Annotated in this window: 56 protein-coding genes and 2 tRNA genes (2 of these 58 cut by a window edge); 32 read left to right on the top strand and 26 right to left on the bottom strand. The window is 55.5% G+C overall.

Annotated elements, in window-relative coordinates; genetic code table 11:
* The 3 genes in view from HEP69_RS03125 to HEP69_RS03115 are tightly spaced (at most 2 nt apart) and all read left to right on the top strand, a layout consistent with a single transcriptional unit that may run on beyond the window.
* Positions 1-1,099 carry the 3' portion of a phage major capsid protein gene (locus tag HEP69_RS03125; protein WP_290557062.1) on the top strand. Its footprint begins 170 nt before the window's first position, so only the last 1,099 of its 1,269 coding nucleotides appear in the window; the start codon falls outside the window, past its left edge; it ends in the stop codon at positions 1,097-1,099.
* Complete coding sequence (locus HEP69_RS03120) at positions 1,099-1,677, top strand: HK97 family phage prohead protease (RefSeq protein ID WP_290557061.1); 579 nt, start codon at positions 1,099-1,101, stop codon at positions 1,675-1,677. The genes HEP69_RS03125 and HEP69_RS03120 overlap by 1 nt, the downstream gene beginning before the upstream one ends.
* A 2-nt stretch (positions 1,678-1,679) precedes the next feature.
* Positions 1,680-2,744, top strand: coding sequence for a phage portal protein (locus HEP69_RS03115; RefSeq protein ID WP_290557060.1), 1,065 nt, complete (start codon positions 1,680-1,682; stop codon positions 2,742-2,744).
* A 116-nt stretch (positions 2,745-2,860) separates the two neighbouring features.
* On the opposite strand, the gene HEP69_RS03110 is transcribed toward HEP69_RS03115, so the two are convergent.
* Together HEP69_RS03110 and HEP69_RS03105 are read right to left on the bottom strand one after the other, a co-directional pair.
* Positions 2,861-3,085: a hypothetical protein gene (locus HEP69_RS03110; protein ID WP_290557059.1), complete on the bottom strand. Its 225-nt coding sequence runs from the start codon at positions 3,083-3,085 to the stop codon at positions 2,861-2,863.
* A complete protein-coding gene (locus tag HEP69_RS03105) occupies positions 3,082-3,309 on the bottom strand; it encodes a helix-turn-helix transcriptional regulator (protein ID WP_290557058.1) in 228 nt (75 codons plus the stop codon). Before HEP69_RS03105 ends, HEP69_RS03110 begins: the two co-directional genes overlap by 4 nt.
* 71 nt (positions 3,310-3,380) lie before the next feature.
* On the opposite strand from HEP69_RS03105, the gene HEP69_RS03100 reads away from it, so the two are divergent.
* The 4 genes from HEP69_RS03100 to HEP69_RS03085 all read left to right on the top strand — a co-directional run bounded on the left by HEP69_RS03100 (position 3,381) and on the right by HEP69_RS03085 (position 5,731).
* Entirely contained in the window at positions 3,381-3,821 is a 441-nt protein-coding gene (locus HEP69_RS03100) for a hypothetical protein (RefSeq protein WP_290557057.1), read from the top strand.
* 133 nt (positions 3,822-3,954) lie between these two features.
* Positions 3,955-4,500 carry a hypothetical protein gene (locus tag HEP69_RS03095; protein WP_290557056.1) on the top strand — a complete coding sequence of 182 codons (546 nt, stop codon included), beginning with the start codon at positions 3,955-3,957 and terminating at the stop codon, positions 4,498-4,500.
* An 11-nt stretch (positions 4,501-4,511) separates the two neighbouring features.
* Positions 4,512-4,718 (top strand): hypothetical protein, encoded by a 207-nt coding sequence (locus HEP69_RS03090; RefSeq protein WP_290557055.1) that lies wholly within the window; start codon positions 4,512-4,514, stop codon positions 4,716-4,718.
* On the top strand, positions 4,712-5,731 hold the full coding sequence (locus HEP69_RS03085) for a tyrosine-type recombinase/integrase (RefSeq protein ID WP_290557054.1): 1,020 nt from the start codon (positions 4,712-4,714) through the stop codon (positions 5,729-5,731). Before HEP69_RS03090 ends, HEP69_RS03085 begins: the two co-directional genes overlap by 7 nt.
* Positions 5,732-5,812: 81 nt before the next feature.
* On the opposite strand, the gene HEP69_RS03080 is transcribed toward HEP69_RS03085, so the two are convergent.
* Positions 5,813-5,893: transfer RNA gene (locus HEP69_RS03080), tRNA-Cys, on the bottom strand.
* Positions 5,894-5,998: 105 nt separating this feature from the next.
* Between HEP69_RS03080 and HEP69_RS03075 the strand changes: the two genes are divergently transcribed.
* The 4 genes from HEP69_RS03075 (at position 5,999) to HEP69_RS03060 (ending at position 10,543) form a co-directional block, all read left to right on the top strand.
* Positions 5,999-7,126: a site-specific integrase gene (locus tag HEP69_RS03075; RefSeq protein WP_290557053.1), complete on the top strand. Its 1,128-nt coding sequence runs from the start codon at positions 5,999-6,001 to the stop codon at positions 7,124-7,126.
* Positions 7,127-7,607: 481 nt separating this feature from the next.
* Entirely contained in the window at positions 7,608-7,784 is a 177-nt protein-coding gene (locus HEP69_RS03070) for an AlpA family phage regulatory protein (protein WP_290557052.1), read from the top strand.
* Between the two features lie 219 nt (positions 7,785-8,003).
* Complete coding sequence (locus HEP69_RS03065; RefSeq protein WP_290557051.1) at positions 8,004-9,236, top strand: hypothetical protein; 1,233 nt, start codon at positions 8,004-8,006, stop codon at positions 9,234-9,236.
* Positions 9,233-10,543 (top strand): DUF4041 domain-containing protein, encoded by a 1,311-nt coding sequence (locus HEP69_RS03060; protein WP_290557050.1) that lies wholly within the window; start codon positions 9,233-9,235, stop codon positions 10,541-10,543. Before HEP69_RS03065 ends, HEP69_RS03060 begins: the two co-directional genes overlap by 4 nt.
* Here the strand turns inward: HEP69_RS03060 and HEP69_RS03055 are convergent.
* From HEP69_RS03055 to HEP69_RS03040, 4 genes are all read right to left on the bottom strand, one after another.
* Positions 10,540-11,349 (bottom strand): replication-relaxation family protein, encoded by an 810-nt coding sequence (locus HEP69_RS03055; protein WP_290557049.1) that lies wholly within the window; start codon positions 11,347-11,349, stop codon positions 10,540-10,542. The two genes, HEP69_RS03060 and HEP69_RS03055, sit on opposite strands and share 4 nt — an antisense overlap.
* A 20-nt stretch (positions 11,350-11,369) precedes the next feature.
* The gene (locus HEP69_RS03050) at positions 11,370-13,445 is read right to left on the bottom strand and encodes a type IV secretion system DNA-binding domain-containing protein (protein ID WP_290557048.1); all 2,076 of its coding nucleotides are present in this window, start codon (positions 13,443-13,445) and stop codon (positions 11,370-11,372) included.
* Positions 13,445-13,804 (bottom strand): hypothetical protein, encoded by a 360-nt coding sequence (locus HEP69_RS03045; RefSeq protein ID WP_290557047.1) that lies wholly within the window; start codon positions 13,802-13,804, stop codon positions 13,445-13,447. The genes HEP69_RS03050 and HEP69_RS03045 overlap by 1 nt, the downstream gene beginning before the upstream one ends.
* A 220-nt stretch (positions 13,805-14,024) precedes the next feature.
* Positions 14,025-14,702 carry a hypothetical protein gene (locus HEP69_RS03040; protein WP_290557046.1) on the bottom strand — a complete coding sequence of 226 codons (678 nt, stop codon included), beginning with the start codon at positions 14,700-14,702 and terminating at the stop codon, positions 14,025-14,027.
* A gap of 301 nt (positions 14,703-15,003) precedes the next feature.
* Here HEP69_RS03040 and HEP69_RS23690 point away from each other — a divergent pair, with 301 nt between their 5' ends.
* The 3 genes from HEP69_RS23690 (at position 15,004) to HEP69_RS03030 (ending at position 17,594) form a co-directional block, all read left to right on the top strand.
* Positions 15,004-15,561: a thermonuclease family protein gene (locus tag HEP69_RS23690; RefSeq protein ID WP_366111295.1), complete on the top strand. Its 558-nt coding sequence runs from the start codon at positions 15,004-15,006 to the stop codon at positions 15,559-15,561.
* 109 nt (positions 15,562-15,670) lie between these two features.
* Positions 15,671-16,858 (top strand): DUF262 domain-containing protein, encoded by a 1,188-nt coding sequence (locus tag HEP69_RS03035; protein WP_290557045.1) that lies wholly within the window; start codon positions 15,671-15,673, stop codon positions 16,856-16,858.
* A gap of 10 nt (positions 16,859-16,868) precedes the next feature.
* Positions 16,869-17,594, top strand: coding sequence for a HEPN domain-containing protein (locus HEP69_RS03030; RefSeq protein ID WP_366111294.1), 726 nt, complete (start codon positions 16,869-16,871; stop codon positions 17,592-17,594).
* 148 nt (positions 17,595-17,742) lie between these two features.
* Here the strand turns inward: HEP69_RS03030 and HEP69_RS03025 are convergent, their stop codons facing one another.
* From HEP69_RS03025 to HEP69_RS03010, 4 genes are all read right to left on the bottom strand, one after another.
* A complete protein-coding gene (locus tag HEP69_RS03025; RefSeq protein WP_290557044.1) occupies positions 17,743-18,771 on the bottom strand; it encodes an IS30 family transposase in 1,029 nt (342 codons plus the stop codon).
* A gap of 98 nt (positions 18,772-18,869) precedes the next feature.
* Entirely contained in the window at positions 18,870-19,214 is a 345-nt protein-coding gene (locus HEP69_RS03020) for a heavy metal-binding domain-containing protein (RefSeq protein ID WP_290557043.1), read from the bottom strand.
* On the bottom strand, positions 19,207-20,997 hold the full coding sequence (locus HEP69_RS03015; protein ID WP_290557042.1) for a hypothetical protein: 1,791 nt from the start codon (positions 20,995-20,997) through the stop codon (positions 19,207-19,209). The genes HEP69_RS03020 and HEP69_RS03015 overlap by 8 nt, the downstream gene beginning before the upstream one ends.
* A gap of 143 nt (positions 20,998-21,140) precedes the next feature.
* On the bottom strand, positions 21,141-21,494 hold the full coding sequence (locus tag HEP69_RS03010; RefSeq protein WP_290557041.1) for a hypothetical protein: 354 nt from the start codon (positions 21,492-21,494) through the stop codon (positions 21,141-21,143).
* A gap of 10 nt (positions 21,495-21,504) precedes the next feature.
* Here HEP69_RS03010 and HEP69_RS03005 point away from each other — a divergent pair, with 10 nt between their 5' ends.
* Positions 21,505-22,377: a hypothetical protein gene (locus tag HEP69_RS03005; RefSeq protein WP_290557040.1), complete on the top strand. Its 873-nt coding sequence runs from the start codon at positions 21,505-21,507 to the stop codon at positions 22,375-22,377.
* A gap of 1 nt (position 22,378) precedes the next feature.
* Positions 22,379-23,512: a caspase family protein gene (locus HEP69_RS03000; RefSeq protein ID WP_290557039.1), complete on the top strand. Its 1,134-nt coding sequence runs from the start codon at positions 22,379-22,381 to the stop codon at positions 23,510-23,512.
* A 214-nt stretch (positions 23,513-23,726) separates the two neighbouring features.
* Here HEP69_RS03000 and HEP69_RS02995 read toward each other — a convergent pair whose 3' ends face one another.
* Complete coding sequence (locus tag HEP69_RS02995) at positions 23,727-24,245, bottom strand: hypothetical protein (protein WP_290557038.1); 519 nt, start codon at positions 24,243-24,245, stop codon at positions 23,727-23,729.
* Between the two features lie 537 nt (positions 24,246-24,782).
* On the opposite strand from HEP69_RS02995, the gene HEP69_RS02990 reads away from it, so the two are divergent.
* Complete coding sequence (locus HEP69_RS02990; protein ID WP_290557085.1) at positions 24,783-25,379, top strand: site-specific integrase; 597 nt, start codon at positions 24,783-24,785, stop codon at positions 25,377-25,379.
* Between the two features lie 5 nt (positions 25,380-25,384).
* Complete coding sequence (locus HEP69_RS02985) at positions 25,385-25,600, top strand: WGR domain-containing protein (protein ID WP_290557037.1); 216 nt, start codon at positions 25,385-25,387, stop codon at positions 25,598-25,600.
* A 116-nt stretch (positions 25,601-25,716) separates the two neighbouring features.
* On the opposite strand, the gene HEP69_RS02980 is transcribed toward HEP69_RS02985, so the two are convergent.
* The gene (locus HEP69_RS02980) at positions 25,717-26,439 is read right to left on the bottom strand and encodes a hypothetical protein (RefSeq protein ID WP_290557036.1); all 723 of its coding nucleotides are present in this window, start codon (positions 26,437-26,439) and stop codon (positions 25,717-25,719) included.
* A gap of 248 nt (positions 26,440-26,687) precedes the next feature.
* Between HEP69_RS02980 and HEP69_RS02975 the strand changes: the two genes are divergently transcribed.
* Positions 26,688-29,057, top strand: coding sequence for a hypothetical protein (locus HEP69_RS02975; RefSeq protein ID WP_290557035.1), 2,370 nt, complete (start codon positions 26,688-26,690; stop codon positions 29,055-29,057).
* Positions 29,058-29,353: 296 nt separating this feature from the next.
* Here HEP69_RS02975 and HEP69_RS02970 read toward each other — a convergent pair whose 3' ends face one another.
* From HEP69_RS02970 to HEP69_RS02955, 4 genes are all read right to left on the bottom strand, one after another.
* Positions 29,354-29,701, bottom strand: coding sequence for a hypothetical protein (locus HEP69_RS02970; RefSeq protein WP_290557034.1), 348 nt, complete (start codon positions 29,699-29,701; stop codon positions 29,354-29,356).
* 109 nt (positions 29,702-29,810) lie between these two features.
* Positions 29,811-30,269: a helix-turn-helix transcriptional regulator gene (locus HEP69_RS02965; protein ID WP_290557033.1), complete on the bottom strand. Its 459-nt coding sequence runs from the start codon at positions 30,267-30,269 to the stop codon at positions 29,811-29,813.
* A 325-nt stretch (positions 30,270-30,594) separates the two neighbouring features.
* A complete protein-coding gene (locus tag HEP69_RS02960) occupies positions 30,595-30,879 on the bottom strand; it encodes a hypothetical protein (protein ID WP_290557032.1) in 285 nt (94 codons plus the stop codon).
* Positions 30,879-31,397, bottom strand: coding sequence for a DUF3768 domain-containing protein (locus HEP69_RS02955; RefSeq protein WP_290557031.1), 519 nt, complete (start codon positions 31,395-31,397; stop codon positions 30,879-30,881). Before HEP69_RS02955 ends, HEP69_RS02960 begins: the two co-directional genes overlap by 1 nt.
* 190 nt (positions 31,398-31,587) lie before the next feature.
* Between HEP69_RS02955 and HEP69_RS02950 the strand changes: the two genes are divergently transcribed.
* The 4 genes from HEP69_RS02950 (at position 31,588) to HEP69_RS02935 (ending at position 36,788) form a co-directional block, all read left to right on the top strand.
* A complete protein-coding gene (locus HEP69_RS02950) occupies positions 31,588-32,751 on the top strand; it encodes a TraM recognition domain-containing protein (protein WP_290557030.1) in 1,164 nt (387 codons plus the stop codon).
* Between the two features lie 187 nt (positions 32,752-32,938).
* Positions 32,939-34,438, top strand: coding sequence for a recombinase family protein (locus HEP69_RS02945; RefSeq protein ID WP_290557029.1), 1,500 nt, complete (start codon positions 32,939-32,941; stop codon positions 34,436-34,438).
* Between the two features lie 675 nt (positions 34,439-35,113).
* Complete coding sequence (locus HEP69_RS02940) at positions 35,114-36,109, top strand: hypothetical protein (protein WP_290557028.1); 996 nt, start codon at positions 35,114-35,116, stop codon at positions 36,107-36,109.
* Positions 36,110-36,131: 22 nt separating this feature from the next.
* Positions 36,132-36,788 (top strand): hypothetical protein, encoded by a 657-nt coding sequence (locus HEP69_RS02935; protein WP_290557027.1) that lies wholly within the window; start codon positions 36,132-36,134, stop codon positions 36,786-36,788.
* 44 nt (positions 36,789-36,832) lie between these two features.
* On the opposite strand, the gene fbaA is transcribed toward HEP69_RS02935, so the two are convergent.
* Together fbaA and HEP69_RS02925 are read right to left on the bottom strand one after the other, a co-directional pair.
* A complete protein-coding gene (gene fbaA, locus HEP69_RS02930) occupies positions 36,833-37,891 on the bottom strand; it encodes a class II fructose-bisphosphate aldolase (protein WP_290557026.1) in 1,059 nt (352 codons plus the stop codon).
* Between the two features lie 306 nt (positions 37,892-38,197).
* Positions 38,198-38,271 (bottom strand) — tRNA-Cys (locus HEP69_RS02925).
* A gap of 275 nt (positions 38,272-38,546) precedes the next feature.
* On the opposite strand from HEP69_RS02925, the gene HEP69_RS02920 reads away from it, so the two are divergent.
* The 5 genes from HEP69_RS02920 to HEP69_RS02900 all read left to right on the top strand — a co-directional run bounded on the left by HEP69_RS02920 (position 38,547) and on the right by HEP69_RS02900 (position 44,340).
* Positions 38,547-39,671: an MlaE family lipid ABC transporter permease subunit gene (locus HEP69_RS02920; RefSeq protein ID WP_290557025.1), complete on the top strand. Its 1,125-nt coding sequence runs from the start codon at positions 38,547-38,549 to the stop codon at positions 39,669-39,671.
* Positions 39,668-40,453, top strand: a complete 786-nt coding sequence (locus HEP69_RS02915) for an ATP-binding cassette domain-containing protein (protein WP_290557024.1) — start codon at positions 39,668-39,670, stop codon at positions 40,451-40,453. Before HEP69_RS02920 ends, HEP69_RS02915 begins: the two co-directional genes overlap by 4 nt.
* A gap of 16 nt (positions 40,454-40,469) precedes the next feature.
* Positions 40,470-41,819 carry an MlaD family protein gene (locus HEP69_RS02910; protein WP_290557023.1) on the top strand — a complete coding sequence of 450 codons (1,350 nt, stop codon included), beginning with the start codon at positions 40,470-40,472 and terminating at the stop codon, positions 41,817-41,819.
* Positions 41,816-42,475 carry an ABC-type transport auxiliary lipoprotein family protein gene (locus HEP69_RS02905; protein WP_290557022.1) on the top strand — a complete coding sequence of 220 codons (660 nt, stop codon included), beginning with the start codon at positions 41,816-41,818 and terminating at the stop codon, positions 42,473-42,475. Before HEP69_RS02910 ends, HEP69_RS02905 begins: the two co-directional genes overlap by 4 nt.
* A gap of 224 nt (positions 42,476-42,699) precedes the next feature.
* The gene (locus HEP69_RS02900; RefSeq protein WP_290557021.1) at positions 42,700-44,340 is read left to right on the top strand and encodes an ABC transporter substrate-binding protein; all 1,641 of its coding nucleotides are present in this window, start codon (positions 42,700-42,702) and stop codon (positions 44,338-44,340) included.
* A 221-nt stretch (positions 44,341-44,561) separates the two neighbouring features.
* On the opposite strand, the gene parE is transcribed toward HEP69_RS02900, so the two are convergent.
* The 3 genes from parE to HEP69_RS02885 form a co-directional block, all read right to left on the bottom strand.
* The gene (gene parE / locus HEP69_RS02895) at positions 44,562-46,517 is read right to left on the bottom strand and encodes a DNA topoisomerase IV subunit B (protein ID WP_290557020.1); all 1,956 of its coding nucleotides are present in this window, start codon (positions 46,515-46,517) and stop codon (positions 44,562-44,564) included.
* Positions 46,518-46,732: 215 nt separating this feature from the next.
* Positions 46,733-47,572 carry a universal stress protein gene (locus tag HEP69_RS02890; RefSeq protein WP_290557019.1) on the bottom strand — a complete coding sequence of 280 codons (840 nt, stop codon included), beginning with the start codon at positions 47,570-47,572 and terminating at the stop codon, positions 46,733-46,735.
* Between the two features lie 61 nt (positions 47,573-47,633).
* On the bottom strand, positions 47,634-48,119 hold the full coding sequence (locus tag HEP69_RS02885) for an Hsp20/alpha crystallin family protein (RefSeq protein WP_290557018.1): 486 nt from the start codon (positions 48,117-48,119) through the stop codon (positions 47,634-47,636).
* A 159-nt stretch (positions 48,120-48,278) separates the two neighbouring features.
* Between HEP69_RS02885 and HEP69_RS02880 the strand changes: the two genes are divergently transcribed.
* Positions 48,279-49,469 carry a hypothetical protein gene (locus HEP69_RS02880; protein ID WP_290557017.1) on the top strand — a complete coding sequence of 397 codons (1,191 nt, stop codon included), beginning with the start codon at positions 48,279-48,281 and terminating at the stop codon, positions 49,467-49,469.
* A 22-nt stretch (positions 49,470-49,491) separates the two neighbouring features.
* Positions 49,492-49,923 carry a DUF2267 domain-containing protein gene (locus tag HEP69_RS02875; RefSeq protein ID WP_290557016.1) on the top strand — a complete coding sequence of 144 codons (432 nt, stop codon included), beginning with the start codon at positions 49,492-49,494 and terminating at the stop codon, positions 49,921-49,923.
* Positions 49,924-49,933: 10 nt separating this feature from the next.
* Here the strand turns inward: HEP69_RS02875 and HEP69_RS02870 are convergent, their stop codons facing one another.
* Positions 49,934-50,653 (bottom strand): helix-turn-helix domain-containing protein, encoded by a 720-nt coding sequence (locus HEP69_RS02870; protein WP_290557015.1) that lies wholly within the window; start codon positions 50,651-50,653, stop codon positions 49,934-49,936.
* Between the two features lie 168 nt (positions 50,654-50,821).
* Here HEP69_RS02870 and HEP69_RS02865 point away from each other — a divergent pair, with 168 nt between their 5' ends.
* A complete protein-coding gene (locus tag HEP69_RS02865; RefSeq protein ID WP_290557014.1) occupies positions 50,822-51,577 on the top strand; it encodes a response regulator transcription factor in 756 nt (251 codons plus the stop codon).
* On the opposite strand, the gene HEP69_RS02860 is transcribed toward HEP69_RS02865, so the two are convergent.
* Together HEP69_RS02860 and HEP69_RS02855 are read right to left on the bottom strand one after the other, a co-directional pair.
* Positions 51,547-53,094, bottom strand: coding sequence for a PAS domain S-box protein (locus HEP69_RS02860; protein ID WP_290557013.1), 1,548 nt, complete (start codon positions 53,092-53,094; stop codon positions 51,547-51,549). The genes HEP69_RS02865 and HEP69_RS02860 overlap by 31 nt on opposite strands.
* 81 nt (positions 53,095-53,175) lie before the next feature.
* Positions 53,176-54,309 carry a site-2 protease family protein gene (locus HEP69_RS02855; RefSeq protein WP_290557012.1) on the bottom strand — a complete coding sequence of 378 codons (1,134 nt, stop codon included), beginning with the start codon at positions 54,307-54,309 and terminating at the stop codon, positions 53,176-53,178.
* A 129-nt stretch (positions 54,310-54,438) separates the two neighbouring features.
* On the opposite strand from HEP69_RS02855, the gene HEP69_RS02850 reads away from it, so the two are divergent.
* Positions 54,439-55,482, top strand: a complete 1,044-nt coding sequence (locus HEP69_RS02850) for a hypothetical protein (RefSeq protein WP_290557011.1) — start codon at positions 54,439-54,441, stop codon at positions 55,480-55,482.
* Here the strand turns inward: HEP69_RS02850 and HEP69_RS02845 are convergent.
* A protein-coding gene (locus HEP69_RS02845) for an HAD-IC family P-type ATPase (RefSeq protein WP_290557010.1) crosses the window boundary here: on the bottom strand, positions 55,467-55,913 show its 3' portion. Its footprint extends 2,133 nt past the window's final position; the window shows 447 of its 2,580 coding nt (coding positions 2,134-2,580); its start codon lies beyond the right edge, outside the window; the stop codon is at positions 55,467-55,469. The two genes, HEP69_RS02850 and HEP69_RS02845, sit on opposite strands and share 16 nt — an antisense overlap.

The raw sequence follows: 55,913 nt of genomic DNA, 5'->3' as shown, positions 1-55,913 counted from the left end.
TACCGAACGCCGGGACGCGGGCGACGAGCTTGAGACCCGCTCCGCCCAGGAATGGGCCGAGCTGATGGCCGGTTTCGAGATGCGCCAGGTCGCGCTGGCCCTCGATGAAGGGCGGCAACTGGACGGCCAGACGGCGGAGATCGTGACCGAGTTGCGCAACTCGGGCGGTTTCCGGGGCATTCCCGTGCCGTGGCAGGCGCTGGAAGTCCGGGCCGGTGAGACGGTTGCCAGCGGCACCCCCAACCCGATCCAGACCCGCCCCATCTTCGACCGCCTGTTCCCGGACAGCGTGGCGGCACGCATGGGGGCGCAGATGATCAGCATCGACGCGGGCGCTGTGGAGTGGCCGGTGACTACCTCGGCGGTCACAGCAGGCTGGGCGGACGGCGAGACGGCCAACGTGGCTGGGCCGACCACCTATGCCACCACCGACCGCGCCATGTCGCCGGATCACAACCTCGGCATTCAGATGCGCATCACCCGCAAGACGCTGAAACAGTCCGGCGCGGCGCTGGAACAGGCGGTGCGGCGCGATATGAGCGGGGCAATGGGCGCGGCGATGGATCAGGCGGCATTCCTCGGCACCGGGGCCAACGGCCAACCGCTCGGAGTCATCACCGGTGCTGCGACGTACGGCATCACGTCCACGGCGGTGGATGCACTGGCGAGCTGGGGCGCGTTCCGCTCGGCAGTCACCCGGTTCATGACCGCCAATGCCGCCGGTTCGCCGGACGCGGTGCGGGCACTGATCCGCCCCGAACTTTGGGACTATCTGGACAGCGTTCTGATCAGCGGCACAGCGGTGTCCGAATGGGACCGGTTGGTGAAAAACCTGCCCTCGGCCAACATCGCCATGACGAACAACGCGCTCGCCGCGCCGTCCGGCATCCCCGAGGCCACGTCTTCGCTGTTGACCACCGCAGCGGGCGGGGTGGCTCCGATCTTCATTGGCGCATGGGGCGCGGTGGACATGATCCGCGACCCCTACAGCGATGCACAGTCCGGCGGGCTGCGGATCACTGCCCTTGCGACGATGGACGTGACGGAAGCGCGCCCAGCCCAGCTCGAACTGCTGACCGGCCTGGAGCTGGCAGCCTAATGCTCTGGGGCGCTCATGTCGGCAGCCTGGAGCTGCGCACCGAGGGCGGGGAAACCCGCCTTCGGGCAACTTTCCCATATGGCCGGGAAACTGTGTTGGCCGAACGCATGGGGGCAGGGCGTGAGCGTCGTGAGATGATCGCAGCCCGTGCCTTCGCGGATCGGCTGGAACGCGGCGAGGACGTGCATTTTCTGGCCGGTCACGACTTCAACAAGCCGCTGGCGTCACGTTCCGCTGGCACTCTGACACTGACTGAAACCGATGACGCCCTTACCGTTGACGCGACGATCAGCGCCGACATGGAGCAGGTCAGTTATGTGCGGGACTTCCTGTCCGCCCATGCGGCCGGGCTGGTGCGGGGCCTGTCACCCGGCTTCCGCGTCCGACCAGGCGGCGAGACGGTAGAGGAACGCGGCAACGCAATCCTGCGCACAGTCCGAGCGGCTGACCTGATCGAAATCAGCGCCGTGACGAAACCCGCCTATCCACAAGCTCAAATCGAGGCCCGGAACTGGGCCTATCATCCTACGGTGCGCCGAGCGCTCATTCGGATCAACAACACAAGCCGGTGGAGGTGACCATGCTGGAATGGATCATAAACAAGCTGCGCCCGATCGAGGCGCGGTCCAACGGCGGTGGATACACCGCGCAAGTGATGGCGGCGCGGGACAGCTTCATCAGCGGGCGGCGCGGCGTGGCCGAGCTGACGGCGACGGTGCAGAGCTGCGTCAGCCTTTGGGAAGGCGGGTTCGCAATGGCGGACGTGACCGGAACCAACCTGCTGACCCGGCAAACCATGGCGATGATCGCCCGAAGCATCGCTTTGAACGGCGAGGCGGTCTATCTGATCACCGAGTTGGGCCTTGTCTCGGCGACGGACTGGGACGTGACCACCCGCGACGGGAAGCCGCGCGCCTATCGCCTGTCCATCCCCGAGGCCGGGGGAGGGCGCACTGTCACCGCCCTTGCCGCCGAGGTGCTGCACCTGCGGATCGGTGTGGACAACCTGACGCCATGGATCGGCACCGCACCGCTGCGCCGATCCAGCCTGACAGGCGGGATGCTCCATGCGGTCGAGGCCGCGCTTGCAGAGACATTCGAGAACGCCCCTCTGGGAAGCCAGATCGTGCCCTTGCCCGATACTGGCGCCGACGACATGGCCACCATGCGCGGCGCGTTCAAAGGGCGGCGCGGCTCAACGCTGGTGATCGAGGGTGTCGCCCAGGCGACGGCGGCGGGCATGAACCCGACCATCGGCCAGAAGCCCGATCAGCTTTCGCCGGACTTGTCCAAGAGCATGACAGACGAGACGCTGGCAGCGGCGCGCAAGGGAATCGGCATGGCCTATGGCGTCCTGCCGTCATTCTTCAATCGCGCCGCCACCGGCCCCGTGATCCGCGAGGCGCAACGCCAGCTCGCAATCTGGACCTTGCAGCCCATCGCCGCGATGCTGGCGGATGAAGCGACCGCCAAGCTCGGGGCCGAGGTGACGATTGACACGATCCGGCCCTTGCAAGCCTTCGACGCTGGCGGACGTGCCCGTGCCCTGTCGGCGATCATCAAGACGCTGGCCGAGGCGAAAAAAGCGGGCATCCCGCCCGGTGACGTGTCCGGCGCGATGTGCATGGTCGATTGGAAAGAATAGGCAGAATGCGCCTCGGGGCTCCTTTGCTCACCCCATAGCATTCTGGTTCAGTCGGTGAGTGCCGCAACAACCCCGACAGCGCGCGGCCCATACCTCCAGCGGGCGCGGCGCGCAATCTAATTGAACTGATCTCGATTAAACTCCTGATCCACCCACTTTTGCGCCGTGAACATCGGGCCTCCACGGCAGCGAAAATCCAGAGCGTCGGGGTGGCGCTTGAGCAACCAACTCTTAAACTCATAGAAATTCGGTCTGATGGAACCATTCATCGGTATGCCTCGCTCTTCGGCGAACATGCGGCAGCTGTATCGTATGATACGCTCGGCTTCGGCCTTAGTCATTTTTTCAACCTCACGCCTGCACCCCCGCCGTTTGCCTCGATAAATTCGACACCCTTCGCCTCAAGTGCGGCGCGGATCGCTTGTATAGTTTGGGGCGACACGGTGTCCGTGCCAGTCTCAGCGCGCCTTATCGTTTTGGTTGTTGAGCCGATGAGGTCCGCCAATTCCCTCTGCGACATAGCTTTGAGCGCTCGCGCAGCTCTTAATTGATCAGAAGTTGTCATAAAACACTGTCCGCTTTAGGACATCATGCTATGTCCTGTTCCGGACAATACCACACAAGGAGAACAAGACAATGACCAAAGAACGCGCCCGCGCGAACAGTGAACCTCGTCCTGTTCAATATTGGGAAAACCGACGTACGAAAGGGCAAGCACTTGCTCACAACCGCGTCTTTGAAACTCATCTGGCCGAGGTGACGGCGCTGCGTCAACAGCAAGAAAGATATGAGCAGAGCCTACCTAAGAAGCCTAGAAAAGCACTGGCGGACATTTACCAAACGCTTGAGGACACCAAAGACATCCTCGAACCGAGCTGTGCACCCAGAGCGGCAATGGAACTTATCTGCCAACTCGCCATGCACAATGCCCTAGCGGATGGCGATCAGATGAGCGATGCCGTCTACTGGTTGGCAATTCGCAGTTTGGAGGGCTTAGATAAGCTTGAAGACGCCATAACCCGAGCACGCGACATTTCTCGCCAGTTTCATCCGCTTCATGAGCCGTATCAGGCGTGAACCCCTTCCTATACTGGGAGTGATCCGTTGCGCCTTGTTTGTGCATTGAACCAATAGCTTTGACAAAACAATTGACAGCTGTGGCGTGACGCGGCACAAATAAATATCACATGATATTTTAGGGATAGAGAAAATGGAACTGGACGAACTCAGGTTTTCGACGGCGCAAGTCGCGCAGATCTGCGACATTCCCAAGGAGAAGTTTCAGCTTTGGAACGCCCGATATTGCATTACAGGAAAAAGCCACCAGCCCGAAGGCGGCGGCGCGCAGGGTAAGGCTCGCCGCTATACCTTCCGACACGTAATGGACTTCGCGATTGCCAAAGCGCTGGTCGATGCAGGAATGAACCCTAAGGAAGCTTTCGCCAAATCGCCTCACTTCGCACACTTCGGAAGCACTGACGATATGGATCACTTGCGGGTCCCTGGGCTCCCGATGCACCAAGAATACGGCGACACTTTGATGATTGTCGGCGGCATCGGACATTGGATCGGTTGCCACAATCGCAGCAATCAGGCGCTTGATGAAGCTATGGGCTATCTGGGTGGTCCTATTGGTGATCTGGATAGCTTTGTTGTGGTAAACGCATCGAAGGTCTTTGGCAGAGTTTGCCGTCGCCTTGGCCTGCATCCCTTTGAAGTATTGGATGAGAGATATCGCGCCTTGGCCAAGGCATAGGAGCATTTGCCATGTCTAATCACAGACCCCTTTTTGTCGCAGAACGCAGCGCCGCCAAACTTCTGGACATGAAGCCCGCCGACTTTCGCGCGTTGGTGGATGAAGGTGTCTTGCCGAAGCCTGCCGAAATCGGCGGGTTCGAGCGTTGGGACGTGGAGCAACTGCGCGCGATAGCGTCTGGTGATTTGGCTAACGGTGCCGGGGTGATCGAATGGTGACGCCTCGCAAGAAACTCCTTTGGCAGCATCCGGCTGGCCGGTGGTATGTCCGCAAGTACATGAACGGCAAGATGATCTATCTGGGCCGGATCGAGGCGGACGAAGGCACCGCCGAATTTGACCGTCAGTATTGGGAGATCGTGAGCGGCAAGAAAGCTGCGGCGAAAACCTCATGGGGCGCACTGATCGAGGCCATGCGGGAAACCGACAGGTGGGCCAATTTCTCGCCACGCTACCGCAAAGACCTTGAGCCTGTCTTTGAATACCTCAAGGACAAGATTGGTCATGCGGACGTGGCGCGGCTTACTCAAGCCGACATTTACGATGCGATGGAAAAGAATCGGCACCGCGTCCGGTTTGCCAACTACATCCCGACCGCGATCAGCATGTTGTCCAAACTGGCGATCCGCAAGCGGTGGCGCAAGGATAACCCGGCGATTGATATTGAGCCGCTCAAGGTGCCAAAGGCTCGGCAGAAACCACACTTGCCCTGGGCGAATTGGGCGGTGGACAAGATGCGCGCCGAAGGCGATGCACTGCCGCTGCTGATCTTTGAGATTGGCGTGGGCAGTGTCCAGCGCCCCGGCGATTGGGTTGACTTCCAATGGGGCGATTATGACGGGGAAACCCTCAAGCTGCGCCAGAACAAGACCGATACGCCGCTGCACCTTCCTTGCACCAAGGCGCTCAAAGCCGCGCTGGACCGTGCCAAGGCTGATTTCGCCTTCGCACCGCACCCGTCGCGGCACATCCTGACGCGGGCCGATGGCTCGGCGATGGACTATCACGCGATGGCGCGCGTCATGGTGCGCGAACGTAAACGGCTGGGGCTGATGGCCTTCGATCAACACGCCCTGCGCTATCGCGGTGTGATGGAATTGGCGTGGGCTGGATGCACCGATGACGAGATCGCCAGTTACAGCGGTCACACGTCGAAAGCGATGATTATCAAGTATGCGGGGGAGGCGAGACAGATCATGCGAGCACGTCAAGCTGCGGCAAAGCGCAAATGAACAGAACAAGCACAGAACGGGAAACTGATACCCACGTTGATACCCCTGGCAAAGGTAAGTGGGCTAACCCATTGAAAAATATGGAGGCGAGTACCGGAATCGAACCGGTGTACACGGATTTGCAATCCGTACGGTATCTCTGTCATAGCTGAACATAATGCCCCTTAAATGCATGAAAGTTATGGAAATATGGGCGAAATCGGTGTATGGTTGAACATAGAAGAACGTCCATACGCCTGTGATTTCTGAGCCTAAAATGAGCCTAAGATGCGTACCCGCCTAACCGACCTAGCCGTACGAAAGCTGCCGTTGTCTGAGAGTGGACAGGTAACATACTGGGATGAGTTGACGCCTAACTTTGGTGTGCGATGTTCGACGCGCAGCAAGTCATATATCGTGCTGCTCGGTGAGAAGCGCCGCCGCAAGACGTTGGGTAGATACCCAGGCCTGTCTCTGGCTGATGCGCGAAAACAAGCGAGGCAATTGCTAGCGGCAAGTGGGCTAGAGGCAGATGGACAGCTTCCTTTAAGCGCGGCGCCGATTTCGTTCGCTGAGGCGAAAGTGCGCTTCCTCGAAGACAGCGCGCGCCGAAACAAGCCCCGCACCTACAATGACTACAAGCGCCTACTGGACCGACACTTCAACTTTGTTGGTGATATACAGTCCGTTGAGCGCAAACAGGTCATGAAAGTGATTTTTGGACTGTCCGCCACCCCATCTGAACAGTCACATGCCTTTGTCGCGATCAGGACGATGATGAACTGGTGCGTGCGACACGGTCTCATTGAGCACTCGGTCGTACCGCCGATGAAGCAAAAGACCCATGAGCGTAACCGGGTGTTGACCGACGGTGAGTTACGACAAATCTATCGACGGGCAGAAGAAACACCTTTTCCGTTCGGACCACTACTCATGCTTCTGATTCTCACAGGCCAACGCCGGACGGAAGTTGGGCAAATGCGCCGCTCCTGGATCATCGACGGCTCGGCGACGTTTCCTGAAGGATTTGCAAAGAACAAGCGAGAGCACAGATTTCCTTTGTCGCCTAAGGCCCAAGCGGAAATCGATGCGCTGCCAGATACCGGTGACTTGCTGTTCCCAGCGGCAACCAACTTTGAAAAACCGTTCACAACATTTGCGTGGCACAAAGCCCGCTTTGACGAAGGACTGGAAGAGGTCGGGCCGTACACCCTACATGACCTCAGGCGTACCTTCGCAACGATCCACGCCAAGATTGGCACACCAATCCATGTGACCGAAAAGCTGCTGAACCATGTATCGGGGACAATCAGCGGCGTGGCGGCTGTGTACAACCGACACTCGTACTTTGAAGAGATGCAGGCCGCGATGGTCGGTTACGATAACTACATCAACAACGTAGTTGGGTCCGGGTGACCAGGCATTGGCCGCTTGGTTTGACTCTTGACAGATTCTGTTTCGTGACTCGGAATGAGATTCGACTATTTGGCGTTTTTCGTATAGATTCAATGTATATGACTATCACACCATACGTAGAGTACCTCCAACGGAAGACCTGCTTGCCGGACCGCGCTTTGCAAGACCTAATCGAGCTAGTCGACGAAGATTTAACACAAGACCAATTCACCGACGGGCTGCATCACATAGCCGACAATTATTACTACCAGGAGCCGGATCATCCACGATATGACGACAACCGGTGCCGGTTTCCATATCCTAATGACGCTGATCTTCAGAGCGCGCAGGAGTACCAGGTTGCGAACCCGGCGGAATTCGCATCCTAAAACGCAGCAGAAACTCTTGCCAGCGATTTCATCATCAGCCTAACCTGCAATCCTCTCGGGAGGCTTGTCGAAACCCGAGCATCGCGATGCTCTTCAATCATGGAGAGATCGTGATGAGGATACTTTCAAAGCGTCAGGTGAAGGAGCTTGTCCTGTACTCACCCCAACACATAGCCCGGCTGGAGAAGGCAGGCCAATTCCCCAAGCGGGTACCGCTGGGCCCGAACCGGGTGGGCTGGGTTGAGAGTGAGGTACTCGAATGGCTCGAAGAGCGCCTGTCGCGCCGATAGGACCAAACCGACACTCCTGATCTCAGGAGCTGGGTGGCCGGATGTGCACTATCCGGTCACCCAATTTGAGGCCATTGGCCAAATTTAAAACTGAGCAACTTGCGCTACTGCAGCTTCCTTGTTCGCAGCGATTCAATTCCTCACCCTGTGGACAAAACGCTTACAGGACGGCACGATAAGTCTCTATCATTGATTGAATATCGTGTCGGAGTACGCTTAATGGCGAAGAGCTTCCTTAATGCCACAATGAAAGCAATCAAGGCCGCTGAACGAGAGAGAGTTCGGCAAGCAAAGGCTGCTTTGCGCGATGAAAAAGCTGCCATAAGGGAGCGTGAGCGTGCCGCCAAAGCTCATGAAGCCAGCTTGAGGAGGATGGCGATTGCCGACGAACGCGAACGGAAAGCGCACGAGAAGGCGCTAAAGGCCGCCCACGTTGACACTCAAATGGCGAAAGTCGCTAGCTTAAACGCTCAGATCGAAGACACTTTTGAAGAAATAGATGGGCTGCTTGAGGCCACGCTTGAAGTCGATGACTATGTTGATTTGGAGCTGTTGCGTCTCTCTGAAAAGACAACGCCATTCGACATGCCGGAACTAGAGGTTCCATCTAATGAACCCAAAAAACCAAGGCTCCCTGATAAACCAGCGTACGTGGAGCCTCCAAAACCCAGAGGATTTTTCGGTAAGAAGAAAAAGCTGATAGCCGCTGTTGGTGAAGCCAAAAAAGAACATGAGCTCGCGATCAAGGAGTGGGAACACATGATCGCTGCCAATCAATCCAAATACGAGACCCAGTTCGCTGCATTCGAGGTGGCAGAGGCCAACCGTCTGGAACAGCTAAAGAAAGAGAAAGAGCGGTTCCGCTTAGCTATTGAAGAGCACAATCAAAAAATCGACCAATTTATATCAAACCTAGCGTACGGCGATGTTGAGGCGGTTCAAGAGTACATTGCCATGGTGGTTGAAAACTCAAGCTATCCGGATCATTTTTCGGTATCGCATATTTTCACATTTGTTGCTGAAACTGCTGAATTGCAGATGAAAGTGTCAATCCCTGCACCAGCAGACTTTCCTGCGATCAAAGCGTACAAATACGTAAAGACTTCAGACGAGATTCGAGAATTACCGCTCTCCAAAACGGAGTTTAAGGACCGCTATGGGCGTGCGCTCTACCAGGTTGCGATCCGGTCCCTGCACGAGGTGTTTGAAGCAGACCGGCGGGGGTTGATCAGAACAATCGCCCTTGAAGTCGGGTCAGATGAAAATGACCCCGCCACTGGCAAGAGTGGCTTCCTACCGTTCGTAGGCGTCAGTGCGGAAAGAAAGTCGTTCATGGAGTTTGACTTGGCCGGAGTGGTCCCACTGGCGACTTTGAAGCACTTGGGCGCTGCGATATCTAAAGACCCAGTAAACTTGGTAGCAGTTGATGTGCTTGGTGTTCGAAAATCATGAGCACTACTGGCAAGAAGTTCAACCCGCCTCCAGGATGGCCGAAACCGCCACCGCGCTGGAGACCTCCTGCTGGTTGGTCACCTGATCCAAATTGGCCACCCATGCCTGAAGGATGGGATCTCTGGGTATCGGATACGACTGACGCAGCCGATACAGCAGAGCTCCTTGAGGAAGAGCACGAGACACCGGACTCACTTTCGGATGATCCAGACGCGCTCAAAGCGGAGATTGCGGCCCTCAAAGAGCAACTCGCCCAAAGCCCAACGTCTGAAGAAGTGGTTCCTCTTGACGACGATCAAATTCTGCAGAGCATTGGAATATACCGTTACCATCATCCGCTGGAGAACGCGGCTGCGTACAAACACAAGCTTAGTGAGATCGAAACGGAAGTTGCTTCATTGGTTAAGAATTCTCGCGCAATTCGGGCCTCCAGCTCATTCACTTTTGAAAATTCCCTAGCTAGAGGACGGAAACTGTCACGAGACCTGGGAAAGTTGATGCTTCGCGCATACAACGCAGAGTGCGACAATTGTGTTCGTACGTTACGCGCAGGCAACATTCAGACCGCAAAAAAACGACTGGAAGCCTCTCGTAAAGCAATAGCAAAACTGGGTGCGATCATGGAGATGCAGATCAGCGAACAGTACCATGATCTGCGGCTGCAAGAGCTTGAACTCACTGCTGATTGGTTGATGAAGAAACGCGAAGAAAGAGAACGTGAGAGGGAAAATCGCGCGCGTATTCGCGAAGAGAAGCGGATTGAGAAAGAGTTTGCTGCGGAAAGGGACCGTTTGCTCAAGGAGAAGCTGCACTTGGAGAACGCGATTGCGGCGCTTTCTCAAAAAGGTGAGCGGAACCCTGATTTGGAAGCAAACTTGGATGAGCTGAATGAGGCGATTCTGCAGAATGACTACCGGCTTGCCAATATCAGATCCGGGTACGTCTATGTGATATCAAACCGTGGTGCCTTTGGTGAGAATGTTGTGAAGATTGGGCTCACCAGAAGGCTCGAACCGAACGATCGAATAACCGAACTCGGAGGTGCATCTGTACCCTTCAGATTCGACGTACATGCACTGTTTTTCTCAGAAGACGCGGTGACCCTTGAGAATGAGCTGCACACCCATTTTCGCGACCGGGCGGTGAACATGGTGAACAGCAGAAAAGAGTTCTTCTTTGCGAAACCCAGCGAAGTTCGGGAAGTCCTTATTGAAAAAGTGGGCAGCTTGCTTGAATTTTCTGAAAAAGCCGAGTCATTGGAATACCTGCAGTCCAATAAGTATTGGCCGGAAAGCAATAGGAGCTAGAATTGAAGTAGGTCTTTTGAAGCAGCTTGCACAGTGGCTAGTGTTGGGAACGCCAGACCAGCCACAGAAGTCGTCGCGAGTTTAGTGCTAGTTGTGGAGAGTTCCTGAAATTGCCTTTCTCGAGCCTCACTCATAAACACCCACACCACCTTCAGATTGCTCTTCAGCCCATAGTGCCGCTGATGCAGCTTCTCGTTCAAGACCTCGCGGTATAGCTGAGCAGACCGGGCCAAGGACTTCCTGGCCGAAGTTGATCGAACTGGCTCAGTGCCTCGATCCACTTCAAGCGCAAAGGCGAGATACCCACCTGGGTATTTGATAGCAAAGAGCTGGTCGGGGATAAGTGTGCCTTTCTTCAGTGGAATGGGCATGAGTACATCTTTGATCGCCAGAATGCGGGCGGCAGGAATGTACTGCAAGCCTGCGCGTCTAGCGTTGATCTCAATCGCGCTGGAGACACTCGATACCCAAAACGCGTGCCACCAATGCCCGGTGGGGCGGGTGTGGCGTTCAAGGATTTGGTGATATGACAGGTACTCAAAGCCCTTGGCGGTCAGGTCGTATACGTAGGGATTGAAGTCCGCTTTGGCTATCTGATCTTGCTGCTTGGGCAAACAGAGGTATCCAGCCTCACGCAAGGTCTGCAGGCGTCGTAGCGATGTGTCTTTGCACCGATGCGTGACGCGGGTCAACTCATACAGAAATTCGCTGCTCTGGGGCCCGTGACGGTCAATATGAGCCATCCAACGCAGTTCTCGCGGTGTCGGACGCAGGTCGGCAGAGACTTTGGCTTTGGAACGGGTCATGGCCCGCAGTGTCGCGGAAATCAGAGCTCCGGAGAAAGCCCATCCGGGTCATCACCATCATTTTTTGGCGGGATGATATCCGGCTCTTCTGGCTCTGGTTCGCTATGATCAGCCTTGGGTCGCCATGGTTCGGCATAGGCGTTTCGGCTGTGTTGCACGATAGCTTCACCGTCTTCTTTTGTGGTCTTCGGGAACTTTTCCAAAACGAAGAATGGGAAGGCAATTGGCACCGCTTTGTTGGTCAACCCGCGCAGGAAAGTGGCGAAGGTGCCCTTGGGCTGACGCTGGATCATGTCGGCGTCGGCGCTCATTTGGCTAGCCAATGCGCGAGCGTCTTTGGCTGAGACGCCGCCTGCCAGCTTGATGGAGGTATTGGCTTCCATGGCGTCTGGCAGACCGGACGATAGCTGGCCGAGGAACTGGTGGGCCATGGTGAGGCCGACCCGGTACTTGCGCGCCTGGCTCAGGATGATGCCGATATTGGCGTCAAAGTAGTCCTGCGCCTCGTCTATATAGACATGCGCGGGCAAGCGCTTCCAATCCGGGATGGTGGCGCGCTCCTGGGCGGCCTGGGCAATAAGTGCGATGAAGAAGCGCCCGAAAATCTCTGTGCCTTGTTCCTTCAGGAGCGACTTGCTGGTGTTGATAAAGATCAACTTGCCCGCATTGAGCTCGGCGAACATGTCGAACTTCGATTGCGGGTTGGAGAACATCCGTTCGAAGGTCTGGTTTTCGAGCACACCATAGAGGCGGCGCAGCACTTGTGTCTTGGTGGCATTGAACTCTTTGCTATCAAACTCGGTCTCAAAGAAGCGACGCGGTGTGCCTTCAAGCCTGGCAATGTAGTCAGCGTATTTCTCAGTACCGCCTGGCTCCAGCAGGTCTTGCAGCGTGTGTATGGTGGCGTCGGGGATGTGGAACATGAGCCGGGTGACGTACCGAAACACAACGCTTTGTTTGGCCGTCATCCCGGCGGATAGGAGTGTACCCAGCACAAAGTCGTATAGCTCAATGATGGAATTGGTTAGGCGCTCGCGTTCGAGGGCTGAATAGCCATCGAGCCGCTCCATCCCCACCGAAAACAGGTTGAGACAGACCGGGAATGCAATGTCTTCGGGGTCGATCAAGACAATTTGTTCCGGCGGCAGATGCTTGGCCGAAAGGAGGGTCCGGATTAGGTCACCCTGGCTGTCGATCACTACGACGGACTTTCGGCCCTCGGCCACGTCCGGCAGGTCTTCGGCAATCAGGTGCTGCAAGGTCTGGGTCTTGCCGTGGCCACTCCCGGCGACGATGTGCATGTGTTCAAAGCGCAGCTCGTCCGGAATGGCGAACGGGGTCTTCAGTGCGAAGAGCTCGGTGAGCAGCGTCCCCTTGAGGTAGGTCTCAACCGCCTCGTCGCCTTTGTAGTCGGCGGGGTAGATCGGGTTGGTGCGATGGGTCTGGCGCAGGTTGCGATCCAGCTGATCGCGCAGCGCTTTGAAATGATTGTATCCGGTGTCGGCAAAGAAGGGGCTGACGATCTGGTCAATGGTCGGCCCGAGTGGGGTCAAAAACTGTTCGATGGACACCAACACATCGCCTCCCATCGACGGCGCAGCCCGTGCCACGGGTGCGAGAGCCTGGCCGATGACATCCAGTGCGGAGAGGAGCATCTGGCGGTCATTGCGGGCCCGCCCCTGTCGCGCCAGCAGGTCGCGATATCGGCCACCTTCCACCGTGTTGCAAAGTTCGGGTGGCGGCGGGATGTCGGAGGACAAACCTTCGGCTTCAAACAGAGCGCGGCCAAGGTCGAAGAGCTGTACGCGCAGCGCGTCTGGTGTACCGGTTGACCAGTGGCGGGACAGCGCTGCCTCAACCTCTGGTTCGCTCAACTGCACCCGCCCGGACATCGCGTGGTTATAGAGCTGCATCGTTTCGGTTTTGGCCAGGCGTTCGAGCCGGGCCGGGCTTTCAAGCCACAAGCGCACGCCAACATAGACAGCGATGCCAAGCAGAAAGAGCGGCGTCACAATCGCGGCCAGGATCAGCAAACCGATGACGATGATCGCCGCGCCGACCAAACTGCCAAACAGATCGCCGAATTCACGACCCATCAGAACTCAACCACAAAGTCCTCGGCCAGCTCAGCGTTGTCACTGATCCACAGTTTCAGCTGCTGGAGGGCATCAAGCAAGGTTTCCTCATAGAGCTTCGCCGAGGAAGGATTGGCCAAAAGAAACCGGTCAGTCTTGCCGTTGATGAGATCATTGATCAGCAACTCGAACTTGTCATCGCGATCATCAACCTTGGCCGTGGCTGGTCTTCGATCTACCAATTTGGTCTTGAGCAGGTTTCGCTGTCTGAGGATCTGAATCTCTTCGTGAGTGAAGAGAACAGTGCAAGCGACCTCGTAGAAGGTTTTTCTGAAGAGCAGACCTCGTTTGACGGTGTTGTGTTTTAGACTGACACGCATGCGGCATTCTCAGTTTGGGTTGAATTGACAAGATCAGGACAGGAACGGGTGGGCGGTATCAGGGCGCTAGAGGGAGCCTTGTTCGCGCAAGCGAACTTTAGTCGCCAAAAGCGACTGAAGTCAGGTAGGCAATTCCCGTTAAACATTCTGCGCTGATCAGCAATGTGCACCCCTGACCCCCACACAGGACCCCCACGGGGGTTGGGGGTGTGTATGGGGGTCATGTTGACCGCGATTTGGCGGCTGGATTAACGCCCATCGGTGCGAAATAGGCTTCCGCTTTTTCAAGCGAACTGAAGCGTATGGAGCGATACCGATAGGTGCCTTCCACCAGCACCAGCTCGCGACCCGCGACGGTGATTTTTTCACCGAGCAGCTCGTCCACGGTGGTTTCGCCGCCGGGGCTGGGCAAGGAGGCGGTTTCAGCCTTGGGCTCGATTTTTGCAGTCTCATCCGAACCGCTTGTGGGTGGTGCTGGTTCAGTTCTATTCCCGTATGAGGGCCCAGCCCCCTCTAATTGCGGGTCAGTTTTCGCAGTCGCCATCGAAGGCTTATTCGCAGCGACCGCGTATGACGCCGCCATCTGTCTCCCTTGCTGTAGGGCTTGACGCGACACTTCAAGCTGATCACGCGCGACCTGGAGGGCTTGCTGCCCATATTCGGCGCTATCAACGCTGGCGCGGCCCATCTGGACGAGGGCGAGGCCGTAAAAGCCGACCATGGCCAGAATGAGGCCGGGCGCGGCCGCAAGCATCGCCTGCATCGCTCCGGCATTACGCCCCAAGCTTGATCCGGCCGACATCCCGCCAAGCGCCACAAATCCTCCAAGAAGAATCACAATCCAACTGCAGAATCCCAGGAAGCTAAACATGCCGCGCGCGGCTTCATATGAACGCATTTTCTTTCCCCCTTCTGTTATTGGAAGAAGGCTGCCCGTTTGACCGGTTTTGTGTCAATTGATTTGTGGTGCAAAAAAATCAACCAATTGGAGAGTTCGCTTTTTTGAGTTGTGCTCGCAGTACTTCGAACGCCTCTTCGACTTTAAGCTGACCGTTGTCGTGCATGAGCATTGTTGTATCGTGAGATATGCACTTCTTCTTTGTTCTTCTCACTCTAGCTCTCTTGGTTCCCGTTGCTCTTATCGCTCAGGTACGGGTCATTGATGGCGACACACTTGAGATCGTGGTCAGGGCTATCGTATCCAAGGGATTGACGCCCCAGAGATTGGGCAACGATGCGAGAGCAATACTGGACGTTGGCAATGTGGAAAAGAAGCGGCCGACGCGATGCTCGCTTTGGTCACCAACCGAGAGGTGGTTTGCGAGGAGCGTGAGAAAGACCAGTACGGTCGGGTCATTGCAACTTGCAGGGTAGGGGAGATCGATCTTGGAGTAGCGCTGGTGGCTCAAGGGTTGGCTTGGGCGTTTCGTCGTTTCTCCACCATATATGTGACCACTGAGGATACGGCTCGAAAACAAGCGTTGGGCATTTGGGCGGCAACCAATCAACCAGCATGGGAATTTAGATCAGAGCGTTGGCAAGCAGCCATAAACGCAACACCGCGCGAAGGCTGCCCGATTAAAGGCAACATCAGCCAAAACGGGAGAATATATCACACGCCTTGGTCGCCTTGGTACAACCGAACAATCATATCAGAGAGCAAGGGTGAACGTTGGTTCTGCGACGAGCTTGAAGCAGTGCAGGCAGGCTGGTGTGCGAGTATTGGCCGTAGGGGAGGTCAGCAGGCTCAAGCCTAACTGGATAGATAACGTACAAGGGCCTATGCGCGTTCGTAGCCGCGGGTGGCAAAACTCACGCTTTGTGTCTAAACAAACATTAGAAGCGGCTTAGGGACGGGCATAAGATATGAACGTAGAGATTGATCTTGGCGACATAGATGAGAACGATGACACGGCTGTTCCCGCAGACAGCCGCGATCCAGATGAATTTCTGGCCCAAAATGCTTTTCGTATCGTTTATCAGACAAACAACTTTCTGTTGCCTCAGATTCGAGACATGATCGAGAAAAGAGAGGCTATAAACCTTCATCCCGAATATCAGCGCCGATTGCGTTGGTCGGCCTCTCAGAAATCAAAGTTGATTGAGTCGTTACTGCTCAATATTCCAGTACCTCCTGTGTTTTTTTACGAAAGCGCTGCCGCGCGATATGAGGTGATGGATGGACAACAACGGCTAAACACAATTCGGGACTTTTTTGCGGGTGCTTTTGCGCTTAGCGGTTTGAAGGTTCTGACCCCTCTCAACGGACTGCGCTATCCGGTAGCACCACCACGAGTGAAGAGAACCCTTGACCGAGCCAGCTTGTCCGCGATTGTTCTTCTAATGGAAAGCGAGTCTGAGCGTCCTACTCAAGGTTCTCTGTCCCTTCCTGACATTCGGCGGCTTGTTTTTGATCGTTTGAACACGGGAGGCATGCGCCTTAATGCGCAAGAACTCCGCAATGCACAAAACCCCGGTCCATTGAACGAAGCCATTGTTTCTCTCAGTCGGTTTGACCTTTTTACTGAGGTTTTTGGTATACCTGCCTACACTGAAACAGACCCGGAGGATTATTACACCAATCCTGAGCGACAGAAAAATTCACTGTACCGCAACATGAGGGATTGTGAGCTAGTGCTGAGGTACTTTGCACTGAAAGAACCGGAAAATATCCGTGGTTCCATGAGGTCAATGTTAGACAGGGCGATGGATGTAAAGCTAACCGAAGCCGAAGCGGCAGAGGCTATAGAAGAATACAGACTACGGTTCTCTACGTTGTACGAGGTTTTTGACGGAAAGCCGTTCTTGCTTGTTTCTGAAACCGACCAGAAGCAGCGTGTATCTGCAGCGGTCTACGATGCAGCAATGGTCGCAATGAACACTCTATGGGAAAGCAGGGAAGCGATTATTGAGGACAAAGCGAACGTAAACCGTCGCATGCGTGAAGCTAACGATGATTACGACAAATATGAAATTTTGGTTGGTCGTGGAAATACTGCGGAGACGGTAAGAGCACGGATCAGCCTACTACAAGACATCCTTCAGCCAGCCTGATAGTAGAAATTTGCCAACTATTTTTGATGCCATATCAGATGATTTTCTAGCTGATCTGACTGCAATATCGGAGCTAGTGTCAGTAATGGAGACAGCAGGCAACTCTGCTAGGTCGCGAGTTGCGTCTGTGAATTCCTCAACACTTCTACTGGCTGCCCGATTCGAAGAATTCATTCGAGAGCAAGGTAGGCAATATGCGAGGGAAATGGTTAGGCTACAGGTCGATCCAAGACGATTGCCCCGAAAGCTTAGCGCTACCGCATGGAAGAGAACGTTGGAAGAGCTTGCCCGTGCGAAGATTGATACCGGCGGAACTACAGTGGCCTTGGAAACCATCTCCCGCGATGCTCGGTCAAGGATCGATGCTGTTTGCAGGTTCTTGGAAGGAGATTTGACGCAAGAGATCTATGGTCCACTGGTTCACAACGAAAGCAACATGCGCCCAACTCAGCTAAACGCTATCTTCGCGATCTGTGACCTGAAGGATGTTTGTGCCAAAGCATCGCACAAACAACCCCTTTCAGAATATTTTGAGGAGCCGGATGCAGGGCGAGTACATGGCATGCTTTTGATTCGGCTAAACGACTTCATGGAGAAGCGGAATGCCATTGCCCATTCCCTGAATCCGGGGAATTCGCCTTCTGCAGCATCCCTTTTCGATGATGTGAATTTCCTCTCTGCACTCGGTCTAAGCTTAGCTAGGACGTTGCCGGAGCATTTGCCGCAGGCCGCCTAGTAGAAATTTTTAGGTGCATGAATCATATCCTACGCACCATCCTGCCAGATCAACGAAATCAATGGGGTAGGGTGGTGCGCAAGTCCGGTGTAGATCACCGCCCGCGTTCAAAAATGAAGACTTGTGAGCGATACTTGAACCGCGACTCCTATGGCTTCTGAGGGTAGTGGGATCGGCCCATTTCCTCCATCATCTTTTCGCGGAAGACCTCGGCCGGTGTCCTCCATCCGAGGCATTTTCTGGGTGTCGCGTTTAGGCGGTCGCAGATCATTCTCAATTCATGATCTGTGACCGCCGTGATGTCGCGCTTTCTCGGGAGCCATCTTCGGGCACGTCGGTTCGTGTTTTCGACGGTGCCTTTCTGCCAAGGCGAAGAGGGATCACAGAACCAGGTTTGCGTGCCGATCTCGGCCTGAAGATGTGGCCAGCTGACGAACTCTGTGCCGCGGTCGAAGGTGATGGAACGACGCGCCATGTAAGGCAGGTCGCGCACCGCCTTCATGATCTTGCCCATGACAGGTTTGGTGCGCTTATTGGGGTTCTTCAATAGCACGGTGAAGCGACTGACACGCTCGACCAGCGAGGTCACGTTTGATTGTCCAAAGCGTTGTTTGAACAAGACAAGATCAGCTTCCCAGTGTCCGAACTGGCGACGGTGTGCGACATCATCCGGACGGAACAAGATGCTGACATCGCGGTCGAACTTGGGTTTCTGGCGCTTTCTGGCACGACGCGGTCTGCGGGCTTTGCGATGCTCGGGCAGGTACCACCACAGCTCCTTGTCCATGCCTTCCTTCGAATAGATGTAGCGGTAGATCGTCTCCTGACAGACACGAAGTTTGGCACCCTCAAAGATCATGCGGTTGCCGATCTGCTCGGGCGTCCAGCCTTGCTTGATCCGTTCGATGACGCGCTTGCAAAGGTCTGGATGGCGGATCAGCTTACGCTGCACGGATCGACGCTTATCGGTTTGCAACTGAGCCGCATGCCCGAAGTAACCTGCGTACTTCTTCGGGAAGGCATCATCCGACCAGAAGTTACGTTTGATCTCGCGAAAGATCGTCGATTTGTGACGTTTGAGGACACGCGCCATTTCCGCGACAGGGACCTTTGCAAGCCACCAGTCTTCGATCCTACGACGCTCTTGAAGTGAAAGTTGCGTGTAAACGGCTCCCATGCGATATTACTCCTATTAGATAACTCGTTGTTTTCTAATAGGAGTCGCACTTCAAAGTAGCGCGCGCCCTTTCGCACGCCGACAGCGCATAAGGCGCTTTATGTTTTTTCTTCCAGCCTAAATGGTGTGCCGTAAACCACGACCTCACAGCCACCATCGACGACAGACGGATGCGAAATTCGAACCGCACAAGCACCATCCCAGCCATTTTTCTCAAGATGGTCTTTGAGTTTTTCGAATGCGGCTGAGACACTTTCCGTGACCAGTGCGTCATAGTGTTTTAGTCGCCCACCAACTAAGTTTCGTATGTTTTCCTGGACGTCTTTCACAACGTTTGAAGCCTGGGTGTGGGTGACAAAGATGGCCGATCCAAAAGTGTAGTTTCCGGTCAACAAAACTGGCGGGCTATCCATAGTGAAGACTAGAGGCCTTTTGCTAGTCATTGCTCTTCTCATGCCGAATAATGACTTCCTGCCGCCGTCTAAATAGTCCAAACGGGCGGATAACCAGAAGCGCCAACAAAACGAGCAACCCTATCAAGACTGCTGAGGGCAGGTTGTAACGAGCCATGGCAACTTGCCAGCTGATTTCTCCGCTAGTAACCCCGTTGAACGTTTGATAGGCAAACTGCGGGTCTAAAAGGCCAAAGAATGTAGTGGACAGGAGTAGCTCTGAGGCAAGCTCTTGGTTCCTGCTAATCGAGATATCTTGAAGCGCATCGTTCAAAGTCGCCGGTCTGTAGTTACTACCGTTCACGTACGCCGCTACAGTGTTGCGTGCACTCTGATCGGTGATTTGCCTGAGATAGTTGATGGTATCTGGCAAGTCTTCTTCATTGACAGTTGCCAGTATTTTCCGGGTCGATAAGTCATCGATAATTCTGAGGGATTGTAAATCATCTGGTGAAAGAAGCGCGGCCTTACGGATCAAGCTTCCTTCGTTTAGACTTAGAATGTAGGATAGTTGGTCTTGGGTAAGATCATCTGGTTGTTTGAACTGATAGAGGCGATGTTGTGCTACCGCTGAGATATCAGTGCCAGCTTTGCGTTGCCACGATATAGCTGTGCTAACAGAGTCTGTTGCTCTGGCGATAGCACGAGCTGAATCTGTAAGAGCTACGACATCAGCCATTTGATTGCCATTAAGAATATCATTCAAGCCTTCTTCGCCTTCTAGCTCGACAATTATTGCGATAGCATCTCTGATTGGGAGAAGGTCGTCTTCGTTCGTAAATTGGTCAAGGTATCCGGAAAATAGAGGATTCGCTTCCCGCAAAGTTAGGACGAGCTGATTAGCTTGAACGAATGATCGCCAAGACTCCATTGAGCCGCGCGCAACATCGGCTGAGATGTTGTCGAGTTGCTGACTAATTTCTTGTTCGATCTCTGAGGAGATTTCATCTTGCAAATTAGCAACGATCTCAGAGCTACTCATATTTTCCACAATTTCAGGGATCGCACCGTTTCCTTCAAATAGGACTTCATAACCAAGAAGTGCCCAGCCCAGACCTGGTATTGCTCTCGCAGCAATCTTACCGCCAATGCGCCCAGCTATACGACCTGCGATGCGGCGCACTACTTGCCGTCGCACAGTTGCAATGACGACAAGTAGTGCCCCGGTGATGGCTGCGACAGGGACACCTGTTTGACCTGCTTCTCCTGTAGATGTCGGTACACTCACATCAATTTCTTCCATGTGTGCGCCGACCGCCCCTTGAATGATGGGGGGATAATTCACATTGAGGAAATCTGAAAAACAAACGCCTAGTGTTTCAGAAATATCTTGTGAGCGGACTTCGAAAAAATCTAATAGGTCTTCGACAGCTAGATTTACGACTTCCTCAAAGCCGGACTCTACTCTCGTATTTGAGAATGTTTGATCTGCTATGGTATTGGCGGCTTCACGCGCTCTTTCCTCTGACCAACCAGTTAGGCGGCGGGGTAAAAGTCCTCCTGGCCTATAGTCGTCTCCTGCGGATTGTGCAGAAGAAGCAATTCGGCCTGTCATTCCAACCTGCCGCCAGGCATTGCGGACCGCTATTCTGTAGTCAAAGGTTTCATGTGCTTCGCGGTATCCGTCACGAGCGCGCTGTTGAAGGGCTGTAAAAAGGACATCTTCGCTATCCGATGTGCAGCTTTCGAGGCTCTGAGCAGAGACCTGTGTTGGATAGATTGGAGTAATAAAGAGCGAGAAAATTACAAAGGCGCTTACAAAGTTTTTAATCATCAGTTTCCGAATCTCTTCATTCTGGGCTGGCTTAGTTCAACTGGGTTTACGCTAGCCGTCATTCAGCGCCATGGCGAGGCCAAAGGTGGTCAGAATGTAAGGCGCGACGACTCCGGGTAGCCATAGCGCCTCGTATTCGTGCTTCAGCAACCTTCGCGGCTCATCTGGCGTTCAACTTCGCTCGAGCGGCGCTCGACGTTGAACGCCCTAGTACCGATGTCGATGCAGTTTTCGATGCCACTGAATAGGCAAACGCCGGTTGTGCAGATCAGGAAGACCGGCACTTGTTCCGATTCGTCTGCTTCGTTGGCCACGGCGATGCATGTGAACAGTGACAGCAGCGTGCCGGGGTACTGTTCGTACAGTCGAGACTTCTCGTTCTCGAGGCTCTGCTGTTGTCTTTCCAACTGGGAGCAGCTCTGAGCGAAAGAGGGCAGGGGTGCACTGGCAATCGAGATAGATGCACAGGCGGCGAGGATCGACTTTAGTTTCGGCATTGGAGCCTCCTTGAACACTTTTGCAGTTGGTAAAGGCTCGCGTTTTCAACGTGCTTCTCGTAGTCACGTTGATGCACGCAATTGCACGGTGGATCGCATGTCGCAGGATTCGTCTGGTAAGTTTCTTCGCTACCTAGTCCAGGTACGCGGGTGGTCGGTGAAGGAGTTTATCGGGAAGCTTGAACAGGCAGCAGTCGATGCCGACGAGGTTTTCGACAATCTGGCACCAGGCCGTGTGGCCGATTGGTTTGTTAACGGGCCGCCGTCAAACGGCACCCGGCACAGGGCGCTACTCGCTTGTTTCAACATTGTGCCCGGTTCTACGGAGCATGAAATTTTGTTAGGATTGCGTCCTTGGCACGGGGTTGGGCACACTCTGGCTAACTGGTTGCACGCGCTGCCTGCGAGGGTCGATAACACCATCCTCAGACCAAAGAATTGGCGCGGCCTCCAGCCCCCAGCGGAAGGTAGCGTCGATGAAAGGAAGATAGTTCCACTCGGTGGGATGCTGGACTTGCTAATCCCATGTAGCACAGATTGCCTACTATTTGTCTTCAACCACTCTTATCCTGACAATCAAACCGTTATGCTGCATCCAGGCCATTCTTGGGGAGAATGCCGACACGAAAAGATAGGTGCACAGATCGTAATACCCAGCAGTCTACTTGACGAGCGAGAGAAGGGTTTTGCAATCGGCCCCCCTGTTGGGCCGAACGATTTGTTTGTAGTATCTTTTTCGGATGAATCTCAGGTCCTAGACTTGTACGAGCAGAATTTTCCGGTTCGAGATATACGCGGTGATAGCCTAGCTAAAGAGCTTTCTCAGTTTTCTAAGGAAGTAGAGGCTGTTTTTGTCAGCCGCTATCGTATTGAAAGCGTGTAGGATGTCTCAGCCTAAGCGAACCGCTCTTCTTGTAGGTAATTCTCAATACTCCGAGCTAGCCTATCTCAAGAATCCTGTGAACGATATCAAGATAGTATCAGACAGCTTGAAATCTGTTGGATACGAGGTTTTTGTGGTGCCAGATGTTGATATCGATAGGATGCTTGAACTTTGCGTTCAGTTTTCTGAGAAAGTGAGACTGCTCCCACCGGATTCCGAAGTTATTTTCTACTATGCTGGGCACGCTATCCAACATATGGGCGAAAACTACCTTTTACCCATATCAATGCGAGAGAAGGACGTGCAGTGGCTTGACCGGTCAGCTGTTTCGCTGACTTGGTTGCAGAGTAAGCTGGTTGTTCCAAGTGTCCCGCATACTCGGATGATTTTTGTTGATGGGTGTCGAAACTACCCGTTTACAGCACAAGTGCGAGGAGGGCACAGAGGCCTTGCGGCTTCAAGTTCACCTCAAAATACCTTGATCGCTTATTCTACCTCCCCTGGTCAGGTGGCGTTAGATGGTCTTGGACAACATAGCCCTTACGCTGCATCACTTTGCCAGAATATAGGACAGCATCGTGAGCCTATTGAGGTTATATTGCGTCGCGTTCGCAATGACGTTCATGCAGTTACCAGTGGTGCACAAGTACCCTGGGACCATTCTGCGCTCATGAAAGAGGTAGTATTTGAGAAGGCAGAGGCGACGAGTGATAATGCTTTATCGCGACAAGCAATGCGTAGTGTTCAGGAGCAAGGACTAGGTCGTATCGTACCGGATTTCTCGCGTGAGGGGCATCTAATCCACAAACTGAAGGCAAGGGATAATACTGGGCGTTGGGCTTATTACTTTGTACATGTTGCCAAAGACCGTGAACAAGAGTTTATGAGTGCAATTGAATCAAAGGGTGTGATTGATCTTGAGGATTTTGGAACAGTAGTCGCTAGCTGCTATGGTGAGCAACCCAGCCACGAAGTCATAGATTTCCTAAGGACAACATATGGTTTTGATTTGCCCTACCCGAATAAACAGCCGACACTGGACTTCAGTCAAATAGATGACAACAAACGTGTAGCACCGCGCAAAACAAGGTTTTCTCGACTAGTATGTTTCATACGAGGTCGATTTAGGTCGTAAAATCTTTTAATCAGCTCTGGTAGTGCTTATGAATGACGCAGTTACGGTGTTTCGAGTTTGGAAACTTACGAAGTCATTTATCCAAAACGGTCGTTTTTCTGGTGTCATAAACGTATGAGTTTTGGCATGTTAGAAATTGATATTTGTTAATAGGGAGATCGAGCAACCACTGCGATTTCCACCAGAAACTGCCAGCTGGGTCGCGATCTTCCCACTATTCGTCTTGGGAGGCATCGCCAGCCCAACTTTTGACAGTTGATTGAAGCTTTTGGTTGGCAACCTTTAGAGCTTTGTCCTTCACTCCCTTGGCTTTCCCTTTTATACGCTCCCAGCGAGAGGGATCGTCTTCTGGTGGTTGGAGGTCGCCATTGTCTTCTCCAGGGGCTTCTCTTGTTCGAAACGGAATGACTCGAGCCTTAGCGAAGGCTTCGTCGTAACTGTCCGAGCTATCAATTGCTTCCGCAATTTCATCAATTCTACCCGCTAACAATGCTTCCGAAGTTATAAAATCGAAGAGGGCCTCCTCACCTTCTGAGCCTGCTAGCCTATTATTTTCATTGGTATGATGCCGAAGCTGATCAATCAGGGCCGTTTCGCTCACAGACGACAGCCTCAATTCTTCTCTCGATGTCTCGGTTGAAATTCGCGTCCACAACCAAACACCCAAGCCGCCAACCAAAAGTCCAATGACGAACGGTAGTATGATAGAAACTTGCTGTGCTAGTGCACCCATGATGAAACACCGTTCTTCCAGTTTGTTATGGTGTGAATGCTTTGCCAAAAGCACCGGGAAAGCAAGAGTTCCCAGCACCAAAGCCCTGTTAACGATCCGAAAGAATGAACTCGTTTGACAATCTCGTTCAAAATTTCGCACTCCAAGAGCGGACTTCGCGCGTACGTCAGCACTGCACGCACATGGGACAAATACCCCCTGCCAAAACCCCTCGGCCAAAAACGGTGCATTTTGACCGCCCCGCTCGGCCTGCACGCGATCAAGCACTTTAGCCGTATCAGAAACCCGGATCAGAACGTCTGAGGTTTTGGGACGTTTCTACGTCCGTGCAAAAATCACGACTCTTGGGCGCGGGACCGACCTACCATGATTTCAACGGGATATGCCGTGCAGAAGTCGCGTTCGGAAACGACCACGTAACACAATTAGTAATTCTGTTTGCTCCGAGCCCAGCCTAGGTAGGGTAGGGGTGTGAATATCCTGCGATCTTTCCTCGCGCAATAAACACTATTCGGGTATAGTGTTTATGTGAGCGAAATGACCCTCTATGACCGTGATGGCAATCGCCTCTACCTCAACGCTGAGGAGAGGGCAGATTTCCTTGCCGCTGCGCGTCGGATGCCTGCCCGCGACCGTACCATCTGCGAGACCCTGCACTATACCGGGTGCCGTCCTTCTGAGCTGATCGAGCTGACGCCCGCTCGGGTGGACTTGGCCGGGGGTACAGTGGCGATCCGCAGCTTGAAGAAGCGCAAGGATGCGACCGGCAAGCAGAAGGTGGTCTATCGCACCGTGCCAGTTCCGCCGGATTATCTCGACACACTGAACACAGCCCACGGTATTCGTGAGGCCCAGAAGTCGCGCAAACTGGCAAGCGTGCCGATTTGGTCGATCAAGCGCGTGCGGGTTTGGCAGATCGTCAAAGGCGTCATGATCGAGGCGGGTATTCCTGATGCGCCGCATCGAAGTCCAAAGGGGCTACGGCACGGGTTCGGGATTAACGCCACGGTCAACGGCATTCCGCTGCACATGGTTCAGAAATGGATGGGTCATGCGCAGCTCAGCACCACGGCGATCTATGCCGACGCGGTGGGCAAGGAAGAGCAGGACATAGCCGCCAGGATGTGGGGGTAGGGGAGATGTATCTGACGAAAACTGACCCAAGCGCCAATATGCATCGCTTCTATCGCATGGACATCGTGCCGGGTCTCTTTGGCGACTGGGGATTGCTGCGGAGCTGGGGCCGGATTGGCAGCTCTGGTCAGGTCCGCACGGACTGGTTTGAGACTGAAGAAGCCGCCAAAGACGCGCGGTTCAATCTGCAAATGCGGAAGGCAAAGCGGGGATATGAGTAGGAGTGAGGAATAGCAGATGCTCGCTCAAACGGGACCCTTTCTGGAAGCAAACAGAAGCGCCCCGGCTAGCTAGCGAGGGGCGCTTCGTTCTCACGCAGAAATCTGCGCAGTAGGTTTTACCGGATTTCGTCCAGTACAGCTTTTACTTTCGCGACAGTCGCCGCTGCGTTCTGCCCGGAGTAGAAGCCCTTACCGGTTTGTGGGTTCGGCAATGATGCCCACTCCTTAGACAGGTTCAACATGAACTGCTGATCATCGATACGCTCTGCTTTCCAGGCATCAAAACCGCGTCCATTGAGGAGTTCCAGCGCAAGTTGATCCTGGAGCTCTGCCGTGAAGTTGAGGTCGTCTTCGAGCTCAAGCTTCTTCTTTAATGCCCGCAGTGTTGTGCGGACGATTTGGTAGCGCCCAATGGCGGAAGAGTTCCACGTGTTGGCAGGATGAGCGAGCATTGAAGTCTGCAGGACGTCTATCTCTGCCAACGTCATGCTTGTCAGATCGACATCGCCACCCGTGTAGGCGCCGTAGGAAAGGGTTTCATTATAGCCTTCACCCTTGTCTGTCCCTTCCGTCAAGCCGATCAAGTCTAGAAGTGGCGCGACGTTCGCCGTTTCACCCTCATTCTGCAGCTGACTACCATCCGTGTTCAGAACAACTTCATCGGCTGGTTTGGTGGAGAATTTCAGCTCGAACGTCGTTTTGATCTCTGGAACGATCTGCCCATCTTGGAACGTTGCACCGGCATTGCTCGAGAAGGATCCGCTGGTAATTTGCGGGGTGGAGCAAGCTGCCAGTGCGAGAACTATCAGAATGCCCAGAACCTTAATAAGAGATGTCATTTTCTGTCTCCTGTGTTGATGACAGGGACAGAAAGAGAAGGTCTCAGGCCTCTAAGCTTCTGGTGTGATCTCTATGTGTTAGTGTCCTTTAAATATCTGTTTTTATTATATTTTAATCACTCTCAAAGCTCTCTAAGTAACTTCAAAGACAGGTCGGCGGCGGCGGCTCCTCGAACGCAGAATCTGCGGTTGATCGAGGGCCGGTTTTGGGTACTCTTGGGTTGTGTTTTCAGAAAGGGTTTTGGGATTTGACCAGTGTAAAAGCGAATGGGAAGCTGATCAGGAAGCTCCGTGAGAAGCTCCTAGACGGGAAGAAAGCTTCTCAGCAGTACATCGCTAATCTTTCGGCTGACCGAGAAGCCTTGGCTAAATTCAAGGGCGAGACGCCACCGGTATGGATCAACGAATTCGGCAACGGTTGGCTCAGCAATGTTGAGACCCGATCGGACGACTTGTTCGAGGAGAACCTTCTAAGAAGCCTTGCTTACATTCTTGGCGTCAGTTTCGAGAGCATCACCTTTTCCGAGTATGAGAGTCCTTATAAGGGTCTCCAGGCCTTTAGCACCAAAGACGCTAGGTTTTTTGGTGGCCGCGACGATGAAGCAAGGGCGGTGTTTGATCGTCTGGGGGAATACAACCTCGTTGGCATAATTGGCGCCTCCGGAAGCGGCAAATCCTCCTTGGCATTTGCTGGCGTTTGTCCCTTGATCACGGCAGAGCGACCAGGCTGGACCCTGCTGTCATTTCGTATCAAAGCTAAACCGCTTGAAAGTCTCTTCCATGCGCTGGATGCTTGGCTTTTTGCTGAAGAACAGCTTGATTTACCAGCGCGCATTGCTCGGTTCGTTCACCAACTTAATGAAGACAGTGACGCTCTTTATCATTACCTTGAAGGCAAGCAGCAAAATACGGGACAGATACCAGTCCTGCTCATCGATCAATGGGAAGAGCTGTATGTTCATAACGATGAAATCGAGCGGGCAGTTTTCTTACGAAATATCGTCTCGGCCATCCAAAAGGGTGCTGTCAAAGTCCTAGTAACAGTACGAAGCGACTTTTATGGAGAACTTCAAAGCTCGGAGCCGCCGTTTTTCAAGTTACTTAAACCAAATCTCATCGATCTAGAGCCGATGGCTTTAGACCAGCTGCGTGCCGCTGTGGAGAAGCCACTGGAAGAAACAGGCCTACAATTTGAAAGGGGACTAATCGATCAGCTATTGGAAGACGTTGGCATGGATCAAGGTCAGCTCCCGATTATGCAATTCGCACTTTCAAAGCTCTGGCTTGGACGTGATCTTCAGCTCAATCGAGTAACGTTCGAGACTTACAGTAATCTCGGTGGTGTCAGAAACGTCATCAAAACACATGCTGATGAGGTCATCGAGAAATTAGAACCCACCGAAAGGAAGATCGCGAAGTATACTTTGCCCGCCTTGGTAAATCTCGGCGAGTTCGGAAACGACGTAAAGCTAAGTGTGCCCCTGTCTCAATTCAGCGCCGAGCAACGGGAAGTTTTATGGAAGCTATCAGATAGGGACAGTCGCCTCCTAACGATTTATAGATCAAACGATGTGACTAAACCGGGCACGGAAACAGATTTTGTTGAGATAGCACATGAAGAGCTGATCCGTTCGTGGCCCTCACTCCGGGATTGGCTGAACGATGATATTGAGTTTCATTTGCAAGTTAGTCGCATGCGTGCCAGCTACACTCAATACCAGGAAAGCGGTTTTGACTCAGATTTGCTTATTCCAGAAGGTAAACCCATCGAAGATGCAAAATACCTTTTGCAAACACACGGACGCCAAGGTCTAGGTGAAATTTCGGGTTACATAAAAGCTTCAATAGAGAAGTGGAAAAAAATTGAACTTGAAGACCAGAAAAGAAGGAAAGTAAGATCGTACGTTATATCTGCCGCTGCTATCTTCGCTTTCGCTGGTATGGTGACAGCCTCATACTTCTACCTGCAGGCAAATAGAACCTCTGCGCTTCTAGAAGAGGAGCGAGTAAAGCTCGTAGATTCGAACGATAGTTTGGAGTTTCGAAGACAGCAGGCTGTTGAAGCTCTTAGCGAACTTGAAGCGAAAAACACAGAACTTGAAAACCTCAATGATCAGCTTGAAACAAAGAATATAGAGCTTCAGAGTGCCATCGCTAGGATTCAAAACTTGGATGCTAGGAATGAGCTTAGACTGAGCTTTGAAGCACTTTCAAAGTTTTTTTCATCTCTGCATACTGCGTGTTCTGACGTCGCAGCATCAAATGAGGCTACGGTATGGGCGGCCATGCAGCGCCTGTCTCGAAATATAGCCTTTGAGGTTAACTCATTTGAGCGAAATAATGATTTGCAATTTCGCGGCGATTCTTGCGCCCCGTTACTGAGGCTGCGAGACGCAGCAGATATTTGGTCCGCTCAACCGGAGAGAGCAACTAACCAACAGCATCCTGAAGTACGCCGCTTCTTTCTTGCGTTTGACATGCTTGCTAGCGAAGTAAACCTGATGAGAGCAATGATTGAAGCCCGCGTAGTCGTTGGTGTCATGCCAAAGAGCCCGGATGATTTAAGGAGCGGCCTCAGGTGGTTGTGTGAGACGTCCAACATTCAAAATTGTCGCTAGCCGCCAAAGTCTGTTGTAAAGGCGCTCGATCATTGTTTGGCAATATTTACATAATGAACCCTACGCGCCTCGCGGAAGTGTCGATGGTGCAGCATGGCCCATACCCTCAGAAGCAATAGGAGTCGCAGTTCAAGTATCGCTCACAGGACAACGAAATGAAGTTTGGTTGCAGTGCTTGCTGCGAGTGAAATCAAAGTCTTGAACCGTTCCTGCAATTGCTTTCTAAGACTCGATTGCCTGGAGAGGGCTAGCTTTGTCTGTTCGACAAACCGCCTCACGAGGAGGCGGTTCTGACTTCATCCGACTTTGGACGGTCCCGCCAAAGCAGCTTCCGCCAGCGCAACAGCATCAAACAGAAGGTAGCCACGCGGCGTGTTTTCGTAGAACATTGGGCGACGTTTGGGAAGGTATCCAGCAACCGCAGCGTGACGTTCAGCAAGTGCCACGGCCCGCTCGTATTTTGACGGGTAGGCCCGAGGCAGCGGGACTGAGACATCGAGCAGCTCGTGTTGAGCCGCTTCTTCTTGGAGCGCCTGAATCAGAACCTTGGTTCTCGGGTGTTTCAAGCAACCTTTGGCAATGGACTCCGTTACAACTACGTCTGGTTGATAATCGGCAATCAGACCACTTAGAAATCTTCTCATCCCTTCCGGCTTACGCGCTAGGCGTTCCGTTGACCCCCAATCCTGAACCTGCCCATTTCGCAGGAGGATGTAACCTGCGCGCCCGGAACCAACCGCAATCGCAAGAACACTAAGCTTCATAGGCAAGAGCTTCGGTCAGACGTTTTTCAAGGCGATTGATTGAGCCGGGCCGGTTGTGTGTGTTGGATGAACGGGCCTCAATGACGGGGAGTGTGTGTACTTGTCCCAAAATGACACGTTGCCGCTCGCTCATGAGTGTCCCAAAGAAGGCTTCAAAACTGCGGGCGTATACAATCGACAGATCAACGATCTGCTCAAGATTGGGACGTCGCTTGCCCTGCTCAAGTTCCGAGACGAGCGATTGGTTTGAAGAGATGAGGTGAGCAACATCAGATTGGGTAAAACCGGATTTCCTGCGTTCTGTCCGCAGATCCAATGCAAATTGAGTGCGCATAATGCTTAGAATTAAACTTGTACCCGGCCAGTCTATTGCAGCCCGCCAGACGGACAAAGAGACCAGACTATCTCTTTCAAGGATAAAAACAGAACCTGCAGCAAGCCCAATCAAACGTGGCGCGGCTCCTTCACCCTAGTACATGGCGTCTGAATTCGGCATGAGCCTGAGGTGAACTGGTCCTTGTGCGCTCTTAAACCAGACATAACGTGCCACGATGGCTGTCCGCGCCGAACCGGCCCCCTTTAAAAGGGCCGGGATCGGCAAACGCCACGTGGCGCCGTCCTCCGCACCTTGTCTGGCCAAGCCACCAATCCAAGGCCAGGTGCGTTCACTTGGTGTGACGAATGAGTGAGCGATTTCTGACAGCATTTCCGCACGGTCACAGGGAAAACGCCGCCCGGCTACCGGACGGCGTATTGCGTTTTGCGCTGGAGGCTCAGAACAGCGACAACTGACGGCTCTCATTGAGGTAACTCTGCCAGCGCTCGGTATCTGCAGCGTCATCGAGCCAATGCAGTACCAGGTTTCGTATGGTTTGCTCCGACGCATCATCAGTGGATGGAACGAAGCATGAGCGATAGCCTGTCTCGGTCAGCGGCAGAACATCCGGAGATCGGAGTTCGATGTGCCAAAAATCGGAGCCCAACCAGTTGAATTGGAACGACACTTCGACCCGACGTTCCTGCCAGACGAGTTCGAACGTTTCGTACGCGCTGCCCATCAGTACTCACGCGCCAGCAGGATGGTCATAACCCTGAAGGTCATACTCTCATTGGCAGGGTTCTCTGACCCGGCACTAAGAGTCTCGTCAGCGTAATAGTCGAGCTTGAAAAAGACCTTCTGGCCCGCGACGTCGAGGGCGCCGAAGTCATGCTCACCCCACGGGTCATTGTCTTCGCTGAACTCGGTGAAGCCCCGTACTGCCACGATTGCCGACAGCATGAAGTCGGCTCCCTCCGACTGAATGCCTTGCGTCACTAAGACCGTTCCACGCCCTTTGCCGTTGGTTCGGAACTGGTCATTGAGTTCCCTTATGCGTAGGTGCGGCGGTGCGGACTGCTTCATCCATTCGAGGTGGGTAGCTGCATCGCAATTGTGGCAGAATGCATCGTCGAAGGTTTGCTCCAATTCCCACATTCCACTGTCTGGGTTGAAACATGCCCATGCGTCCAGAACGACGCGCTCGGAGCCGCAGGTCCGACAGCGCGGTACGTTGCCAATCTTATCTTCATTGTCCATTGATCTGTCTCCTCTTGCTGAGGCGATCCCGAACCCAGTGTTCGAGGCCGCCCGGCAGGAGGCGACAGTGAGAAGGAGCATCTGATCGCATGGTGGCATGACAAGAGAGATGGACGTACCGACCAGCGTATTCTTGTGAGCAATAAACGGGTCGCTTTGCGAACGGTGACCGGCAACGCAAACTGCTCGTATGTTGCCCTATCCCGTGCTTGGTCTCGCACATCGCCGCTATGGAGATCCGGCGCCATTCGGGATCACGCCTGCCGACCGACGGTTCCACCTGTACTGTTTGGGGCAGTCAGGCACCGGCAAGTCCACCATGCTGAAGAATTTGATCTGGCAAGAAGCACGCTTTGGCCAGAGGCTGTGTCTGATTGATCCGCACGGTGATCTGGCGTTTGATGTGCACCAAAACATCACACGCCCCCATCTCTATTGGGACGTATCCGATCCCAATTGTCCGCTGGGGTACAATCCACTTCAGCATGTTGGCAACGCCTTCCGACCGCTGGTGGCTTCAGGGCTGATCGACGCATTGAAGAAACAATGGCCGGATGCCTGGGGTGCACGTATGGAGCATTTGCTGCGCCATGCAATCCTGGCGTTGCTGGAACAGCCTACAGTCGATTTGCGCGACCTCATGCGCCTCTTTGTATACAAAGGCTTCCGCAGACAGGTCACCGAACGTCTTACCGACCCGCAGGTTAGGTTCTTCTGGAAGCACGAATTCCCCGCGTTGAACTATCAGACCAGCGCGGACGGTGTTGCGCCGATTTCAAACAAGTTGGGAGCCTTTCTGGCCCACCCGACCGTTCGGACCGCATTGTGTGAACCACGCGTGCCATTGCGGTTTCGACGCACGATGGATGACGGAGAGATCCTGCTCATCAACCTTGCAAAAGGGCGTCTTGGCGCAGATGTCACCAACGTTCTGGGTGGGCTGATTTCCTCAAGTATACTCAACGCCGCGTTCACGCGCCACGATACTGTGGAAGATGACCGCCGTCCTTTCGCGCTGCACATTGACGAGTTTCACAACCTGACGACCCACAGCTTTACCGACATGCTGTCCGAGGCCCGGAAGTATGCGCTGTCGGTAACGCTTGCGCATCAGCACCTCTCCCAGATCGATACCGCGTCGCGAGATGCCATCCTGGGCAATGTGGGCTCCTTGGTGCTGTTCCGCGTTGGTGCGCACGATGCGCCACCTTTGGCGCGGTTCCTTGGCCCCTTCAGTCCTGCTGACTTGCAAAACCAACCAAACCACCGTGCGATAGTCTGGATGATGCATCAGAGTGAGCGCCTCCGACCGTTCACCGCGCATATGCTGCCAGCCTATCATTCCGGGACCTAAAGTGGTCGCTAGAGGCGACTTGTGGGCTTTTGTACATTTTGCCTATGACCGAAGACGAACGCATTGAGCGGCACCTGGAAATCTGCCAGCGGGTATATGAACGGCTGGTGGCCGAGGGCAAATGGCTGTGGCCGGATTGGCCAAAATCTGAAGATGTGGTAGAGTCCCAACAACCTGAAACTGACGTATGAAACCGTGCTTTGGATACATTCGAGTATCCACCCAGAAGCAAGGCGAGGGTGTATCACTCGACGCACAGAAAGACGCCATCACGGTTTTTGCGAGTCGGAACGATCTCACCGTCACGAAGTGGTTTGAAGAGAAAGAGACCGCGGCCAAATCTGGTCGCCCAGTGTTCACGGCCATGCTCAAGCAACTGAAGCAAGGCAAAGCCCAGGGCGTCATCATCCACAAGATCGACCGTTCTGCCCGCAACCTGCGCGATTGGGCGATGTTCAGTGAATTGCCTGACGCGGGTGTGTCTGTCTACGTCGCCACCGAGAGTCTGGACTTCAATTCTCGCGGTGGACGTCTCACCGCCGACATCCAGGCCGTCATCGCCGCCGACTACATCCGCAACCTGCGGGAAGAGTGCATCAAAGGGATGAACGGTCGTTTGCAACAAGGGCTATTCCCTTGGGGTGCTCCGCCTGGATATCTGAACCAAGGGGGCGGAAAACCGAAGATTCCGTGCCCTAAGACAGCGCCACTGATTAAGCTTGCGTTCGAGCTCTATGCCTCGAGGCAGTATTCGTATGAAACGCTATTGGACGAACTGCACCGACGGGGGCTGCGCAACACGCGCGGCGGAAAGCTCACCCTTTGTGGCTTAGGTAACATCCTGCAGAACCCCTTTTACATCGGCTTTATGCATGTCAAGAGCTCTGGCAAGACATATCAGGGTGTCCATGAACCTATCGTGCCGGTCGCCGTTTGGAAGCGCGTCCAGGCCATCCGAAGTGAACGGTCAGGTCCGAAATCCACTCGCCACAACCACCTGTTCATGGGGCTGTTCCGCTGTGGGCTTTGCGACAAGCCGATGGTGCCTGAACGGCAGAAGGGCCACGTATACTACCGCTGCAATCGGAGCGGCTGTGCTACCAAAACACTACGAGAGGAGTTGCTCGATGATGCGATCCGACAGGAACTCTGCACCTTGGAGCTAAGCGCCACGGCTGCAGCGAGAGCACAAAACACGGACAAACCTGACGCCTTGATTGACTTGGAAGAACAGCGTTCTGCGCTGGACCTCCAGATCAAGGATCAGGAGTGCCGATTGGAGCGACTTGAGGACTTATTGATTGATGGAACGCTGGACCGACACAGGTTTACACGTAAGCAGGGCGACATTCAGTTGCGCCTCGCTGAACTCCAAGATGAGATGCTCAAATTGCCTGATGTCGACGCTTTAGCTGAATATCAAGAACAGTTGGCCGAACTACGAAAGAACCTTGTATATCTTTATGATATGGCAAATCGGGCCGAAAAGCGCATGATCGTCGAAAACGTGTGGCCGAACCGCACGGTGTCGCGAAACGAGGTAGCGTTTGAGCCATATTCTTGGGTCACGAGGGGGAAATCTGACCCAACCCTCCTCGGTGGTACACAGGAGCGGGACGTAGACCGAACTTTTATTGATCTACTCGATAAACTGCGAACTGAACCACAGAGTGATGGAGCAGCCTAGAGGCCAGCTGATCTATCATGTCAATAATGTACACAGGAGCGAAACGTAGACCGAACTTTTATTGATCTACTCGATAAGCTGCGAACTGAACGACGGGGTGATGGGGCAGCCTAGAGGCCAGCTGATCTATCATGTCAATAATGTGCACATTTGCGAGGCGAAGATCGAACTTTTGTGAAGCTTCTCGAGCTTCTGAACACTAGGCCACAGGACGAAGACGCTGCCTAGCAGTCAACTTATGAAACGTGCCCATTTGCGAGGTGAAGATCGATCTTTTTTGAAACTTTTCAAACTTCTGCTCGCGGACAAGCCATTAGGACCACAGCCATGACAGTCAGTCCATCACCCAAGGTGAGCCAGAGCGGATGCGCGCCGAGGTCTTATAAAACCGCTGAATATACTGCGCATTGGACGACACGACGACAATACTGACTGCTAGTTCTGAAGTTGGGCTATAGGCTAAATGATATGCGCTGGCTTCCCAGACTCTGCAGAGCAGCTGCAATCGAACATGAGAAGAACTGACGAAGTTGGTCGAAAAATCGCACGTCGAACACATACATATTCAGAGCAGATTGGGTGGACATTTAACTACTGCACTCAGAAGCTGTCCTTTCGAGATATTGTTTGCGCGTGGGGGCTGTGCCAAAATCCTTGCCGCCAAAGGAGAAAAATATGGTTGTCGCTGGACTTAATGGTTTCGGTAGGTTTGGACTAGGACTGTTTCAGGCCTGGTATCAAGATAAAAACTCCCCTTATGACATTAGTTTCATACACGATCCGATTCTGGGCCCCAACGAAGTGCTATCGATTCTGAAAAACGACCCAATCGTTCGGTCATTTTCTGATCAAGGCGTTTTCCTCGAGAACGATGACCTCATACTTCCAAACGCGGCCAATGGTTCAAAAAGAATTAGATGCTCTACTGGTATGTTGGAGGCTGCGGAATGGCTTGGTGAACCAGAAATATTGTTCGAGTGCTCTGGTCGTCGTGAAAACCACCAGTACTTGAACAACGCGGTTCAGGGAAAAACCTTCGCTGCTCTTGTTGGTGCAACGATTGAAAATGCGGACACCGAGTTGATATTTGGTCTTAATCATAGATCTTACCAGGCGGACATACACAAAGTTATTTCTTTTGGCTCCTGCACAGTTATTCCAGGGACTCATGTTGTATCCGCTATGAAGGAAAAGTTCGGCGTGAAGTCTTGCTTGGTAAATATACTCCACTCTGTGCCACGATGGCAGCTTGAAGAAGGACGCTGGAATTCATTGCAGCGAAAAGAGTGTTCGCTAGAGGCTGTGGGTTCTCGGATTTTGAATTTTGAAGAAGAAGAATTGAAAGTAAATTACACTTACGCACCATATTGGGGTGTTTCTCTGATGGATTTTTGTGTTGAGACCACAGCTCAAATCTCTAGAAGTGACGTTGTTGCATTCTTGAAAGAGAAAGCACTCTGTGAAGAATGGCGGGGGATCGTGGGTATTGTTGGTGAAGACATTGGAGGACAGGCCTTTCAACACTCCAAAGAATCCATAAACCTTGTAATTGATGAGGTCGATGTGCGCGGTAGCCGAGCATACTTTTTTGGATACTTCAACAACGAAGGATCGGGGATACGGTTGCATGATCTTTGTTGCTTTTTAGTCGAAAAGAATTCTGATTCTTGACCGCCAGTTTTTTTGAAGAATCATGAACAAGACTTTTGAGAGAGTTTTTTCTGAAGAATTGAGTTTCGTCAAGAGTTCCAAAAGTTGGCTTTTGGATGAGTTTGAGAAGTCGATTGGAGGCCGAGATAATTTAACTCTTTGGGAGCATACATTGGCGGTTTGGCAAGCCTTCGAGTTTTTCTTCTTGCCATCGCATCAGTTTTTATTTCCCGCCGATAAGATAAGGGCAATGATTTTTTTGCATGATGTTGGAAAACCTGAAGCTATTGCGGTTGGTGACCCCGAACGTCAGCATGAAATCACGTCCGATTTCATAGGGTCGCTCGTACCGCGAGGACAAATGTCTTCTAGCCAGTTGGCAGACATCTTGGCGGTTGTAACGATAGACCCGATTGGAAAGCATTTGAACGCAAAACACCGCTTGACGCAGGAAAGAGCTTTGTCTGAGTTGATTTTGTTAGTCAGAACTTTGCGTTGCTCTCGGATAGAGGTATGGGAATTGGTGAGTTCCTATTATCAAGCTGATGTGTGCGGATATCCCAGCCTGAGAGCCAAAGTATTTGGAGAATCTCACTTACCACGCACAAATTTTGATTCAGACAATCTTGAACTCTTCCATCTCGACATTGATGAACGGACTCGGTTCAAAAAACTCAAGCACGAATTTTTGAGTTTGTAGTCGCTGTCTCAAGACCACTAGAGCCGATTAGAAAATGTCTTTGATTAATCCGCGATTGTTTTGTTTGCGGACCCCAGCACGTCAAAAGCTTCTTGTAATCTAGCGACTATGCCCTTTTCCGCTTCTCGCAAAGATTTTCTAGGATCGTATAAAGATTTATTGGGCTTTCCAGTGTCAGGATCGATTTGATGTTTGAAAGCCTGACTGTTTGGCTCCATGAAAGAAAACAATGCAGAGGAAAATGCGAATTGGGTATCAGTGTCGATGTTCATCTTGAAAACACCATAATCGACTGCTTTCGAAACATCGTTCTTTCCAGAGCCTGATCCACCGTGAAATACAAAATCGCACGGTTTTGAATTCGCGCCGCTAATCCTTGAAGAAATATACTTTTGACAATCGTCCAGTATCGAAGGTCGCAAGTGAACGTTGCCTGGACGGTAGACCCCATGAACGTTGCCAAAAGCTGCCGCAATAGAAAAGTGGCCAATATCGTTCAAGGTTTGGTAGGCGTACCATACGTCTTCTGGCTGCGTATAAAGACGTGAGTTGTCCGATACATCATCTGACCCCACGCCGTCTTCTTCACCACCGGTAACTCCAAGCTCTATCTCCAACGAAATATTCAGTTCCGCCAGGGCTTCGTGATACTTCGCGCAGGTATCGATGTTTTGGCTTACCGGCTCCTCGGACAAGTCCAGCATATGGCTTGAGAAGAGTGGTGAGCCTGTTTTTTCGAAGTGCATTCGATTCTCGACGATCAAACCATCTATCCAAGGGAGCAGGCCACGGTTTGCATGGTCCGTATGTAGCACAACACACACTCCATAGTCTTTCGCGACTGTGTGCACATGTTGTGCCATGGAAACTGCGCCAAGCACTTTCGCCCTAAGCGCGTCTTGAATGCCTTGCCCAGCAAAAAATTGTGCGCCACCATTTGAAATCTGAATAATCACGTCGGAGCGAGCATTCGACGCAGCTTCCAAAACTGCGTTGACCGAATTTGTTCCCACTACGTTTACTGCGGGTAGCGCATAAGCACCACGTTTGCATGCTTCTACGAGTTCAACGTATTCACGGCCTGTTACTACACCAGATTTCATAGGATTGCCTTTTCTTAACTATACCATGACTTGTTCACTCGCACCCAAAGCAAGTGGGATAACTTGAGGGTCAGTTGTATTCTGGGATCGCCCAAAGCTGGAGATAAATCAAGCGCGCTTGCTATGAAACGGGCAGGGTGCGTCTTTGATGCAAGCGCTAAATTCGTCGTTGCGATCTAGTTGAGCCCAGATGGCTCATGTACTCTCTTCACTTTATCGTCTGTCAGGATTTCCTAATTCTGTGCCTGAAATGAGCCTAAACATAAATTCGCCGGCTTTAGTTTGGGGCTAAGTCTCTGATTTTATTGGAGGCGAGTACCGGAATCGAACCGGTGTACACGGATTTGCAATCCGCTGCGTCACCACTCCGCCAACTCGCCTTGGTGGTAATCTAGCAAGCGCTTAGCATTGCGTTTCTTTCCCGGCAAGGCCATCTGCACAGATTTCGGTTTTGTTCTGTTCCGGCTTTTTGGGCTGCGAGCGTGGTCTGGAGGGGGCACGCATTGGTGGGGCAACCACCCAGTCAAGTTGATGACCTGGCAGCGACGGCTCTGCAGAGTTGTTACATCTTCACAGTCCGTTGGTCTTTCCCCGCACTTGCGTGTATTTTAGGATGCGCGCCGGAGGGCGTATGCCTGATCGGAGTGGGACCCTGATGACAGAACCGACATTCCGTATCGAGGAGGACAAAGGCGCGTCAACGCTGCGCCTGTTCGGACGGTTGGTGACTAAAAGCCTGGGCAAGGTAGAAGCTGATTTCGCGCAGGCAACAACGCGCTCGACGACGTTTCGGATCGATCTGAGCGAAATTGATGCGCTCGACACCGGCGGCGCATGGCTTATCGCCGATCTTGCCTCGCGGCTCGAAGCCTCCGGCGTTGAGGTGGAGTACAGCAAAGCATCTGCCGCACATCTACAATTGATCAAAATCGTCGCGGCGTCGCGGCCAGATCAGACTGGCATTGAGGATCTGCCGCGCGGTCTTTTGCCTTGGCTTGCGGGAATCGGGGAAAAGACGGCCGAGATCGGCCGATTGATCCTGTCATTGATGAGCTTCATGGGTGAAACGCTGGTTGTCCTGGCCCGGACGATGTTTCGCCCTTCACGTTGGCGTCACGCTGCGCTGGTGAACCAGATGGAGGAGGTGGGGTTCAACGCCATCCCGATCGTGGTGCTGATGAGCTTTCTCATCGGTGTGGTGCTTGCCTTTCAGGGCGCCTCGCAGTTGCGTCAGTTCGGGGCCGAAATCTTTGTGGTCGATCTGATCGCGATTTCGGTCCTGCGCGAGCTGGGCATTCTTTTGACTGCAATCATCGTGGCAGGCCGGTCGGGATCGGCGTTCACCGCGTCAATCGGGTCGATGAAAGTGCGCGAGGAACTGGATGCGATGCGAACTCTGGGTCTGGATCCGATCGAGGTTCTGGTCCTTCCCCGCGTTTTGGCGCTGGTGATCATGCTGCCGATCCTTGGCTTCATCGCCAATATCGCAGGTTTGTTTGGCGGTGCCTTGATGAGCTGGATCGAGCTGGGCGTCAGTCCGGGAATGTTCATGACGCGTCTTCAGGAAAACACCGATATCTGGCATCTGATCATCGGGATGATAAAAGCGCCGGTCTTTGCCGCCATCATTGGCACCGTCGCGTGCTGGCAGGCGATGCAGGTGCGCGGTTCGGCAGACAGTGTCGGTCGTCACACCACGACATCGGTGGTTCAGTCGATTTTTCTCGTGATCGCGGTAGATGCCCTGTTTTCGGTCTTTTTCGCGGAGCTTGGGCTTTGAATACTGGCGCCCCGAACGACCGGACCCCCATCATCGAGGTTCGAAATCTGCGTACCCAGTTCGGACGCCAGATTGTGCATGATCAATTGGATCTGGACGTTTGGCGTGGCGAGGTCTTGGGCATTGTCGGCGGCTCGGGCACCGGCAAGTCGGTCTTGCTGCGGACGATTGTGGGTCTGAACCGCCCCGCGGCCGGATCGATCCGCGTTCTGGGGGTCGATATGCTGCATGGCAGCAGCGCCGAACGCCGCGAGACCGAACGTCGCTGGGGCGTTGCGTTTCAGGATGGCGCGCTCTTTTCATCGCTCACCGTCCTTCAGAACGTCATGGCACCGATGCGCGAACATCTGAAGCTGTCCCACACCCTGATGAAGGCGTTGGGTGAACTGAAGATCAGCCTGGTCGGTTTGCCACCCTTGAGCTGTGGAAAACTGCCGTCCGAGCTGTCGGGCGGCATGCGCAAACGCGCGGCGCTTGCACGCGCGCTTGCTCTCGATCCAGAGATTGTGTTCCTGGACGAGCCGACGGCCGGGCTCGATCCCATTGGCGCGGCCGCCTATGACGATTTGATAGGCGAACTCAAGCGCTCTTTGGGCCTGACGGTGTTCATGGTCACCCACGACCTCGACAGTCTTCATGCGATCTGCGACAGAATAGCGGTGCTGGCGGAAAAGCGCGTGCTCGTGGAAGGGCCAATTGAGCTGATGAAGAACGTGGATCACCCTTGGGTGCAGGAATACTTCACCGGACCGCGCGCGCGCGCTGCCCAGCACTCAGTGTAACAGGCGACCATCGGATATGGAAACCAAAGCCAATTACGTGCTGATAGGCGTCTTCACCTTGCTGGGTGCCTTGGGCGCCCTGGGCCTGGTGCTGTGGTTGGCGAAGGTCGAAGCGGACCGGCAATACGCATACTACGATATCCTGTTTTCCGATGTGGCCGGGCTGGGCACCGCAAGCGACGTGCGCTTCAACGGCGTGCCGGTGGGCCAGGTGATCGATCTGGAGCTGGACGAAACCAACCCCTCGCAGGTGCGCGTAAGCATTGAAGTCGATGCCGACACACCTGTGAATTCGGATACCGTTGCCCAGCTTCAGGCCCAGGGTGTGACCGGTGTCAGCTATGTCGCTTTGTCGGGCGGGTCGACCGCCGCCGCACCATTGTCGGAAAACGCGGTTATTCGATCCGAGCGCTCGGCGCTGCAATCGGTCTTTGAAGGTGCGCCAGAGCTCTTGGATCGGGCGATCTCTCTTCTGGAAAACATCGACAGCGTGTTTGACGACCAGAATCGCGAGGCCGCAGCGACGATCCTCAGCAACCTGGCTGACGCAACGGGGCGTCTGGACAGTGCGCTTGGCGATTTCGAGGTGTTGTCGGCCGATCTGCGTGTTGCCGCACAGGAGGTTGCCGCGTTTTCCAATCGTCTTGAGCGGTTGGGCGATGTGGCCGAGACGACGCTCACGACCGCCACGGACGCGCTGAGCAGCGCCGATACCGCCTTTGAGAGCGCCACAAGCACCATAGCGACGATCGACACCTTCACTCAGGAGGAACTGACGCCCCTGGCCTCGGACCTGCGAACGACGGTTCAAGCCGGTGAGCAGGCGATCAAGGACCTTGGAGAAAACTCCGACATCGTTGCAGAGCGGTTGCAGACACTGGCCGATGACGGGGGCGTGGCGCTAGAGGCCGCGACGAAAGCCTTTGACAATGCAACACAAACATTGGAACTCATTGACCAGGCGATGCTGGATACCTCTGAAACCCTTAGTACGGCTGACCAGACCTTTACCATGGCGAATGACCTGTTCGAAAACGATGTTGGCGAGATTATCGGTGACCTGCGTGAGGCAGCCACCGCGTTCACCTCTGCGGTGGAAGGGGCCGCAACCGATATCGATGCGATTTCCGACGAAGTCTTGGCAGCGTCCCGCTCAGCGGCCAGTTTCACCGATACACTGGACAACGTCGTGGCCGGAAACGAGCGCCAACTGGCGCAGTTCCTGCGCTTGGGCTTGCCGGAGTTCGTGCGCTTTACAGAGGAGGCGCGCGGACTTGTCGTGAACCTCGAACGCCTGGTGAGCAGGATCGAACGCGACCCGGCAAGGTTCTTGCTTGGCACACAAAACTCAGATTTTCGTCGATGACCTTGCGCCTTGCGACATTGATGACGGGATTGATGCTGCATACCGGGCTTGCGGGATGCGCCGGGTTGTCGAGCCTTGCCGAGGCGACAGCCCCGACTGACCTCTATACCTTAAGCCCCAAAAGCACGTTCAGCGCGTCCTTGCCAAAGCTGCAATCGCAGATCGTCGTCAATCAGCCGACAGCGACGGCCTTGGTGGATACCAACCAGATTGCCGTGCAACCGACATCCTTGCAGGTCCAGTACCTGCCGGATGCGCGCTGGATCGATCGCGCCCCGTTGATCGTCCAGGCGCTCCTGATCGAGAGTTTTGAGAATACCGGCAAAGTCCCGGCTGTCGGCAGTTCGGCCATCGGGCTGCGCGCGGATTATCTGGTCGTGACCGACATTCGGGAGTTTCAGGCCTTCGTCCCGGAGCAATCCGAAGGATCCGCCCTGCACATCGACGTACGCCTCAACATCAAGCTTGTCGACGCGTTTTCCGACCGCATCATTGCGTCCAGGTCATTTGAAGAAATTGTCGTATCGGCATCGGACGAGGCGGCTGACGTGGCTTCTGCCTTTGACGAGGCCCTGGGCGACACCATGCGCGATGCCATCGAATGGAGTATCCGCGAGATCGCAAAAAGCGCGGCGGATCAGGACCGCCAAATCTAGCCGGACATGGCTCGGCCTGTTGGCCAAACGGCGCCCTTGCATGAGAACAACCCGTCGAGGCCATAACTCCGCTTGCGATTCCTGCGGATGTCGTATTTCCTAACGCGTGCCGGGTCGGTTTTTTCCGAATACGGCCAACGGGTGCGATGACCGCGCTCTGAGCTGCCCTGACACCTGAACGATTTGGCCGCTCCCCATTTCTCACAACAACCGATGAGATCTTCATGTCCATGTCAGATACTATTCATCCCTCCGCGCGGGCCTATGCCGACGAAGTCAGCGCAGGCACCTTATCGCGCCGCGAATTTCTCACCCGCGCCACATCGCTGGGCGTCACGGCTGCTGCCGCTTACGGGCTTTTGGGCCTCGCGCAACCGGCCAATGCCGCAGCCCATGCTCAATCCGGAGGCACGCTGCGGATCGAATCCTCCGTCAAGGCTCTGAAAGACCCGCGCACCTATGACTGGCCGCAGATGTCGAACTATACCCGCGGCTATCTGGAGTATCTGGTGGAGTATCAGATCGACGGCAGCTTCAAACCCATGTTGCTGGCAGGCTGGGAGGTGAACGCCGACGCTACCGAATACACGCTGAACGTGCGCCCGGGCGTGACCTGGAACAACGGAGAGGCATTCACCGCCGAGGATGTGGCGTTCAATATCGCGCGCTGGTGCGAGACGGGGGTAGAGGGCAACTCGATGGCGTCGCGCATGGGCTCGCTTGTTGACGCGGACACTGGACAAGCCCGCGAGGGGGCCATCACGGTCGTGGATGAGACCACCGTGCGCCTGACGCTGGGCCAGCCCGACATCACCCTGATCGCCGGTTTCTCGGACTACCCGGCCGCGATCGTGCATCAAAGCTTTAACGGCGATCCGCTCGATACCCCGATCGGCACCGGCCCCTACGTACCGGGCGAGTTTGAGGTTGGCGTCAAAGCGGTTCTGGTCAAGAACGAAGACCATGCCTGGTGGGGCGAGGGGGCGTATCTGGACCGGATCGAATACCTGGATTTCGGCACTGAACAGGCCGGTATCGTCGCAGCGGTCGATTCCGACGAGGTCGATATGGTTTATGAGTCCATCGGCGATTTCATCTTTGTGATGGATGGGATCGGCTGGGCCAAATCCGAAGCCGTGACGGCCAACACCGTTGTCATTCGCCCCAATCAGGCCGCCGAGGTGAACGGTATCAGGCCCTATGCCGATGCCCGTGTGCGCCGGGCCCTTGCGATGGCGGTGGACAACGCGGTTCTGCTGGAACTGGGATTTTCCGACAATGGGCGCGTTGCCGAGAATCACCATGTCTCGCCAATCCATCCCGAATATGCTGAACTCCCGGCACCGGTCTTCGACCCTGCAGGCGCCAAAGCGCTGATGGACGAGGCAGGTATGGGTGATTTCGAGCATGAGTTGATCTCGATCGACGACACGTGGCGCAAGAACACCTCGGACGCCGCTGCCGCAATGCTGCGCGATGCAGGCATCAACGTCAGGCGGACGGTTCTGCCAGGGTCGACTTTCTGGAATGACTGGGCGAAGTACCCATATTCGACAACCGATTGGGCGCAGCGACCCTTGGGCGTCCAGGTGCTTGCGCTGGCTTATCGCTCGGGTGAGCCGTGGAACGAAAGCGCCTTTGCCAATGAAGAGTTCGACACCCTGCTGAGTGAGGCCCTGTCGATTGCGGATGCGGATCAGCGGCGCGAGGTGATGGCCAAGTTGCAGAAGATCATGCAGGACGAGGGCGTGATCATCCAACCCTATTGGCGGTCGATCTATCGCCATCACAAGGAGAACGTGGTGGGGGCCGAGATGCACCCGACCTTTGAGATCCATGTGACCAAACTGGGCTTCGCCGCCTAGGCCGTCCAAGTGCTTGACTGCGGCCTGACACGTGCGATGTGCGTGTCAGGCAATCGCGTTTGGCGTGCGCATCAAACGGGCGGCCAGCCGCGCAGCCTTGCAAGAGCGCGCCTCAGGAACGCTGTCCGGCGGATCACCGATGGAAGACTGTCGCGCATGCCGTCGTCGGGCATGCCACGCATGATGCACACGAAATCTGGCGGGGTCTAAGCAGTCATGCCCTAGACATCCAGTTCTTCGACGAACCGCGCATTCTCTTGAATGTACTGGAACCGCAGCTCGGGCTTCTTGCCCATCAACTGCTCCACCAATTCACCGGTTTCGCCGGGCTCGTCTTCGTCGATCGTCACACGGATCAGCTTGCGCGACGCGGGATCCATCGTCGTTTCCTTGAGATCCTTGGCGTCCATCTCCCCAAGCCCTTTGAACCGCGACACGTCGATCTTGCCTTTGCCGCCCAGGCCCTTTTCCAGCCAGACATCGCGTTCCGCCTCATCCAGGCAATAGACCCGCTTGGCCCCCTGGGTCAGGCGGAATAGCGGCGGACAGGCGAGATAGAGGTGCCCGGCGTCGATCATCGGGCGCATCTGAGTGAAAAAGAATGTCATCAGCAACGACGCGATATGGGCGCCGTCCACGTCCGCATCCGTCATGATGATGATCTTGTCATAGCGCAGGTCATCCAAGTTAAACCGGGTGCCCAGTCCCACACCCAGTGCCTGGGTCAGGTCCGAGATTTCGGCGTTCGAGCCCAGTTTCGATGATGCGGCGCCCAGCACGTTCAGGATCTTGCCGCGCAACGGCAGCAGGGCTTGGATCTTGCGGTCGCGCGCCATTTTGGCAGAGCCACCGGCGCTGTCGCCCTCAACGATGAAAAGCTCGGTGCCGTCGCGATTGTTCTGCGAACAATCGACCAGCTTGCCGGGAAGGCGCAGTTTCTTGGTGGCCGTCTTGCGCGCTGTTTCCTTCTCCTGCCGCCGACGCAGCCGTTCCTCGGCGCGCAGAACGAGGAAATCCAGGATCGCGCCGGCCGATTTGGTATCCGCGGCCAGCCAATTGTCGAAATGGTCCCGGACCGAGTTTTCGACCATGCGCTGCGCGTCCACGGTGGCCAGCCTGTCCTTGGTCTGACCCACGAATTCCGGCTCGCGGATAAAGCACGAAACCAGTGCGCAGCCCCCCGTGATCAGATCCTCGCGGGTGATCTGCGCGGCCTTTTTGTTGCTGGCCAGCTCTCCATAGGCGCGGATGCCTTTCAGGATCGCCGCCCAAAAGCCCGCCTCATGGGTGCCGCCCTCGGGCGTGGGCACAGTGTTGCAATAGGACTGGATGAACCCATCGCGCGATGGCGTCCAGTTGATCGCCCATTCGACCTTGCCGGGATTGCCGAACTTCTCCTTGAAATCGACGGTGCCCGCAAAGGGCCGTTCGGCATAGGTCGAGGCCGTGCCCAGCGTCTCGGTCAGGTAATCCGAGAGGCCGCCGGGAAAATGGAAAGTGGCCTCTGTCGGGGTCTCGCCGTCATTGATGGCCGATTTCCAGCGGATCTCGACCCCCGAGAACAGATAGGCCTTGGACCGGATGGATTTGAACAGCCGTGCGGGCTTGAATCGGTGCTGGCCGAATATCTCGGGGTCGGGATGAAAGGTGACGGTGGTGCCGCGGCGGTTCTGGGCGGTGCCCACCTTTTCCACCGGGCCCAGCGGCAGACCGCGCGAAAAGCGTTGCTCGAACACGGTCTTGTCGCGCGCCACCTGTACGACCATGCTGTCGCTCAGCGCGTTGACCACCGATGCGCCCACCCCGTGCAGGCCACCGCTCGTTTCATAGGCCTTGCCAGAAAACTTGCCGCCCGCGTGCAGCGTGCACAGGATCACCTCCAGCGCCGATTTGTCGGGGAATTTCGGGTGCGGATCCACCGGGATTCCGCGCCCGTTGTCGCGCACGGTCAGGGCATAATCGCCATGCAGCTCCACCTCGATCCGGTTGGCGTGGCCTGCCACGGCCTCATCCATTGAGTTGTCCAGGATCTCGGCGACAAGGTGATGAAGCGCCCGTTCGTCGGTACCGCCGATATACATGCCGGGGCGTTTTCGAACGGGTTCCAGCCCTTCCAGCACTTCGATGGAAGAGGCGTCATAGGCGGGGCTTGTCCCGGTAAGAAGGTCGTCGGCCATTGCTGCTCTGCTTTGTTGATTGGCAGGCAGTATGGCAGCGTGACGCAAGGTGCGAAAGAGGTCATCCGCCGCTTGCCGGAAGATCCCGTCTTTGGGGGCGCTTTCGCTTGGGGCAGGGCGCAGCCTAGGTGCCGCCGAACGTGGCCGCGCGACCCAAAAACACGCTTTGGATCGCGCATAAGCCTGGAGTTTTCGGTTTGTTGGGTCTCAGATGGCTATTTGCTGAACATCACCGGATACGTGGCATGATGCAAAAGGTCCTGGGTGGCGGCCCCGATGACAAAGTCATAGGCGCGCGAATGTCCGAACGCGCCGGTTACGATCAGGTCCGCGCCTTGCTCAAAAGCGTGGGCATTCATCGCCTCGGCGATGCTGCCGCCGACCTTGTCACGATGCACAATCGATGCGTTCAGTCCTTGACGGGCATAGGTCGCGGCCAGATCCATACCGACATAATCGGTGAGAGGATCGGATTGCGCCGCGTCGATCCGCAAGACACTGACCGCCGCGCCCGGATCCGTCACCAAGAGCAGATCATGGGCCGCCCGGGCGGCCTCGCGCGTGTCGCTCCAGCCCAGCACGACCGAGCGACCGATCTCCGGCCCGTCATAGCCGAGCGGCACGATGATCACCGGACGGCCGCAATCGCGGATCACGCGGGATTGTGCATTGTTCTGGTCCACCCGGTCGTGCTGGGGATCCCCCGCGGCCATGATCACCAGATCGGCGGTCCGCGCGCTTTCCAGCATCCGGTCGGCGGCCGACACCGCCTCGGCCTTGACCAGGCGCCATTCGCTGACAAACGTTTCAGCCTCGGTCCATTTGTCAAAGACCGCCTGGATCTCGGCGGCTTCTTTGTTCTGATTCTGATTGAACTGAGCAAAGACCGAGCCGGGGACATGCATGGCAATGCCAGGATAGACTAAAAGCGCTTCGATCGTGTGCAGTCCGATCAGATGTGCCCCGGTCCTGCGCGCCAGGGGGACCGCCATCTTCATCAGGGTATCTGCGTGGTCGGCGGTGGTCATACAGACCAGTATCGTCTTGAGGCTCATGAGTGTTCCTTTGGGATCAAGGCGGGTGGGAAGGGCCGCAAAGACACGGCCCTCCGCGGCATCAGCTCTTTTTGATGTCGATTTTTTGAACCGCCGCCTTGGTCTCGGCCGGCTTGGCGATTGTCAGCTTGAGCAGCCCGTCGCGAAACTCAGCCGTCACCGCGCCGTCCTCGGGGGCAAAGCCCAAAGGCACCTGCCTGCGAAAGGCGCCATAGCGGCGCTCGACAAGGTAGTAATCCTTGTCGCTCTCTTCACGATCGCTGCTTTTTTCGCCCTTCAGGGTCAGGACACCGCCCGCCACCGACACATCCAGATCGTCCTCCTCCATTCCCGGCACCTCGGCCGTGATCTCGATGGCGTCATCGGTTTCAGCAACATCTATGGCGGGAAAATCGCTTGCACCGTTTGCTGACAGGAACTCTGTCAGGCGCTCAGGTTGACCGCTGCGAAACCGCTCCAGCATCTGGTTCACCTCCTGTTGCATCGACCGAAGAAACGCGGGTGTGTCGGAGTTTGAAAACAAGCCGGGCAGGGTTTGTCGGGACATCGGAACTCTCCTTTCCGTTTCAGCAAGAACCGGCACGTCGGTGTGCCGGATCCGTTCTAGCAGCACCGCAGTCCTGCCGATTGACACGGATCAATCTGGATCTTCGGGCGGGCCTTAGAAAGGGGCCGGACAGATCGGATCAAGGAGGAGGGTATGGTGATGCTGAGACTTGTCATGAGCGTACTGCTGGTGCTGTGGGGCGCGACCCTGGCCATGGCCGAGACATCCCGCACCGCGAGTGGCGGCGACCGGTTTGTTGCTGGCGACGCGGTGATCGAAAGCTTTACCGCGCCGCGTGATGCCTTTCTGGCCGCAAGCAGCGCGGTGGCGCGTGGCACCGTTGCGGGCGATCTGCACGTTTCGGGATATGATGTGGCCGTGTCCAGCGACGTGGGCGCCGATCTTTATGCCGCAGGGTCCAGCGTAACCATTCAGTCGCGCGTGGGGGAGGATCTGTCAGCCGCCGGGATGACCGTCCGTGTCGATCCGGAGGCAAGCGTGACCGGCAATGCCCGGCTGATGGGGCGCACCGTAACAATCGAAGGGCCGATCACGGGCGCATTGATCGCGGTGGGACGCACGGTTGTCCTGAACGCGCCGATCAGCGGGGATGCGCAGATCGTTGCGCGTACCATCACCTTCGGACCTGAGGCGGTTGTCACCGGCACGCTCAGCTATGCGACACGCGCAGAGATTGCGGTGCCCGAGCGTGTCGCACCCGCCGACCGGGTGCGGTTCGAAGCATTCAGTATCTCCGACGCCTTGGACTCGGCGCGGGAGGACTGGAAGCTGGATGAGATGCCGATGCTGCCTGCCTTTTTGTCGGCATTCAGTGCGCTGGTCATATCACTGTTCTTTTTTGTGGCGCTTGGCGCGCTGATGCTGGGCTTTTTCCCACGTGTGGTCGAAGGGATGCGCACCGATATCGTGCGGCGGCCAGGTCAGATGATCGTGCTGGGGGTGGTCGGTCTGTCGATGCTTTTCGGTATGACACCGATCATCGGTATGACACTTGTCGGCCTGCCGTTCATCCCCGCCGTCCTGTTGGCCATCGTCGTCGTCTGGACGTTCGGCTATGCGCTGGGTGCCTATACGGTTGGGCTGCGCCTCTGGACCGCCTTTGGCGGCGAGGCCGATCCCGGCATGGCCATTCGGCTTTTGGTTCTTGCGGGGGCGGTGGTCGCCATCGCGCTGCTGAACTTCATCCCCTTTGTCGGCTGGGTGGTGAATTACACGCTGGTGCTGCTGGGGATCGGCGCGATGGTCAACGTGCTGTTTCACTGGATGATCGGCAATCCGGGCCAGGCCCTCGATGCCGATATGAAGCCTATCAACGACCGATCCAAATAACAAAGACGGAGCGCGTACCCCCATGTCTGCACAAGGTCTCGAAGTCATCGACCATACCGTCCAGTTGACCCATGAATGGATCAACGAGCTGGCCGAGAGGCTCGACTGGGCCTCGCGCCGGAGCGCGCTGCGTCTGCTGCGGATCAGTTTGCATCACGTGCGCGACCATCTGCCGGTCGATGAGCTGGCGCAGTTTTCAGCGCAGTTGCCGCTGCTGATCCGAGGCATGATGTTCGAGGGCTGGAAGCCCAAAGACACTCCGGTCAAGGACCGCAAGGCCTGGCAGTTTCGCACCAGCATCTCCGACGCGATGGCAGGAGCGGAAGAGTATCGCGGCGAGCGCGATATCGATCATGTCTTTGCTCTGCTCAATGCCCGCATCAGCCGGGGCGAGGTTGAGGACATCCGCGCCTGTCTGCCCGATGAGATCCGCGCCCTCTGGCCTGCGCCATGAGGCGGAAGCGTCAGGCGACGGCAGAGATCGGCGCGCGCGCCCTCTTGGGGGGCGTCAGCCGGTCTTCGCCCTGAGCCAGCGCGGTCAGCCGCTCGGGCTGGCGGATGATGACGGTATGGACCTGATGCAGGGCGATGACCTTGCTCTTGCGCAGCAGCGTGAAGGTGCGGCTGACGGTCTCTGTCGTCAGGCCCAGGAAATCGGCGATGTCGGCCCGACTCATCGGCAGGGCGACCTGATCGTAGGATCCGATGGACTGGCCCACCCGCTCCTTGAGAACGCAGAGGAAAGAGGCCACCCGTTCGGTCGCGGATTTGCGTCCCAGCATCATGAAATGATCCTGCATCGCTCCAATCTCGTGCAGGGCGGCGGTCAGCAGATGGCGATGTAACTCCGGGTCCCCCGTGCCGGTTTCCAACGCGCTGCGCCGGTAGGGCTGCAGGCGGGCCTCGGTCACCGCATCACAATCGGTATGGTGCAGGCCATCCACCGGAAAGCCCACGACATCGCCGGGATAGCCAAAGGCGATGACCTGACGGCGACCATCCTCAAAGACCCGCGTCAGGCGCAGCACACCCGAATGAACATAATAGATCAAGCGGGCGGTGTCGCCCGCGCGAAACAGGAAGCGACCTGCCTTAAGGGTGAATGCCGCATGATGTGGGCCCCGGTCCGGCAGCGTGATTAATGGCAGATCGGGTGCGGTGACGGATGGTATCGTAACATACATGCGAATGTCCCCCATTTGCTGTTCATGGGTTAGTTGGACACTCAATGTCGCAACGGCTATGGTTGGTAAGCCTGCTTTTGTATCGTTTTGTATCCGTTCATCGCGCGCCCTGTACGACGCTTGCGTTGGTCGGCTATCAAAATTCGTGCTGTAAGATCGGTGATGGACATGAATGAGGCCCGAATTCTTGTCGTTGAGGATGATCGCAAGATCCGAACGCTTCTGCGGACCGCGTTGGAAGAGGACGGTCTTGATGTTGAGGAAGCCGAGACAGGTCCCGCCGCGATGAAGATCATCTCGGTCCGGCAGGTCGATCTGGTGACCCTCGATATTCACCTGGGTGCCGAAAGCGGTCTCGATCTGGCGCGCGAGATCCGGCATATGTCGGATGTTCCGATCATCATGATCACCGGGCGCAACGATGTCATTGACCGCGTTGTCGGACTTGAGATCGGGGCAGATGATTACATCACCAAACCCTTTCATGTCCGCGAGGTCCTGGCCCGCATCCGCGCGATCTTGCGACGGACCAGACCTTTGCCACACCGGATGGGTGAGCCCGCGCATGTCGACACACGCGCCGCTCTGCGCTTTGACGGGATGACGGCGCGGCCTGAAAGGCTGGAACTGGTGGATCGCTGCGGCAGGCCCTGCGAATTGACCAGCGGCGATTTCAAGCTGCTCAACGTGTTTCTGAAACGACCCAACCGGGTCCTGTCGCGCGATCAACTGATGAACCTTACAGGGGGCGTTGACTGGAGCCCGCTGGACAGGACCGTGGACAATCAGGTGGCGCGCCTGCGCAAGAAGATCGAAAAGGATCCTTCGCGCCCGCAACTGATCAAGACCGTGCGGGGGATCGGCTATACCTTTGCCTGTGATGTCGAACGGGTTCAGCCTGGCGCGCCGAGCAAAAGCGCCTGAAGGCGCAGGGCAAGCTCCGACAGTCGATAGGGTTTGTGCAATACGTCAAAGTTTTGCCCCTCGGCCATTGCGCTGGTCACCACATCGCTGGCATATCCCGATGTCAGCAGCACTTTAGTGTCAGGGAACTCCGCCCGCACCTTGGCCGCCAGATCATAGCCGTTCAAAGTGCCCGGCATGACGAGGTCGGAAAAGACGATAGCGGCTTTCAGGCCGCTTTGCAGCATGGCATAGGCGGCGTCACCGCTCTCGGCCTCCACTGCCTTGAACCCCAGATCGCCAAGGCGCTCGACCGACAGGCGGCGGACCTTGGCGTTGTCCTCCACGACCAGCACAACCTGGCCTTGCCCACGGGGCAGGCGGCGCGGCAGGCCGTTCGGGGGCAGCGTTCGTGTTGCATGGTCGGGCGCTTCAAGTGCCGGGAAGTAGAGCCCAAAGCTCGTCCCGTGGCCAAGCTCGCTATAGAGGGTGATATGGCCCCCGGACTGGCGCACAAACCCATAGACCATGGGCAGACCCAGACCGCTGCCGCCCGAGTCGCTCTTGGTGCTAAAGAACGGCTCGAACGCGCGATCTTGCATCTCCTGGCTCATCCCGCTGCCATTGTCGCTGACCGACAGGCGGACGTAATGGCCGGGCACGATATCGGTTTCCTGCGCCATATAGCTGTCGTCGATCAGGATGTTGGAGACTGTAATCAGCAACTCTCCGCCCTCTGGCATCGCGTCCTTTGCATTCAGCGCAAGGTTCATGAGTGCCGACTGCAATTGCACCGGGTCCACTGAAACCGGGCTGATATCCTCGCCGAAATCGACGCGGATATTGAAGAGCGCGCCGATGGTGCGTTCCAGTATTGCCAGCGTGTCGCGGCAAACTTCCCTCAGATCCACGACCAGGGGCTTGAGATTGCTCTGGCGGGCAAAGACCATGAGGCGCGACGTGAGATTGGCCCCCAATTCCGCGGCATTGAGGGCATCAAGGGCCAGATCGTGCTGGCGCTTGTCGGTCAAACGGGTTTCCAGAAGTTCCAGATTTCCGATAACGACAGTCAGAAAGTTGTTGAAATCATGAACGATACCCCCGGTCATCTGGCCGATCGCCTCAAGCCGTTGGGATCGAGACAGTGCCCCTTGGGTCGCGTTGCGCTGGGTCAGGTCATGCAGGATCGCCACGAAGTAAGGTACGCCCGAGAGATCGGTACGACCCACCGACAGATGCAACGGAAAGGTGCTGCGATCCTTGCGCTGTCCATCGGCTTCGCGCCCGATCCCGATAATCCGACGTTCGCCCGTTTGCACATGTGCGGCCATGAACCCGTCATGCCGTTCGGCCATGGTCGGCGGCATCAGGATGTTGACGTTGTGTCCCACAAGCTCGTCCAGATCGAAACCGAACAAACGGCAAGCCGCCGCATTCGCACGGATGATGATACCGTCCTTGTCCGATACGATCATCGCATCAACGGCTGCATCCATGATGGCGCGCAGGATCAGGCTGTCATGTGTGTCCGTCGTCATATCCGTTCCGCGGGTTGTCTGGGTCATGTCAGGTGAAGATCAACTGACGCGGTGCCAAGATGACCGCCAGGCAAGAGGAGTTCATTTGCGCCTTTGGTCAAGGCCAAGTGTCTGATGCAGGGCGATATACTCCAATAAATCCGACAGGCTGATCACTCCCACCAGCGTCCGGTGATCGGCCACCAGGAATTTACGCCGACCGGTTTGGGTCATCCGGGCCAATAGCGCCGAGGCCGACAGATCCGGGCTGACGCTGATCTCGGCGCTCAGCGCGACATAGACGTCACCGACCCGGGTGTTGATCCAGTTTTCGCGGTCGATGCTGCCCAGCACGGCACTGTCGACCTGACCCAGCAAGACACCGTCCTCAACCACCGGAACAAAGCTGATCCGGTGCCGCAGCATGATCTGGTTGGCAAGGTCCGCAAGGCTCAAATCAGGGCTGGTGACAATCGGGTGTGCGGTCATCAACTGGGCAACCGTCTTATGGGCAAAGACGGTCTTGGTCATCTGGTGTTGCAACGCGCTGCGCGCCGCGATCAACAGAAACCCACCGATCAAAAGCTGCCAGATCCCGGCGACCTGCGCCCCCTGAAAAAGCGACACGACCCCAAGCCCCATCAGGATATAGGCAAAGATCGTGCCTGAGCGCGCCGCGGTTTCAGTGGCCTTGAGCAAATCGCCGCTGCGGTTCCAGATCCACGCGCGCAAGACACGACCGCCATCAAGGGGGTAGGCTGGCATCATGTTGAATACGGCAATGATCAGGTTGATCGTCGCCAGATAGCTCAATACTTGCCTGGCCGGCGGATCCAGCCAGGGAGTGCCCGCCAGGACCCAAAACCCAAAGGCAAGTCCGCAACTTGCCGCCGGACCGGCAATCGCGATCCAGAACTCGGCCGCGGCAGAGCTGGGTTCATCTTCCAACTCGGCGACACCACCAAAGAGAAACAAGGTGATGCTGGATGTATTCACCCCGTATCGTCTCGCCACCGTCGCGTGGGCCAGCTCATGCAGCAGCAGGGACGCAAAAAACGCCAGCATCGCGATGACGGCCATCGACAGGTATTGGCTCTGGGTCAAACCCGGCACGGTCATGGGAAAGTACTGCTGAGACAGGCTCCAGGTGATCAGAGCGGCGATCAGAACCCAACTCGGGTCGACCCGTATGTCGAACCCTCTCAAGGTAAAAAGTTTCAAAGCATGGGAAAACATGCTCGCCTCCAATGTCTTGCCCCCAGCTTAGGAACTGCCGGGGGGCGGCGTATTGATCTTTCTCAACTCGGCCGGGGCGTATTGAGCAAAATCAAACGCGGCCCAACCCGATTGCGATAGCTCTTGCCGATGATCCTGATCCTCCCCGAGACTACTTTGTTGCAAAGCGGCGTGGTGTTTGCGCTCTGTGCGGCCATGGTTTGGGTGTCCGGCGCGCGTCTGGCCTATTTGGCCGATGCGTTGGCCGACCGGCTCAAGCTTGCAAAATCGCTTGTGGGGTTGCTGCTGCTGTCACTGGCCACGTCCCTGCCGGAGGTGGCCACGACCCTTACCGCAGCGGTGCAACAGGCCCGCGACCTGGTGCTCAACAACCTGTTCGGCGGGATCGCGTTACAGACGGCCATCCTGGCGATGTCCGATTTCTGGGCGCGCGGGGCGATCACCAATTATCCGCGCAGCGCCAATCATGCGCTGGAGGCGACCTTGCTGGTGCTGCTGTTGTCGATCACCCTGATCGCGACGCAGCTGGGTGAGCCCATCGCGTTCTTTCACATCGGGTACGGGTCCATTCTGATCGCGGCGGTCTATAGCGGGGCGATCTGGCTCTTGCGGCGCTATGATGCGGCCAACGATTGGGTGCCGGTCGATCTGCCCGATCCCGAGCATATCCCGTTTCCAGCGCCCACCGGTATTGCGACGACCAGCACCATCCGCCTTTTTGGGCAAAGCGCACTGGCCTGTGCCCTGATCCTGATCTTTGGCATCTTGCTGGTTTTGTTTGCCGATCGCATTGCCGACCAGTCGGGGCTTGGCACCAGCTTTGTCGGAGTGACCCTTCTGGCGGCGGCCACTTCCTTGCCGGAACTCACGACCAGTATCACGGCTGTGCGTATCGGGTCCTATACAATGGCCATATCCAACATCTTTGGAAGCAACCTGATCATGCTGGTGCTGGTCTTTCCAGCCGATCTGTTGTTTCGGTCGGGGCCAGTGCTGCGCGATGTGTCGGATATCGTGGGGCTGTCGCTGGCCTTTGCGATCGCGGTCACCAGCGTGTTCCTGATCGGGCTGATCGTCAGGCGCAAGCCCCGGCTGGGGTCGTTTGGCATCGATTCGATTGTGGTTTTGATCCTCTTTGCGGCCAGCATGGTGGTCTATTATCTGGCGCGCTGAAGCGCCCCCAGCACCGTCTTGAGCAGTTCGGGGAGGATCAGGATCGGCAGCGCGAAGAGGGCGATCATCCCCCAGTGCTCGGCCCCCAGGGGCACGGTGTGCAACAGCGTCTGCAACGGTGCCCAATAGACCGCCGCGACCTGTGCGCCCATGGTCAGAGCAAGCGCCATCAGCAACAGGGGGTTCGACAGATATCCGATGCGCCAGCACGGCAGGTGCAGCGACCGGAATGCAAAGACGCTGACTTTTTCAAACGCGACCATCGCGGTAAACGCCGTGGTGCGCGCCAGATCGACATCGACCTCCAGCAGGCTGAAAAAGATCCACAGGCTTGCTCCCCCGGTATAAAGACCCAAAAGGCAAATGCTGAGGATCCCGCCCCAGCCCAGGATTGGCTCGGATTTGGGCCGGGGAGGACGATCCATCTGATC

The sequence above is a fragment of the Aestuariivita sp. genome (genome assembly GCF_021404545.1).
GTDB lineage: Bacteria > Pseudomonadota > Alphaproteobacteria > Rhodobacterales > Rhodobacteraceae > Aestuariivita.
Note: the sequence above shows the minus strand (reverse complement) of the source record. Positions and strands in the feature narration are given on the sequence as shown.

What these genes read in the sequence shown, in the direction of transcription:
- HEP69_RS03110 (WP_290557059.1), bottom strand. Translation starts at nt 3,085, where the DNA reads ATGACTAAGGCCGAAGCCGAGCGTATCATACGATACAGCTGCCGCATG.
- HEP69_RS02950 (WP_290557030.1), top strand. Translation starts at nt 31,588, where the DNA reads ATGTTGCCCTATCCCGTGCTTGGTCTCGCACATCGCCGCTATGGAGAT.
- parE (WP_290557020.1), bottom strand. Translation starts at nt 46,517, where the DNA reads ATGGCCGACGACCTTCTTACCGGGACAAGCCCCGCCTATGACGCCTCT.
- HEP69_RS03025 (WP_290557044.1), bottom strand. Translation starts at nt 18,771, where the DNA reads ATGGGAGCCGTTTACACGCAACTTTCACTTCAAGAGCGTCGTAGGATC.
- HEP69_RS02865 (WP_290557014.1), top strand. Translation starts at nt 50,822, where the DNA reads ATGAATGAGGCCCGAATTCTTGTCGTTGAGGATGATCGCAAGATCCGA.
- HEP69_RS02940 (WP_290557028.1), top strand. Translation starts at nt 35,114, where the DNA reads ATGGTTGTCGCTGGACTTAATGGTTTCGGTAGGTTTGGACTAGGACTG.
- HEP69_RS02990 (WP_290557085.1), top strand. Translation starts at nt 24,783, where the DNA reads ATGACCCTCTATGACCGTGATGGCAATCGCCTCTACCTCAACGCTGAG.
- HEP69_RS02905 (WP_290557022.1), top strand. Translation starts at nt 41,816, where the DNA reads ATGACCTTGCGCCTTGCGACATTGATGACGGGATTGATGCTGCATACC.
- fbaA (WP_290557026.1), bottom strand. Translation starts at nt 37,891, where the DNA reads ATGAAATCTGGTGTAGTAACAGGCCGTGAATACGTTGAACTCGTAGAA.
- HEP69_RS02880 (WP_290557017.1), top strand. Translation starts at nt 48,279, where the DNA reads ATGCTGAGACTTGTCATGAGCGTACTGCTGGTGCTGTGGGGCGCGACC.
- HEP69_RS03095 (WP_290557056.1), top strand. Translation starts at nt 3,955, where the DNA reads ATGGAACTGGACGAACTCAGGTTTTCGACGGCGCAAGTCGCGCAGATC.
- HEP69_RS03065 (WP_290557051.1), top strand. Translation starts at nt 8,004, where the DNA reads ATGGCGAAGAGCTTCCTTAATGCCACAATGAAAGCAATCAAGGCCGCT.
- HEP69_RS03060 (WP_290557050.1), top strand. Translation starts at nt 9,233, where the DNA reads ATGAGCACTACTGGCAAGAAGTTCAACCCGCCTCCAGGATGGCCGAAA.
- HEP69_RS03115 (WP_290557060.1), top strand. Translation starts at nt 1,680, where the DNA reads ATGCTGGAATGGATCATAAACAAGCTGCGCCCGATCGAGGCGCGGTCC.
- HEP69_RS02890 (WP_290557019.1), bottom strand. Translation starts at nt 47,572, where the DNA reads ATGAGCCTCAAGACGATACTGGTCTGTATGACCACCGCCGACCACGCA.
- HEP69_RS02970 (WP_290557034.1), bottom strand. Translation starts at nt 29,701, where the DNA reads ATGAGAAGATTTCTAAGTGGTCTGATTGCCGATTATCAACCAGACGTA.
- HEP69_RS02870 (WP_290557015.1), bottom strand. Translation starts at nt 50,653, where the DNA reads ATGTATGTTACGATACCATCCGTCACCGCACCCGATCTGCCATTAATC.
- HEP69_RS02875 (WP_290557016.1), top strand. Translation starts at nt 49,492, where the DNA reads ATGTCTGCACAAGGTCTCGAAGTCATCGACCATACCGTCCAGTTGACC.
- HEP69_RS02985 (WP_290557037.1), top strand. Translation starts at nt 25,385, where the DNA reads ATGTATCTGACGAAAACTGACCCAAGCGCCAATATGCATCGCTTCTAT.
- HEP69_RS02850 (WP_290557011.1), top strand. Translation starts at nt 54,439, where the DNA reads ATGATCCTGATCCTCCCCGAGACTACTTTGTTGCAAAGCGGCGTGGTG.
- HEP69_RS03050 (WP_290557048.1), bottom strand. Translation starts at nt 13,445, where the DNA reads ATGGGTCGTGAATTCGGCGATCTGTTTGGCAGTTTGGTCGGCGCGGCG.
- HEP69_RS02935 (WP_290557027.1), top strand. Translation starts at nt 36,132, where the DNA reads ATGAACAAGACTTTTGAGAGAGTTTTTTCTGAAGAATTGAGTTTCGTC.
- HEP69_RS03120 (WP_290557061.1), top strand. Translation starts at nt 1,099, where the DNA reads ATGCTCTGGGGCGCTCATGTCGGCAGCCTGGAGCTGCGCACCGAGGGC.
- HEP69_RS02945 (WP_290557029.1), top strand. Translation starts at nt 32,939, where the DNA reads ATGAAACCGTGCTTTGGATACATTCGAGTATCCACCCAGAAGCAAGGC.
- HEP69_RS02995 (WP_290557038.1), bottom strand. Translation starts at nt 24,245, where the DNA reads ATGGGTGCACTAGCACAGCAAGTTTCTATCATACTACCGTTCGTCATT.
- HEP69_RS03090 (WP_290557055.1), top strand. Translation starts at nt 4,512, where the DNA reads ATGTCTAATCACAGACCCCTTTTTGTCGCAGAACGCAGCGCCGCCAAA.
- HEP69_RS02960 (WP_290557032.1), bottom strand. Translation starts at nt 30,879, where the DNA reads ATGGGCAGCGCGTACGAAACGTTCGAACTCGTCTGGCAGGAACGTCGG.
- HEP69_RS03055 (WP_290557049.1), bottom strand. Translation starts at nt 11,349, where the DNA reads ATGACCCGTTCCAAAGCCAAAGTCTCTGCCGACCTGCGTCCGACACCG.
- HEP69_RS03040 (WP_290557046.1), bottom strand. Translation starts at nt 14,702, where the DNA reads ATGCGTTCATATGAAGCCGCGCGCGGCATGTTTAGCTTCCTGGGATTC.
- HEP69_RS03100 (WP_290557057.1), top strand. Translation starts at nt 3,381, where the DNA reads ATGACCAAAGAACGCGCCCGCGCGAACAGTGAACCTCGTCCTGTTCAA.
- HEP69_RS02900 (WP_290557021.1), top strand. Translation starts at nt 42,700, where the DNA reads ATGTCCATGTCAGATACTATTCATCCCTCCGCGCGGGCCTATGCCGAC.
- HEP69_RS03105 (WP_290557058.1), bottom strand. Translation starts at nt 3,309, where the DNA reads ATGACAACTTCTGATCAATTAAGAGCTGCGCGAGCGCTCAAAGCTATG.
- HEP69_RS03020 (WP_290557043.1), bottom strand. Translation starts at nt 19,214, where the DNA reads ATGACTAGCAAAAGGCCTCTAGTCTTCACTATGGATAGCCCGCCAGTT.
- HEP69_RS02855 (WP_290557012.1), bottom strand. Translation starts at nt 54,309, where the DNA reads ATGTTTTCCCATGCTTTGAAACTTTTTACCTTGAGAGGGTTCGACATA.
- HEP69_RS02955 (WP_290557031.1), bottom strand. Translation starts at nt 31,397, where the DNA reads ATGGACAATGAAGATAAGATTGGCAACGTACCGCGCTGTCGGACCTGC.
- HEP69_RS03045 (WP_290557047.1), bottom strand. Translation starts at nt 13,804, where the DNA reads ATGCGTGTCAGTCTAAAACACAACACCGTCAAACGAGGTCTGCTCTTC.
- HEP69_RS02910 (WP_290557023.1), top strand. Translation starts at nt 40,470, where the DNA reads ATGGAAACCAAAGCCAATTACGTGCTGATAGGCGTCTTCACCTTGCTG.
- HEP69_RS02860 (WP_290557013.1), bottom strand. Translation starts at nt 53,094, where the DNA reads ATGACGACGGACACACATGACAGCCTGATCCTGCGCGCCATCATGGAT.
- HEP69_RS02885 (WP_290557018.1), bottom strand. Translation starts at nt 48,119, where the DNA reads ATGTCCCGACAAACCCTGCCCGGCTTGTTTTCAAACTCCGACACACCC.
- HEP69_RS03000 (WP_290557039.1), top strand. Translation starts at nt 22,379, where the DNA reads ATGTCTCAGCCTAAGCGAACCGCTCTTCTTGTAGGTAATTCTCAATAC.
- HEP69_RS03085 (WP_290557054.1), top strand. Translation starts at nt 4,712, where the DNA reads ATGGTGACGCCTCGCAAGAAACTCCTTTGGCAGCATCCGGCTGGCCGG.
- HEP69_RS03070 (WP_290557052.1), top strand. Translation starts at nt 7,608, where the DNA reads ATGAGGATACTTTCAAAGCGTCAGGTGAAGGAGCTTGTCCTGTACTCA.
- HEP69_RS03035 (WP_290557045.1), top strand. Translation starts at nt 15,671, where the DNA reads ATGAACGTAGAGATTGATCTTGGCGACATAGATGAGAACGATGACACG.
- HEP69_RS02980 (WP_290557036.1), bottom strand. Translation starts at nt 26,439, where the DNA reads ATGACATCTCTTATTAAGGTTCTGGGCATTCTGATAGTTCTCGCACTG.
- HEP69_RS03010 (WP_290557041.1), bottom strand. Translation starts at nt 21,494, where the DNA reads ATGCCGAAACTAAAGTCGATCCTCGCCGCCTGTGCATCTATCTCGATT.
- HEP69_RS03015 (WP_290557042.1), bottom strand. Translation starts at nt 20,997, where the DNA reads ATGATTAAAAACTTTGTAAGCGCCTTTGTAATTTTCTCGCTCTTTATT.
- HEP69_RS02920 (WP_290557025.1), top strand. Translation starts at nt 38,547, where the DNA reads ATGACAGAACCGACATTCCGTATCGAGGAGGACAAAGGCGCGTCAACG.
- HEP69_RS03075 (WP_290557053.1), top strand. Translation starts at nt 5,999, where the DNA reads ATGCGTACCCGCCTAACCGACCTAGCCGTACGAAAGCTGCCGTTGTCT.